Origin of the sequence: Caenimonas aquaedulcis (assembly GCF_015831345.1) — a bacterium.
In the GTDB taxonomy this organism is placed as follows: domain Bacteria; phylum Pseudomonadota; class Gammaproteobacteria; order Burkholderiales; family Burkholderiaceae_C; genus Ramlibacter; species Ramlibacter aquaedulcis.
Genome location: NZ_JADWYS010000001.1, coordinates 1,626,276 through 1,681,585, shown reverse-complemented (window position 1 = coordinate 1,681,585; position 55,310 = coordinate 1,626,276). Strand labels below are relative to the sequence as shown.

The following is a 55,310-nucleotide window of genomic DNA, read 5'->3' as shown; positions in this document are numbered from 1 at the left end:
AGGTGTGCAAGGTGGCCAACCAGATCATCGTGGCGCTGAACATCGCGGCCGTCGGCGAGGCCTTGCTGTTCGCCTCGAAGGCCGGCGCCGATCCGGCCAGGGTGCGGCAGGCCTTGATGGGCGGCTTCGCGGCCTCACGGGTGCTGGAGGTGCACGGGGAGCGCATGATCAAGCGCACGTTCGAGCCGGGGTTTCGCATCGCGCTGCACCAGAAGGACCTGAACCTCGCACTGCAGGGGGCGAGGGCGCTCGGGGTGGCGTTGCCGCAGACCGCGGGGGTCGCGCAGCTGATGCAGTCCTGCGCCGCGCTGGGACTCGGCCAGGCCGATCACTCGGCGCTGGTGCGCGCACTCGAAACCATGGCGCAGCACTCGGTGTAACGTATGGCAGGTGCACGCCGTCAGGTAGTGCAATGCGCATCTGCGACACGGCATGCAATCGTGGTGATGCAATAATGCCGCCCATGATCCAGAAGGCACCACCACAGCGCGAGGCGGCAGACAGCCCCCTGATGGTCAATTCGGTCCAGAAGGCGTTCCGTGTCCTGACGGCCTTCAGCCGCACCGAACCGCGCCTGACCTTGACGCAGATCGTCGAGAAGCTGGGCATCGACAAGAGCACGGCGCAGCGCTTCACGCACACGCTGCTGGTCATGGGCTACCTGGACAAGGACCCGGTGACCAAGACGCTCGGCGTGACGGTAAAGATGCTGGACCTCGCGCACATCTACCTGTCGAGCAATCCGCTGATCGCCTCGGCCATGCCCTACCTGATTCACCTCAATGGCGAAACGGGCGAAACGGTCAACCTCACCGTCATGGACGGTCCGGAAGTGGTGTTCGTCTCGCGGATGGTCGGCAGCAACCTGCTGTCCACCGGCGTGATCATCGGGACGCGGCTGCCGGCCTATGCGACGGCCAGCGGCCTGGCGATGATGTCGATGCTGCCGGATGCGGAGATCAAGCGCCTGCTCAAGGCGAGCGACCTGAAGCCGCTCACGCCCCGGACCGTCTACGAGCCCGCGAAGATCATGGAGCGGCTCAGGACCGCGAACGCCAAGGGCTATGCCCTGAGCGTCGGCGACTACTTCGTCAACGACATCTCGCTGGGCGCGCCGATCATGTCGCGCAGCGGGCTGGTGCAGGGGGGCTTGTCGCTGTCGGTGTCCATCGACCGCTACACGGCCAAGGAAGCCGAGGCCAAGTTCGCCAAGGTGGTGTCCGCCGCGGCCAAGTCGATCCTGGTCTGAGTCACTTCACCGCTTTCTCGATGACGGGGCCCCAGCGTTTGTGCTCCGACTTGACGAAGGCGTCGAACTGCGGCGCCGTCATGGGCGTGAAGTAGGCGCCGCTCGCCTCCACCTGCGCCTTGAAGGCGGCTTCGTCGGTCTTGTCGTTCAGCGCACTGGACAGCTGCTGGATGATTTTCGGGTCGGTGGCCCGGGGGGCGAACAAGCCCGTCCAGGTCAACGCCTCGAAACCGGCGAAGCCCGGCGTCTCGGCGACCGTGGGCACATCCGGGTACTGCGGCACGCGCCGGGGCGTGGAGACGGCCAGGAGGCGCAGGCGCCCTGCCTTGATCAGGCTGGAGACCGACGAGAGGATGTCCATCATGAAATCGATGCGGCCCGCCGCGAGGTCCTGGAGGGCGGGTGCGCTGCCCTTGTAGGGCACGTGCTGCAGCTGGAGCTTGCCCATGTCCGCGAACATCTCGACGGCCAGCTGCGACGGGCCGGCGCCGCCCGAGCCGAAGAACAGGCCGTCTTTCCGTGTCCGGGCCGCCTCCACGAGTTGCGCGACCGAGGTGAAGGGGGAGTTGGCGGGCACCACGAGCGCAAGCGGTGTGCTGGTGAGCAGGGCGACCGGCGTGAGCTCCTTCATCGGATCGAGCTTCAGTTCCGGAAACAAGGCCTTGGCGGTGAAGAGCGTGCCCACGCCGCCCACCACGAGCGTGTAGCCGTCGGGATCCGAGCGCGCCACCGTGAGGGTGCCCAGGCCCCCGCCCGCACCGGGGCGGTTCTCGACGATCGCGGTCGCCTTGAGCCGGTCCCCGATGCGCTGGGCCATCTGGCGGCCCGCCGCATCGGTGCCGCCGCCCGCGGGGAAGGGAACGACGATGCGGATGGTCTTGCTGGGATAGGCGCCGGACTGCGCGAGGGCGCGGCTGGCCAGCGATGTGGCCGCCAGCGAGGCGGCAGCGAGGTTGAATGAACGTCGGTTGAAGCGCAGTGTCATTTCGATTTCCGGGAAGGTGGCCCCGTTGCCTTGCGCAATCGGGGGGGTGCACGTATACTACATTCAACTTTTTCTTATTGCAATTCAATACTTCTTCCATGTCGACCGACGCGACGCTGCTCCACCTGACCGATGCCGACATCGGCCGCCTGGACCTCGGCCTGGCCGGCGTGCGGGGCGCGATCGACAAGGCGTTCCTCGCGCATAGCCGGGGCCTGCTGCGCACCGAGCCCAAGACCTCGATGTTCATCGGGCCGGGCCATGCGTTCCAGAGCCTGATCGCCGTGGACACGCAGGGCGGCTTCGCGGCGCTCAAATGGGTGGGCATGGTGCCGCCCGGCGGCGCTGCGGACGTCAACATCAACGCGAGCATCCTCCTGTCGGATGCCGCCAGCGGACGGCTGCTCTGCCTGATGGACGGCCGCCGCGCGACGGCCTTGCGCACCGCGGGCATGACGGCGGTCGCGGCGCAATACCTCGCACGCAAGGACAGTGCGAGCATCGGCTTCGTGGGCGCGGGTGTGCAGGCCCACAGCCATCTTCTTGCGCTCAAGGAGTTGCTGCCCTCGCTGCGAACCGTCCACATCCACAGCAAGACGGCGGCCAGTGGCGAGCGCCTGGCCGACAGCGCGCGCGCACTCGGCTTCGAAGCACGCGTCACCGGCGCACGGGACGTGCTGCAGCAAAGCGACATCGTGATCACCACCGTGCCGCTGGGGCCCGATTTCGAGCCCTTCATCGAAGCCGCCTGGATCCGCCCCGGCGCCTTCGTGGCCGCGATCGACGTGGCGCGCTCCTGGAAGCACGAGGGCCTGCGGGACCTCGAGCTCACGGTGGTCGACGACGAAGCGATGAAGCATTACGCCAAGCCCGGCAATTTCATCCCCGAGCTGGACCACGCCGATGCGACGCTGTCCGACCTCGTCGGCAAGGGCCATCCCGGGCGCGTCGACTCGCGGCAGCGGGCCATGCTGTTCAGCAGCGGTTCCGCTGTCGCGGACCTCGCGATCGCCACGCTCATCTACGAGCGCGCGATAAACACGGGCATCGGCACGAGGCTGGCCAATTGAGGGACGCGGCCATGTCACTGATCCCGCAATTCAGGTCGCTGCTCGGCGACGCGGCCGTGCTCACCGAAGCCGCCGCCATGGCTCCCTACGCCGAGGATTGGCGCGGTCGCTACCGGGGCAACGCCGCGTGCGTCGTGCTGCCCTCGAACACCGGGCAGGTCGCGCAGGTCGTGCGCGCCTGCGCCGAAGCCCGGGTGCCGCTGGTGCCCCAGGGCGGCAACACCAGCCTGTGCGAAGGCGCGGTGCCCGGGAAGGGAGACGAGGGCTGGGTCGTCCTCAGCCTGCAGCGGATGCGCCGCATCCGCTCGGTCGACCTGGCCAACAACTCGATGACGGTCGATGCCGGATGCGTGCTGGCCGCCGTCCAGGACGCGGCGGCCGAACAGGGCCGGCAGTATGGCGTGAGCCTCGGCGCCGAAGGGTCCTGCCAGATCGGGGGCAACATCGCCACCAATGCGGGCGGCACGGGCGTGCTGCGCTACGGCAACACGCGCGACAACATCCTGGGGCTGGAGGTGGTGCTGCCCGACGGGCGCATCTGGAGCGGGCTCAACGGCTTGCGCAAGAACAACACCGGCCTGGACCTGAAGCACCTGTTCGTCGGCTCCGAAGGGACCCTGGGCGTCATCACCGGGGCCACGCTGAAGCTGCACCCGCTCACCACCGCCTATGCCAACGCCTGGATGGCCGTGCCCACGCCGCAGGCGGCCCTGGACGTGCTGGGCCTGTTCCAGCAACGCGTGGGCGGTGTGCTCGGTGCGTATGAAATGATGAACGCGCTCCAGCTGGACATCGTTCTGGCGCATGTCGAGAACCGGCGGGCGCCGCTGGCGGCGACGCATCCTTGGCACGTGCTGGTCGAGCTGGCCGACACCGGTGGCGAGGACGCGCTGGGCGAGGCTTTGCAGGAAGTGCTGCGACGCGGCCTGGAAGCCGGCCTCATCCTCGACGTGGCGGTGGCGACCAACCGCGCCCAGCGCGATGCCTGGTGGCAGGTGCGCCATAGCGTCACCGAAGGCAACAAGAAAGCGGGCATGGGCATCGCCACCGACCCGGCCGTGCCCGTGTCGGCGGTTCCCGCCTTCATCGAGCGCGCGACGGCCGCGGCGCATGCCGTGCTGCCGGGTGCGCCCATCATCATCGTCGCGCACCTGGGCGACGGCAATGTCCACTTCATCCCGCAGGCCAGTTTCGCGCAGTGGGAATCATGGGCCGATCCGCATGCGATGGCCTCCCGCATCAAGCACGCGGTCAACCAGGTGGCGCACGAGCTCGGCGGCACCTTCAGCGCCGAGCACGGCATCGGCCAGGCGCTGACCGGGGACATGGCCGAATTCAAGGCCGACGTCGAGCTGGACCTGATGCGGCGCATCAAGCAGCTGGTGGACCCGCACAACCTCTTCAACCCGGGGCGATTGCTGCCTTCACATCCACGTTGACCGACCCATGAAACAAACACTCACCGCCGGCGCCCTGAGAGGCATCATGCCCGCCGTTCCCACACCGACCACGTCGGACGACCTCGTCAACGACGCGGCAGCTCGGGCGCAGGTGGACTACCTGTTGAAGGGCGGCGTCAGCGGCATCGTGCCGCTGGGCGGCACCGGCGAATACTGCTCGCTCTCGCAGGCGCAGCGCGTGCGCATGATCGCCACCACGGCCGCGGCCGTGGATGGACGCGTTCCCGTCATCGCCGGCATCCTCGACCCCGGCTACCACGATGCGTTCGATTCGGGCAGGGCGTTCGCCGGTGCCGGCGCGGACGCGCTGATGCTGCTCACGCCCTACTACACCACGCCGACGCAAAAGGGCATACGCGACTACTTCGTGCGCTTTGCCGACGCCTCGCCGCTGCCGGTCGTCATCTACGAGATTCCCTACCGCACCCGCATCGCCATCCAGCCCGAGGTGCTGCACGAGCTGTCGCGCCACGAGAACATCATCGGCATGAAGGCCTGCAACACGGACATGTACCACTTCCTCAAGGTGGTGGCCGGCGTGTCCTCGGATTTCACGGTGATGAGCGGGGAAGACACGCTGTTTCCGCTGCACATGGCGGCGGGCGCGAAGGCGGGGATCATCGTCACGGCAAGCGTGCTGCCGCGGACCTGGAGCGCGATCTACGCAGCCGCGAAGGCGGGCCGCTCGGACGAGGCGCTGCAGATGCACCGCAGGCTGATCCCGCTCATGGACCTCGCCTTTGCCGAAACCAACCCCGGCCCGCTCAAGTCGGTGTGGGAGCTGGTCGGCGTGAAGGCGCCGCACGTGATGGCGCCCCTGTTGCCACCGGGCGCGGAACTGCGCAGCAGCCTGCACGGCGAACTCTCGGCACGGCTGAAGGACGAAGCGGCGCTCGCCTGAACGCGGGTTACACGAGGACGTCGCGCGAGATCGCGCTCGCCTGCGATTGCCCCGTGAAGGCCATGCAGTTGTCGAGTTCGTCGCGCAGGATCTCCAATACGGCGCGCGCGCCGTGTTCACCCGCCGCCGCGACCCCGTAGAGCGGCGCGCGCCCCACCAGGACGGCGCGCGCGCCGGCGGCCAGGAACTTGGCGATGTGGCTGCCGCGTCGGATGCCGCTGTCGGCCAGGACGGTGAGCTTGCCGCCCACGGCATCCGCAATCTCGGGCAGCACCTGCAGCGCCGGCGGCGACGCGTCCATGTTGCGCCCGCCATGGCAGGAGACCACGATGCCGTCCGCGCCGAGCGCCGCGGCCCGCTCCGCATCCTGGCGTTTCATCACGCCCTTCACGACCAGGTTGCCGTCCCAGCGATTGCGCACCTGCTCGAAGTCGTCCCAGGTGAGCTTGCGCGCCAGCCTGACGTTCACTTGCTTGGTGACGCGCGTGATCGGCGTGTGGAATTCGGGCGGATAGTGCGCGAAACAGGGGATGCCGGTCGTGAGCAGATAGCGCGCGAGGACGTCGAGTGTCCACCGCGGATGCGCAAGCAGGTCCATGGCACCGACGAGGGACGGCCGGATCGGGACCCTGAATCCGCTGCGGTTGATCCATTCCTTCTTCGGGTGACGCTGGGTGTCCACCGTGAACAGCAGGTTGCGGATGCCCAGTGCCTTCGCGCGCGCGAGCAGCTGCCAGGCGATCTCGCGGTCTTCGAAGAGATAGAGCTGGAACCAGAGGTTGGCGCCGCGCGCGCGATCGGCGATCTCCTCCATCGAGGTGATCGACTGCGTCGCCACGCAGAAGGGAATGCCGGCATGACGCGCCGCGCGTGCCAGCTGCACCTCGCCGTCGTGCCAGAGCATGCCCGCGCCGCCGGTGGGCGCGACGATCACCGGCATCTGCAAGGTGTCGTCCAGGACCACTGTCGACAGGTCGGGCGCCGACACATCCACCAGGACCTGCGGGCGGAGCTTGGCGTCCTCCAGGCCGTTGCGGACGGCTCGCATGCCCACCTCGTCCTCCGTGCCCCGGTCGACATATTCGAACATCCCCCTGGGAAGGCGTCGCTTGGCCAGGGCGCGAAATTCTTCGACGTTGAGTGGAGTCATGGCTGGGATTTTAAAGATATTAGATATTGAAGTACAATATAATTGAGTGTATGCGAAACGACGAAGGAACGCGCATGAAAAAGGAAGTGGTCGTGATCGGCGCCGGCATCGCCGGGACCTGCACCGCGGTGCAGTTGGCACTGCGCGGACACTCCGTCACCCTGCTGGACCGCAAGAGCCCAGGCCGCGAAACGTCCTATGGCAACGCGGGCGTCATCCAGCGTGACGCCGTCGAGCCCGCCGGGTTCCCGCAAGACTGGGGGATCCTGCTGCGCGCCGCATTCAAGATCGGGGCGAGGGTCAGCTATCACGGCGGCGCGTTGCCGGGCATGGTGCCGATCCTCGCGCGCTACTGGTCCAACTCGCGTCCCGCGCCGCACGCGGCGGTCGCGAAGAGCCACTCTCGCCTCATCGAGCACTGCCTCACGGAGCACGGCGCCCTCATCGCGATGTCGGGCGCCGACGACCTCATCAAGCGCGAAGGCTACCGGTACGTCTACCGCAAGCCAGAAACGATGGAGCGTCAATTCAAACGCGCGCAGCGATACGCGCGGGAGTACGGCGTGAGGTTTTCGCTGGAAGACAGCGCGGCGATCGCTGCGCTGGAGCCCGCCCTCCGGCTGCCGGTCGCCGGCGCCCTCCACTGGCTCGACGCGTGGACGGTGAACGATCCGGGCGCCCTGGTGGGCCGCTACGCCGACCTGCTTGCGCGCCATGGCGGCCGCGTCGTCCTCGGCGATGCGGAAACATTGCAGCAAGCCGGCAAAGGTTGGCGTGTCGAGTCGGACGCCGGCCGCATCGAGGCCGAACAGGCGGTGATCGCGATGGGGCCCTGGTCGGCCGACTATGCGAAGCGGCTCGGCTATCGCTTCCCGCTCATTCCCATCCGCGGGTACCACTGCCACTACGACGGCCCCGGTCCCGCCTTGCCGACGGTCGATGTGGATGGCGGGTACATGGTCTCCCCGATGCAGCGCGGCTCGCGGATCACGACCGGCGGGGAATTCGGCCACCTCGAGGCGCCATCCACGCCCGTCCAGCTGGCGCGCGCGGAGAAGCTGGCGCGCGACCTCTTCGGCCTGGGCGAGCGGGTGGAGGCCACGCCCTGGCGCGGCGCGCGCCCTTGCATGGTCGACCTGCGTCCGGTGATGGGCCCGGCGCCCCGGCATCCCGGCCTCTGGTTCAACTTCGGGCACGCGCACCAGGGATTCACGCTGGGCCCGGTCGCCGGCCGCCTCGTCGCGGAAATGATGGAAGGCGGGCCGACCTTCGTGGACCCGGCGCCTTATGCGCCGGCCCGGTTCGACTGAACTTCTCCACGATGGCCCCCTCGCAGGGCCGCCGGTTACTCGATCTCCGCGATCAGTTCGATCTCCACGCACGCGCCCAGCGGGATCTGCGCCACGCCGAACGCGCTGCGCGCGTGCTTGCCGATGTCGCCGAACACCTCCACCAGGAGCTGGCTGGCGCCGTCGATCACCAGGTGGTGCTCGGTGAACGCAGGACCGGAATTGACCAGCCCGAGCAGCTTCACGATTCGCTTGACGCGATCGAGCTCGCCTGCGGCGGCCTGCAGCGTGGCCATCAGGTCCACCGCGATGGCGCGCGCGGCGGCCTTGCCTTCTTCGGTCGTGATGTCGACGCCGAGCTTCCCGGCCCACGGCTTGCCGTCGCGGCGGGCGATGTGGCCGCTCAGAAACACCAGGTTGCCGGTGCGGACGAAGCGCACGTAAGCCGCAGCCGGCGCGCCCACCGGCGGCAGGGTGATGGCGAGTTCCTTCAGCTTCGATTCGATGGTCATCGGAGGCTCCTTTTCAAAGATTTCAAGCGGGTTGGGGGTGACGTCGATGGCAGTGATGTAATATACTATATCGTATTGCACTACAGCATATTTGAAGCAGGACGCTGTCCCCGGCCTCAGAGGATTTCCGCACATGGCACCACTCAACGTCGAAGATTTCCGCATCCTGGCGAGAAGGCGCCTGCCCCGGGGCATGTTCGAGTACGTCGACCGGGGCACCGAGGACGAGGTCGGGCTCCGATCGGTCCACAGCGGCCTGGAGCAGGTCAAGCTGCGGCCCCGGGTGCTGAACGATGTGTCGGCACCCGACACGTCCACCGTGGTGCTGGGCGACGCGCTGCCGATGCCGGTCATCGTGTCGCCCACAGCGGTCGCGGGACTGCTCTGGCACGATGGCGAAGTCCAGCTCGCGAGGGCGGCGCGGCGGGCCGGCATTCCGTTTTGCGTGGCGACGCAATCGATGACCACGATGGAGGAGATCGCCGAGCGGGCGCCGGGCGCGAATCTCTGGTTCCAGCTCTATGTGTTCGAGGACCGCAAGATCGGATGGCAATTGCTCGAGCGCGCGAAAGCGCTGGGCATCCGCAACCTGCTGTTCACGGTGGACACCGCCCGCTCGCCGAAGAAGGAATGGAACACGCGCAACGGCTTCGGCATCCCGATCCAGCCGTCGCTCGTCGGCGCGATGGACCTCCTTGTGCACCCGCGCTGGACGCTCTCCGTCATGGCGCGCTACATGCTGACCACCGGCATCCCGGTGTACGCGCACTACCCGCCCGAATACCTCACGCGGATGACGCGTGCCAGTGCCATGCCCAACGTCAAGCTCGCGCGCAAGCTCACCTGGGACGACGTCGACGAGGTGCGCCGGCGCTGGGACGGCAACCTCGTCATCAAGGGCGTGATGGACCGCGAGGATGCGCAGCAGGCCGTCTTGCGCGGCGCCGACGGCATCGTGGTGTCCTGCCATGGCGGGCGCAACCTGGATGCCTCGCCGCCGGCGCTGCAGGTGCTCCCGGGCATCGCGGATGCCGTCGGGCACAAGCTCACCGTCCTCGCCGACAGCGGGATCCGCCGCGGCAGCCACATCGCGAAGTTCCTCGCCTGCGGGGCGCGGGCCGTCCTGGTCGGCCGCGCGCCGCTCTACGGCATGGCGGCGTCGGGTGAGCAGGGCGCGCACGCCGTGCTCGAGATCCTGCGCGAAGAGCTCGATCACTGCATGGCGTTCACCGGTCACGGCAGCCTGGACACCATCACCCGGGATGTCATTGCGCGTGAATGCTGATTCGAAGATTCAACCAAGGAAACATGCAATGACCATCATCGAAGGCGGCCGCAACATCTACGAAGCCGCGGTCGGCGTCATCGTGCTGGACACGAAACTGCCGCGCGCGCACGGCGACATCGCCAACGCGCGCACGTGGCCGTTTCCCATGCTGTATCGCGTCGCGCGCGGCGCTTCGGCGCACGTGGTCGTGCACGAGCGCGGCCAGGGACTGAGCAAGATCCTGGTCGACACGGCGAAGGAACTCGTGGCGTCCGGCGCGCGCGGCATCACCACGACCGGCGGCTTTCTCTCGCTCTTCCAGCAGGAGCTGTCGGCGGAATGCGGCGTGCCGGTGGCGAGCTCGTCGCTCATGCAGGTGCCCCTGGTGCAAAACCTCCTGCCGCCGGGCAGGCGGGTGGGCGTGGTCACCGTGCAAGGCGCGCGCCTGGGGCCGGACCATCTGATCGCCGCAGGCGCGCCGGGCGACACACCGGTCGTGGGCACTGAAGAGGGCGAGGAACTGACCCGCGTGCTCCTCAAGGGCGAAGCGACCCTCGACCTGGTCAAGGCCGAGCGCGACGTCGTCGACGCCGGCAAGCGGCTGGTCGAGCGGCACCCCGACGTCGGCGCCATCGTCCTGGAGTGCCACAACATGGCGCCGTATGCGGCGGCGCTGTCCAGGGCGGTACGCCTGCCGGTCTACGACCTGTATTCCTTCATCGTCTGGTTCCAGGCCGGCTTGCAGCCGCGTGAATTCGACAAGCGCTGAAACGCCCCACCTCACCCCCGCAAGGATCGAACGAATGACCACGAGCGTGCGCCACCGAACAGCAGAAGCACATGAATCGGCGAAGAACGAGCCCGTCCTCGCTTACGGCCCCGGCAGCAGTGAACGCACCGAGTTGCGCGCCGCGTTGAAGCAGCAGGCAGCGACGGTCTGCGAGATCCCCCTGGTCATCGGCGGCGAGAAGGTGTTCACGGAAGGCCGGAGCGAGGTGGTGATGCCCCATGACCACCGGCACGTGCTGGCTCGCGCGAGCAGGGCGGGCAGGGAGCATGCCGAGCGCGCGATCGCCGCGGCGCTGCAAGCGCGCGCAGTGTGGGCACATCGCAGCCTTGCCGAGCGGGGAAAGATCTTCCTGAAGGCAGCGGACCTGCTCGCCGGGCCGTGGCGCCAACGGCTCAACGCGGCCACCATGCTGGGCCAGAGCAAGACGGTGCAGCAGGCCGAGATCGACGCCGCCTGCGAAATGATCGACTTCCTTCGCTTCAACGTGCAGTTCGCCCATGAGATCGAGGCGCAGCAGCCGCTCTCGGTCGACGGCATCCGCAACAGCACGGACTACCGGCCGCTTGAAGGCTTCGTCTACGCCGTCACGCCGTTCAACTTCACGGCCATCGGCGGCAACCTCGCGATCGCACCTGCGCTCATGGGCAACTGCGTGGTGTGGAAGCCCTCGGCCACCGCGGTGCTGAGCAACTACCGCCTGATGCAGTTGTTCGAGGAGGCCGGGCTGCCGCCGGGAGTGATCAACTTCCTTCCCGGCAATGCGCAGGACATCACCGACGCCGTGCTGGCCAGTCCGGATTTGGGAGGAATCCATTTCACGGGTTCGACGGCGGTGTTCGACGAACTCTGGCTGCACACGGCGCGCAATTTGCGCCACTACCGCGGTTATCCGCGCCTGGTGGGCGAGACCGGCGGCAAGGACTTCGTCATCGCGCATGCTTCGGCGAACCCGTTGGCGCTGGCGGTCGGGCTGGTGCGCGGTGCCTTCGAATACCAGGGGCAGAAGTGCAGTGCGGCATCGCGTGCCTATGTGCCCGCATCGCTGTGGCCCGCCGTGAAGGCTTCGATGCTGGAGATGATGGGGGCCCTGCGCATCGGCGATGTGTCGGACTTCGGCAATTTCATGGGTGCCGTGATCGATCGCCGCGCCTACACCCGCCTGTCGAAAGCCATCGCCGATGCGCGCACCGATGCGCAGGTGCAGGTCCTGACTCAGGCCGACCCCGACGACAGCGTAGGCTACTTCGTGCCACCGACCCTGGTGAAGGTGGAGGATCCGCACCACCGCCTGATGACCGAAGAATTGTTCGGCCCCCTGCTGGCGGTCCATGTGTACGACGACGAGAAGTGGACCGACACGCTGGCCCTGGTCGACGAGACGAGCCCCTACGCGCTGACCGGAGCCGTGTTCGCCGAGGATCCGGCGGCCATCCGGGAGGCTCAAGCCGTGCTGCGCTTCGCCGCCGGCAACTTCTACCTCAACGACAAGCCAACCGGAGCCGTGGTGGGCCAACAGCCTTTCGGCGGCGCGAGACGCAGCGGCACCAACGACAAGGCGGGCTCCGCCTTGAACCTGCTGCGATGGGTGTCGGCGCGCACGATCAAGGAAACACTCGCGCCGCCTGTGGAATGGCGGTATCCGCACATGGAGCCGGACTCACCGGCGCGGGGATGATGCCGGCGAATCAGCCGGTATAGCCCTCGACCGTTTTCGGATCCCGCACCGCGGCCGAATCCGGGCTCTCACCGAACTCCCGCTTCGCGCGCCTCTGGCGCAGCAGGTCCCAGCACTGGTCGAGCTGCTCGCCCACGTGGCGCAGCCGCTCGGCGTTGTGGTCGGGCTTGCCCGCGTCTTCGCGCAGGCGGTTTTCTTCTTCCACCAGTTCGGAGATGTGGCGAAGGATCGTGGCGTCGCTCATGGCTGCTCCTTGAAGCTCCGGTGGAGCATACGCCGGAAGCGGCGAAGGCGGGAGCGGGCCGCATTCCGGCGCCCGCGTGGGCCACATCTCGATTCGAGCAGTCCCCCGAAATGAGCAATGTCTCCGGGACGGGAGGCCTTTTGCTTGCGGGCCGCGCCCCGCTGGCTGTCGATTTGTGGAAAACACGGATGTTCCGTCGCGCGCATGGGGGGCGGACACGCATATGCTCACGCATGGATCGGCCATCGATCCCGAACGATTTGAAGGACACAGGCTTCCCCATGCGCAGCAAACTCTTCGTCCCGGGCTCCCGCCCGGAGCTTTTCGCCAAGGCCCTTTCCAGCGCGGCAGACGCGATTTCCATCGACCTCGAAGACGCCGTCCTCGAGGCGCAGAAGCCGCAGGCGCGGCACACCGTGCGCGAATTCCTCGCGGGCCTGCAGCCGCGCAGCGGCAAGACGATCATCGTGCGCGTCAACGACATGTCGACGCCGCATTTCAAGGGCGACCTCGAAGCGGTGCTGCTTCGCGCCCTGGACATGGTGAACCTGCCGAAGATCGAATCCGCGGACCAGATCCTCCAGGCGTCCTCGATGATGGCGCGCATCGAACGCGAGCGCGGCATCACGTCGCCCATCGGCATCCTCGCCAACATCGAATCGCCGCTGGGCCTGATGCGCGCCTCGGAGATCGCGCGCGCGGACCCGCGCGTGCGCGGGCTGCAGGTCGGCTTCGGCGACCTGTTCGAGCCCCTGTCGATCGACCGCGCGGACGCCGCGGCCAAACACCACGTGCAGTTCATGGTGCGCATGGCCGCGGGCACGGCGGGCATCGCGGCCTATGACGGCGCGTTCCCGAACGTGTCGGACCTCGCGGGGTTCCGGGAGGAAGCGCAGGGCGCGCGCCGCCTGGGCTTCGCCGGCAAGAGCTGCATCCACCCGAGCCAGGTGAGCGCGGCCAACGAAGCCTTCCGTCCCACCGAAGCCGAGTGCGCCTTCGCGCGCAAGGTGCTCGAAGCCTGGAAGGACGCCGAAGCGCGCGGCGTCGGCGCGATCCTCGTGGAGGGCCGGATGATCGACAAGCCTTTCGTCGTGCGCGCGCACGAGATCCTTCGCGCCGAAGCCGCCGCCAAGAATTCCTGACGCTGGAAGCCACACCATGGACAAAGCCACCGCATCCCCCACCGAAAATCGCGGCCCGCTCACCGGCGTGCGCGTGCTCGACCTCTCCGCGTATCACGCCGGCCCCTACGGCTGCAGCATGCTCGCCGACATGGGCGCCGAGGTCATCAAGATCGAGCCGCCCGAGGGCGACAACGCGCGGCACTACCCGTCGACGCTCGCGAGCGAGGCGCGCGGCCTGCTGGGCAGCAACCGCAGCAAGCGCGGGCTCGTGCTGGACCTGAAGCAAAGGGAAGGCCGCGCCGTGCTGCATCGCATGGTTCGCCATGCCGACGTGCTGGTGCACAACTTCCGCCCCGCCGTGCCGCCGCGCCTGGGCCTCACGTACGAAGAGTTGAGTGCGTTGAACCGCGGCATCATCGTCTGCGCCGTCACCGGCTACGGCGACCGCGGGCCGCTGAAGGACAAGCCGGGCTTCGACCAGGTGCTGCAGACCATGACGGGCATCTGCGCGGGGCAGGGCAGGAAGGGCCCGCCGGAGATCGTCTACGGTTCCGCCGTGGACTACTACGCGGCCGCGCAGGTGACCATGGGCGTCACCGCCGCGCTCTACCACCGCGAGAAAACCGGCGAGGGCCAGTTCGTCGGCGTGTCGCTGCTGCAGGCCGCGCTCACGATGCAGTCGATGCGCCTGATCTGGGCGGAAGGCGAGCCCAAGGACATCCCGCGCGACATGCATTCCGGCGGCATCACGGGCTTGCACCCGACGCGCGAAGGCAGCCTTTACCTGTCCGCGAACACGCCGCATTTCTGGGGTGCACTGTGCGAGATGGTGGGACTGCCGGAGCTTGCGACGGACCCGCGCTACGACTCGATCCGCAAGCGCGCCGAACACATCGACGAGATCGTGCCGAAGATTCGCGGGGCGCTCGCCGCGCGCACCGCGCTCGAATGGGAGGCGCTCTTCGGCGAACGCGTGCCCTGCGCCGCCGCGCGCCGCACCGAGGACATGTTCGAGCATCCGCAGGTGCTGGCGATGGACCTGATCGCCGAGGTGCCGCACCCGCGCGTGGGCAGCTACCGGACGCTGCAGCGGCCCATCAGCTTCTCCGCCACGCCCTGCGGCAAGCCTTTCGCCGCGCCCTTGCTCGGCGAGCACAGCGAAGCGATCCTGCGCGAGGAAGGCTATGCGCCCGAAGAGATTGCCGCGCTGCGCGAAGCGGGTGTGCTCGGAGGCGCCGCGCCCGCGGCGAAGAGCCAATGAGCGCCGCGCAGCCAAGGCGCTGGGTGCGTCGGCCCGATGGCAGCAACTGGGGCGACTTCGGCGACGACGACCGGCTGGGCCGCCTCAACCTGATCACGCCCGAGCGGCGGCGCGCCGCATTGGCCGAAGCGCGCGAAGGCCTGGTGTTCTGCCTGTCGCTGCCGCTCGACGTCGGCCCCGGCATGAACCCGAGCCGCTTTCCGCCCAAGCTCGCGCCGGCCATCCGCGACGGCCGTCCGCGCTACAACGCATGCGCCTGCGTCGTGTATCCCGGCCTCACGGACGTGGTGTGCGACGACAAAGTGGAACTCTGGACGCAGTACTCCACGCAGTGGGATTCGCTCGTGCACCATGGTTCGCTGTTCGACGCGGACGGCGACGGCGTGGAAGAGATCCGCTACTACAACGGCTTCGGCGAGGTCGAGGCCGTCGGCACGTCTCCGCTCGGCATCCAGCACATGGCCGAGACCTGCGTGCAGGGCCGCGGCGTCCTCATCGACCTGTGGAAGCACGCCGGTGCCGCGAAGACGGTGATCGGCTACGACCAGCTCATGCGCATCATGGAGGCGGACCGGGTCGTGGTGGAGGCGGGCGACCTGCTGTGCCTGCGCACCGGCTTCGCGGACCAGTTGCTGCTGGACAAGCGGCCGGACGCGCAGGCGCTCAACGACTTCGGCGCGACACTCGACGGACGCGATGCGCGGCTCATGCAGTGGATCACCGACAGTGGCATCTCCGCGCTGATCGCGGACAACGTCGCGGTGGAGGCACGCGCCAGCGCGCCGAAGCCCGGCTTCCTCGGCAGCTCGATGCCGCTGCACGACCACTGCCTCTTCAAGCTCGGCCTGCACCTGGGCGAGCTGTTCCTGCTGAGCCCGCTCGCCGATTGGCTCGCCGCGAACGCGCGCAACAGGTTCCTGCTGACGGCGCCCCCCTTGCGATTGCCCGGCGCGGTGGGCTCGCCCGCCACGCCCGTGGCCACGGTTTGATTTCCCGAAATACCAAGGAGACATGCAATGAAAGATTGTTCGAATCCATCGCGGCGTGAGCTGATCGCCGGCCTGGGTGCACTCGCCGCCGCGGGCGCAGTGCCCGTTTCCGCCTGGGCGGCGGACGGCGATTGGCCGACGCGCCCCGTGAAGATCATCGTCGCCAATCCGCCGGGCCAGGCCGTGGACATCGTGGGCCGCCTCTTCGCGGAGTCCTTTTCCAAGACCTTCGGCCAACCCTTCGTCGTGGACAACAAGCCCGGCGCGGGCGGCCTCACGGCGACCGCGATCGGCTCCCATGCGCCGCCGGACGGCTACACGCTGCTGATCTCCTCGAGCGGCCCGCTCGTGGTGACGCCCGCCATCAAGAAGGGCATGCCCTACGACTCGCTCAAGGACTTCACGCACATCGGCAACATCGCGCTCACGCCGCAGGTGCTGATCGTCGGCGCGGGCTCGCCCTTCAAGACCGTGAAGGATGTCATCGATGCGGCCAAGGCGAAGCCCGGGCAGCTCAATTACGCGACGAGCGGCATCGGCTCCACGAGCCACTTGGGCATGGAAGCCTTCTGCTCGGCCGTGGGCGTGAAGATGACGCACATTCCCTACAAGGGCAACCAGGAGGCCTTGACGCAGCTCATCTCCGGGGACGTTGCGCTGGGCTCGGACACGGTGCCGGGGGCGCTGGCGATGATCAAGGCGGGCAAGCTGCGTGCGCTCGGCATCGCCGCGCCGGACCGCTCGCCCTTCATCCCGGACGTACCGACGCTCGCGGAGCAGGGCTATAAGGTCGAGGCGCTCGGCTGGATCGGGCTGTCGGCGCCCGCGGGGCTGCCGCGCGCTACGCTGGACAAGCTCAACCGCGCGATCCAGGCCGCGCTGGCCACGCCGGAGTTCAAGGAGAAGTTCACCTCGCTCGCGCTCGTCTCGATCGCGGGGACGCCGGAGCAGTTCGAGGGCTTCGTGCGCTCCGAGCTCGGCAAGTGGAGCGCGGTCGCGAAGGCCGCGAACGTGCAGGTCGAGTGAGGCGCGCTATTCGACCTTGACGCCGGACGCCTTCACGACCTTGCCCCACGCCTCGTTGTCGTTGCGGATCTGCCGGGCGAACTCGGCGGGTGTGCTGGGCGACGGGGCGAGGCCCAGGTCGCGGAGCGCTTTCTGCGTTTCCGGCGTGGACAGGGCCTTCACGATGTCGGCGTTGAGCTGCCGCACGATGGCTGCGGGCGTGCCTGCCGGAACGGCGATGCCATACCACTCGGGATAGTCGCCCAGTTTCGGGAAGCCGGCCTCGACCACCGTCGGCACGTCCGGCAGCACGTCGCTGCGCCGTTTGCCGAACACGGCGATCGCGCGCAGCTTGCCCGACTTGACGTGGGGTGCCACCGACGTCGGGTTCGCGAACATCATGTCCACCTGGCCGCCGAGCAGGTCGGTCAACGCCGGGGCGGCGCCCTTGTACGGGACGTGCAGCAGGTTCGTGGCGCTCGCCATCTTCAGCATCTCGCCCGCCATCTGCGGGCCGGCGGAGCTCGACGCGAAGGTGAGCTTGCCCGGCTGCTGCTTCGCCAGCTCGATGACTTCCTTCAGCGTGTGCGCCGGCAACGCGGGGTTGGCCACCAGGACGAAGGGCTGCTCCGTGCCGCGCGAGACGGGCACGATGTCCGTGAGCGGATCGAAGCCGATGTTGGCGTACATGAAGGGATTCACCGTGAGCACGCCCTGGTGGCAGAACACCAGCGTGTAGCCGTCGGGCGCCGACTTGACGGCGGCCGCGGTCCCGATGTTTCCCTGCGCGCCGGCGCGGTTGTCGACCACCACGGGTTGCCCCCAGGCTTTCGACAGCTCGGTGGCCAGGATGCGCGCGAAGGCGTCCGTGCCGCCGCCGGGCGGGAACGGGACGATGATCTTCACCGGCTTGTCGGGATAGGCGGCCGCCGCTGGCGCGGCGAACAGGAATGCTGCGGCGAACGCGGCGAGGATGAGTAACAACTTCTTCATCGAAGCGATGATAAGCGTCCCCCGGGCTTTTGCCTTGTGCGCTTCGCCGACCTGCTGCACGATGGCGGGATGGACACCATTTCCGGAAACCCCCGAATCACCGATGACGACGTCGCACAGCTTCGCAGCTGGGAAGGGCGCAGCGAAACCGTCGCCGACAGCATCACCGGCGCGCCCGTGCACGCATTGGCCGCGACGCTCGACCACGCATCCGCTGCGGCGGACCCGGGCGCCGAGCTGCCGCCGCTGTGGCACTGGCTGTACTTCCTGCCGCGCGCGCGGCAGAGCGAACTCGGCGAGGACGGGCATCCGCGCCTCGGGGGCTTCCTGCCGCCGGTACCGCTGCCGCGCCGCATGTGGGCCGGCGGGCGGCTGCAATGGCGTGCGCCATTGCGCGTGGGCCACCGTGCGGAGCGCACGTCGCGCATCGCTTCGGTGACGCACAAGGCCGGGCGCACGGGCGACCTCGTCTTCGTGGTCGTGCGCCACGATATCGCCAGCGCGGGGGGCCTCGCGCTGACCGAGGAGCACGACATCGTGTACCGCGCGCCGCCCCAGCCGGGCGATGCACCGCCGCCGCCGCAGGCCGCGCCGGCGGATGCGGTGTGGAACCGCGAGATCGTGCCGGACCCCGTGCTGCTCTTCCGTTATTCCGCGCTCACTTTCAATGGGCACCGCATCCACTACGACCGCAGCTACGTCACGCAGGTGGAGGGGTACCCGGGGCTCATCGTGCACGGGCCGCTCATCGCCACCTTGCTGATGGACCTGGCGACGCGCGAGCGTCCCGGGGCGCGCGTGGCGGGCTTCAGCTTCAAGGCGATCCGCCCGACCTTCGACCTCCATCCCTTCCGTGTGTGCGGCAGGCCCTCGGCCGACGGCAGGAGCGCCGACTTGTGGGCGCAGGACCACGAGGGCTGGCTGACGATGCAGGCCCGCATCGAGTTCGCGTGAGCGCCGGGGGGAGAGCCATGTCACGAGAGATTCCCGCGGCCGACGCCCACCAGGACATCCGGGAGGCGCTGCGCGCCCTGTGCGCCGGCTTCGACTCCGCGTACTGGCAGAAGGTGGACAGCGAACGCGGCTACCCCGACGCATTCGTGGACGCGCTCACGAAGGCGGGATGGATGGCCGCGCTCATCCCGTCGGAGTACGGCGGCTCGGGCCTCGGCCTCACCGAGGCGTCCGTCATCATGGAAGAGATCAATTTCTCGGGAGGCAATTCCGGCGCCTTGCATGGGCAGATGTACAACATGAACACCGTGCTGCGCCACGGCTCGGCGGCGCAGAATAAGCAGTACCTCCCGGAGATCGCCAGCGGCAGGCTGCGCCTGCAGTCCATGGCGGTGACCGAGCCCACCACGGGCACCGACACGACGCAGCTGAAGACCACGGCGGTGAGGAAGGGCGACCGCTACGTGGTGAACGGCCAGAAGGTCTGGATCTCCCGCATCCAGCACTCCGACCTCATGATCCTCCTGGCGCGCACCACGCCGCTCGCGGAAGTGAAGGCGAAGAGCGAGGGCATGAGCGTCTTCCTGGTCGACCTGCACGACGCCATCGGCCGGGGCATGACCGTGCGGCCCATCGCGAACATGGTGAACCACGAGACGAACGAAGTCTTCTTCGACAACCTGGAGATTCCCGCGGAGAACCTGATCGGGGAGGAGGGCAGGGGCTTTCGCTACATCCTGGACGGCCTGAACGCGGAGCGCACCCTCATCGCGGCCGAATGCATCGGCGACGCGTACTGGTTCGTCAACAAGGCCCGCGCCTACGCGGGCGAGCGCATCGTCTTCAATCGCCCGATCGGGCAGAACCAGGGTGTCGCGTTCCCGATCGCGGATGCGTACATCGAGACGGAGGCCGCGAACCTGATGCGATTCAGGGCCTGTGCGCTCTTCGATGCGCACCAGCCGAGCGGGGCCGAGGCGAACATGGCGAAGTACCTGGCCGCCAAGGCGTCCTGGGAAGCGGCGAACGTCTGCCTGCAGACCTTCGGCGGCTTCGGGTTCGCGCACGAATACGACGTCGAGCGCAAGTTCCGCGAGACGCGCCTGTATCAGGTCGCGCCGATCTCGACCAACCTCATCTACTCGTACGTCGCCGAGCACCTGCTCGGCCTGCCCAGGAGCTTTTGATGACGCGCCCGCTGGATGGAATCACGGTGGTGTCGCTGGAGCATGCGATCGCGGCACCCTTCTGCACGCGCCAGCTCGCCGACCTGGGCGCGCGCGTGATCAAGGTGGAGCGCCCGGGTTCGGGGGACTTCGCGCGCGACTACGACACGCGCGCGCAGGGCATGTCCTCGCACTTCGTCTGGACGAACCGTTCGAAGGAAAGCCTGGCGCTCGACCTGAAGCAGCCGGCGGCGCTGGAAGCGCTGAAGGAATTGATCGCCAGGGCCGACGTCCTGGTGCAGAACCTCGCGCCGGGCGCCACCGCGCGCATGGGCCTCGGCCACGAGGCGCTGCGCGAGCGCAACCCCCGACTGATCGTGTGCGACATCTCCGGCTATGGTGCGGATGGTCCCTTTCGCGACAAGAAAGCGTACGACCTGCTCGTGCAGAGCGAGGCCGGGTTCCTCTCGGTGACGGGAACGCCGGAGCAGCCCTGCAAGTCCGGGAACTCCATCGCCGACATCGCGGCGGGCATGTACGCGTTCAGCAGCGTGCTCGCGGCGCTCCTGCAGCGCGAGAAGACCGGACTCGGCTCGCACATCGACGTCTCGATGCTGGAAGCGCTCGGCGAGTGGATGGGGTTCCCGATGTACTACGCGTACGGCGGCCAGCCCGCGCCGGCGCGCTCCGGCGCGTCGCATGCGACGATCTATCCGTACGGCCCGTTCGAGGCGGGGGACGGCAAGTCCGTCATGCTGGGGCTGCAGAACGAGCGGGAGTGGAAGTCGTTCTGCGAGCTCGTGCTGCTCCAGCCCGCCCTTGCCGGCGACCGGCGTTTCGACACCAATACACGACGCAGCGAGAACCGCGCCGAGCTCAAGCGGATCATCGGCGAATGCTTCGCATCGCTGGGCGCGCAGGACGTGGTGGCGCGCCTCGATGCGGCAGGCATCGCCAATGCGCGGGTCAACGAGGTGGGAGAGCTCTGGTCGCACCCGCAACTGCAGGCGCGGGGCCGGTTCCAGGGCGTCGGGTCGCCCGTGGGCGAGTTGACGGCGATGCTGCCGCCGGGCGTCAACGACAGCTTCGAATACCGCATGGACCCGGTGCCGCGGGTCGGCGAGCACACCGAGGCCATCCTGCGCGAGCTGGGGCGCACCGGGCACGAGGTCGACGCGCTTTCCCGGCCCGGGTGACAATCCCTCCTCCAAGGAGGAAGTGTGTCCCTGAGGTCCCGCGCCGCAAGATTGCGCGCCCAAGCATCGGCCATCTCGCGCCGCCCCCTGTTCCGCGAAGGCGTGCGCGAGGGCATGCCGATGGCGCTCGGCATCTCCGCCTGGGGACTCGTCGCGGGTGTGGCGATGGCCAAGAGCGGCATGGGCGTCCCGATGGCGATCTTCATGTCGGTCATCGTCTATGCCGGCTCCGCGCAGATCGCCGCCTTGCCGTTGATCGCGGCCGGCGCGCCGATCTGGGTCGTGTGGGCGACAACGCTGTGCGTGAGCCTGCGCTTCATGGCGTTCAGCTTCCACTATCGACCCTACTTCGCGCACCTGCCCCGCCCGCAGCGCGTGGCGCTCAGTTTCCTGATGGGCGACACCAACTTCGCGCTCTTCATCCGGCGCTTCCCGCATTGGGAGCCGGGCATCGCGCACCCCGACTACTTCATGGGCAGCGCGCTCCTCACCTTCGGGGTGTGGCAGGTCACCATCATCACCGGCATCATCGCCGGCCACGCGATTCCGGCCGCGTGGGGCCTGGGCTTCGCGGGCACGATGGCACTGCTCGCGCTCACCTGCACGCAGCTGCGGGACTCCACGAGCTGGGTGGCGGCTGTCGTGGCCGCGGGCGCGGCGGTGGCGGCGTACGCGTTGCCGCTCAAGCTCAACATCGTGGTCGCGATCGCGGCGGCGGTCGCCGTGTGCGTCCTTGCGGACCATGCGCGCGCCGCGCGCACGGGGCCCCGGTCATGAGTGCGCTCGAGATTTTCGTCACCGCCATCGGCATGGCGGTCATCGCGCTGCTGTGCCGCTCGTCGTTCCTCCTGCCCAATGAAGAGCTGCCCATGCCGCGGTGGCTGCGCGAAGGCCTGCGTTATGCGCCGACTGCGGCGCTGGCCGCGGTGGTGATGCCGGAGCTGGTGATGACGCAGGGGCACCTCATCGACACATGGCGCGATGCGCGGGTGTTCGGTGCGCTGGCGGGCCTCGCGTTCTACGCGTGGCGCCGCAGCCTGCTGTGGACCATCCTCTGCGGCACGGGCGTGATGCTGGCCTTGCGGTTCGGCCTGGGCTGGTAGAGGTCGCACCGGCGCGAACGGGTCGTGTAGGACGCCGCCCACAACTCAGCGGGCCCTTTCGCCACTGCTGGGGTCAGCTCCTGCTGGCTAACATGAAGAGGCAATGGTCAAGAAATCTCTCTCCATCGGCGGCAGGGCCGCCCCGCCTCGCTCCGGTCATGGTGCGGCCAGCGTGATCCCGCACCTCACCGAGAACGCGTTCGAGCCGCAGGCTTCCAGCCTGGAGCAGGGCGCTGCCGGCAGCGACTCTCCGCAGGCTTCCGGCGAAAGCGACAAGTCCGGCGGCGAGCCGGACACGCACGATTCAGAACAGTCCTGACAGCCAGGCGGGGCGCAGCGCGCCGAACCCGCCGCTCGGCTTGTCCTGCTTCGGCGACAGCCTGTCCGCCTTCTTTCCCCAGTGCGTCGCCAGACGCGCGAAGCTCTCCCGGGCCTTGTGCGTGAAACACGGCTGGTCCTGCAGCAAGGCGAAGTTCGCGGCGATCTTGCGCGCCATCAGGTAGCGGTGCGCCGGCGCGGGCTGGTGCATGAAAGCCGTCATGAGCGACAGGGTGGCCGTCCAGAGCGCGGTGCAGGCCTGGGAGAGGGTCGCGGCCGCCTGCGCGAGCGCGGCGTCTTCGGCTGCCGTCGCAGCCTGCGTATCGGTCATGGTGGCTCCAGTGTTCATGGATTCATCCTAGGGTCCGCGGCACGCGCGACATGTCAGTGCCGGGGGTCAGCCGTGGCGGGGAGAGTCCTACGGCTCATCCTTCGCTTCCTACAGGAGCGGCGGGTTTGAACTGCACTAGACTCGCAAGCCATGAAGCCCGACGTCGCGCCTGCGATCGCCACGCCCGCCGAGGCCCAGTGGGTGGAGGGGGAGCTCGTGCGCAGCCTGATCCGCACGGCGCGCACCACGCAGCTCGTCGGCTTGCTGCTCGTCCCGATGTTCCTGTCCGTCCTCTGGGACGACGCGTCCTGGCCGTCCCTCGCGCTCTGGTCGTTCGCGGCCCTGGCGCTCGCCGCCGGGCGCTATGGGGTGATCCGCAAGTACGCGCGCAGCATCGTCGCAAGCAACGCGGTGGCGCACCTCGAGTACTTCCACCGCTATCGCATCCTCTGGACCCTGAGCGCGCTGGTGTGGGGGCTCTCGACGCTGCTGTTCTTCGACCGCTCCTCGCTCGCCGACCAGTTCATCTGCTGGCTCATCCTGGCGGGGCTCGCGATGTTCTCCATCAACAGCCTTTCGAGCCACCTGCAGACGCTGCGCGCCTACCTGGACACGCTCGCGATCACCGCGCTGGCCGTCATGCTGTGGCGCGTGGGCATCCAGCTGCAGTTCCACGGGCCGTTCTATCACTACTGGGTCATCGCGCTGCTGCTCATCTTCTGGCAGGTGCTGCGGCAGGCGGGGCTGCGGCTGCACATCACGCACCGCAAGAATTTCGAGCTGCAGTACCGCAACAACCAGCTGATCGAATCGCTCACGCGCCAGACGCAGGCGGCGCTCGACGCGGTGGAGATCAAGAACCGCTTTCTCGCGAGCGCCGCGCACGACATCCGCCAGCCGGTGCACGCCCTCAGCCTCTACGCGGACTGGCTGGGCAGCGAGCCCGAGCTCGCGCACGAGATCACCCCGAAGATCGTGGAGTCGACCAAGGCCGTGAACGCGCTCTTCGACTCCCTGTTCGACCTCGTGCGGCTGGACTCGGGCAAGATCAAGCTCACCATCGAGCCGGTGGACCTGGAGAAGCTGCTGCATGACCTCGAACTGCAGTACCGCCCGCTCGCGCAGGCGAAGGGCCTGCAGTTCCGCGTGCACGTCGCGCCCGGGAGCGTGCTGTCGGACCCGATCCTGCTGCGCCGCATCGTGGGCAACCTCGTCTCCAACGCGGTGAAGTACACGCAAAGCGGCGGCGTGCTCCTCGCGACGCGGGCCACGCACGAGGGGCGGCGCATCGAGATCTGGGACACGGGCATCGGCATCGCGCCGGTGCACCAGCGGGAAATTTTCCGGGAGTTCTACAAGGTGCCGACGCACGGCGGCACGGAGGACGGCTTCGGGCTCGGCCTGTATATCGTCGCGCGGCTCTCGGCGATCCTCGGGCACCCTCTGACGCTGTCGTCGCGGATGACGCGCGGCACGGTGTTCCGCCTCACGTTACGGCCCACCGATGCGCAGGACGCGGCGGACCGTGCCGCGTCGGCGGTGGCTCAGCTCGTGAGCATCCCATGAGTGCGCGCGTAGTGGATGGTCTGCGTGCGGCTCTTCACGCCCAGGCGGCGGAAGAGGCGCCACAGGTGGACCTTCACGGTGTGCTCGCTGATGCCCAGTTCGTCCGCGATTTCGCGGTTGGACAGGCCCCGGTCCAGCATCACGATCAGCTGCTTCTGGCGCTTCGATAGCTTGTTGTCGGTGGGGCTCAGCTCCTCGAAGCCGCCGTCCGCGTTGATCAGCGCGCGCAGGGCGTTGCCGATCTCCTGGGCGCCGGAGGACTTCTCGATGTAGATGTCCGCGCCGGCGTCGATGCACTGTTCTTCGGCGTCCGCCGCCGGGGAGGCGGAGAGCACCGCGAGCGGCGTATCCGGGAAGCGGTTCTTCAACTCGTGGATGCCGGAGGTGCCGGTGGTGTCGGGCAGCTTCAGGTCCAGGCAGATCAGGTCGGGGGCCCCGTGCTGCTTCACCGCGGATTCGACACCGCCGATGCGGTCGAGTTCGACGATGCTGGCACCGGGGCGCAGCCGGCGCATGAGCATGACGACGGCCTCGCGCATCAGCGGGTGGTCGTCGATGACATACAGGCTCATGGGCTTCGGGGTGGGTTTGGTTTCAGCGGACATAAGAAGTAAGCATAACGCCGAAAGTACGGCTGAGGCTAGGGGGGAGACATTAGCATGCCACCCAATTGGCGGGCGCGTCAGGCGTTTGTCAGTGCCTGCAGCGCGGCGGTGAATTCCGCATCGGTGGCGCCGGGCGCGAGGGCGAGCGCGGCCTCGAGCCCGTCGCGCCGGCCCTGCTTCAACTGCGCGACGGCGCGGCCCGCTTCCTGCGGCGATGCGAAGCCGGTGCTTTGCGCGAGCAGCTTGCCCGAGGCGTCCATGAACTTGAAGTAGTGCAGGCCGTCGGCCTCGCGGTATTGCTTGAACGAGGGCAGGGCCGCCTTCGCCGTTTTCTGCCTGGCGCCGGACGCCTGTGATGCGAGGTTGCGCAGCCCGACGGCGGCCCGCAGCTCGGCCATGAACGGCGTGGCGCGCGTGCGCGCCTTGTCGGCGCCGCGCCTGAGCACCTGTTCGATCTGCTGGGGGTCGGCGATCAGCGCGTCGTAGCGCTCGCGCATCGGCGCGATCTCGCGGTCGATGCGCTCGAAGAGCACCTGCTTCGCGTCAGCCCAGGAGATGCCGTCGGCGTAGGCCTTGCGCAATTGCGCCGTCTCCTCGTTCGAGGCGAAGGCTTCGTAGATCTGGAAGAGGGCAGAGCCTTCCACCGCCTTGGGCTCGCCCGGCGCGCGCGAGTCCGTGACGATGGCGAAGATCTGCTTGCGCATCTGCTCGCGCGGCGCGAAGAGCGGGATCACGTTGTCGTAGCTCTTGCTCATCTTGCGGCCGTCGGTGCCGGGGAGCAGGGCCACCGTGTCGTCGATCGCCGCCTCGGGCAGCACGAGGTGCTCGCCATACAGGTGGTTGAAGCTCGAGGCCATGTCGCGCGCCATTTCGATGTGCTGTACCTGGTCGCGGCCCACCGGAATCTTGTGCGCCTTGAAGAGCAGGATGTCCGCGGCCATGAGCACCGGGTACATGAAGAGGCCGGCGGTGACATCCGCGTCGGCATCCACGCCAGCGGCATTGTTCTTGTCCACCTGCGCCTTGTACGCATGCGCGCGATTGAGCAGGCCCTTGCCCGTCACGCAGGTGAGCAGCCAGGTGAGTTCGGGGATTTCCGGGATGTCCGACTGGCGGTAGAAGAAGACGTGCTCCGGGTCCAGCCCGATGGCGAGCCAGCACGCCGCGATCTCGAGCGTCGAGCGCTGCACGCGCGCGGGCTCGTCGCACTTGATGAGCGCGTGGTAGTCCGCGAGGAAGTAGAAGTTCTCGATGCCGGGGCGGCGGCTCGCCTCCAGCGCGGGACGCAGCGCGCCCACGTAGTTGCCGATGTGCGGCGTGCCGCTGGTGGTGATGCCGGTGAGGAAGCGGGTGACGGTCATGATGCGCCGACGAGCGAAGTGAGGGGGGACAGCAGCAGGCCGATGACGAGGTAGCCGACCGCCATGAGCGGCCGCAGCCAGTAGTCGCCGACGATGTGGAAGATCACGAGCGCCATCACGATGAAGAAGCCGTAGGGCTCGATCTTGCTGAAGGCGTAGGCCTGGCGGCGCGGGAGCAGCCCCATGAGCACGCGGCCGCCGTCCAGCGGCGGAAGCGGGAAGAGGTTGAAGGCCCACATCACCAGGTTCACGAGCACGCCCGCCTGGCACATCTTGATGAAGAAGACTTCCGTCACGCCGGCCGCCATCAGGACGGTCAGCGCGATCGCCCACAGGATGGCCTGGATGAAATTGGACGCGGGGCCGGCGATGGCGACCCAGATCATGTCGCGCTTGGGGTGGCGCAGGTGGCCGAAGTTCACGGGCACCGGCTTCGCGTAGCCGAAGAGGAACGCCCCTTGCGTCGCGAAGTACAGCATGAGCGGCATGAGGATCGTGCCGATCGGGTCGATGTGCTTCACCGGGTTCAGGGTGACCCGGCCCATCATGTAGGCGGTGTTGTCGCCGAAGTGGCGCGCCACGTAGCCGTGGGCGGCCTCGTGGATGGTGATCGCGAAGAGCACCGGCAGCGCATAGATGAGGACGGTTTGGATGAGGTTGGTTGCGTTCACCGGGGGAATTGTCTCAGACGGGGCTCAGAGCCCGAGCGCCGACACGTCCCCGCGCCCTTCGCGCACCACGACCGGCTCGCCGCCGGTCCCCATCGGCGTCATGTCGATGACGCTCGTCGGCTCGGAGGGGCAGGCGCCCGCGTCGATCACACCGGCGAGCTGGTGCTCGAAGCGGTCGCGGATGTCCTGCGCGTCGTTGAGCGAGGCGGATTCGTTCGGCGGGATCAGCGTCGTCGCGAGCAAGGGCGCGCCGTGCAGCAGCAGGAGCTCCTGCAGCGCGCGGTGGTCGGGCACGCGCAGCCCGATGGTCTTGCGCTGCGGATGGCTCACGCGCCGCGGCACTTCGCGCGTCGCCTCCAGGATGAAGGTGTAGGCCCCGGGCGTCGCGGACTTCAGCAGGCGGTACTGGCGGTTGTCCACGCGGGCGTAGTTCGCGAGCTCGCTCAGGTCGCGGCATAGCAGCGTGAGGTGGTGCTTGTCGTCCACGCCGCGGATCTGGCGCAGGCGGTCGGCGGCGGCCTTGTCGTCGAGGTGGCAGGCGAGCGCGTAGCTGGAGTCGGTGGGCACCGCGAGGATGCCGCCGCGCTCCAGCAGCGCCACGGCCTGCTTGAGCAGGCGCGGCTGCGGGTTGTCGGGATGGACTTCGAAATACTGCGCCATGGCCCTTGGTTCCCGTCAGGCCTCCACGGGTTCCGGCACGCGGCGCGATTCGCGCACGGTGAGCCAGGCGCCGCCGGCACCGCAGACCGCGATCGTCGCGATGCCGAGGACGGACCAGCCATCGGGTACGTGCGAGAACACCAGCCAGCCGCCCAGCATCGCGAAGGCGATCTGCGCGTAGAGAAAGGGCGTGAGCGTCGCCGCCGGCGCGCGCTGGTAGGCGAGGATCAGCATGAAGTGGCCGACCGTGGCCATGACGCCCATGAAGCACAGGGCGGCCCAGAGCCAGGCGTCCAGCTGCGTCGTCCAGACGAAGGGCAACGCCACCGTGGCCGCCAGGGTGCCGACCCAGCCCGTGTAGAGGTGCATGGTGAAGGGGTCTTCCGTGCGCGCGAGTTTGCTGGTGAGCACCTGGAACCACGCGTTGCTCGCGACGAGGCCGATCGGCAGCAGGCTCGCCCACTGGAAGGTCTCGCCGCCGGGGCGGATGATCACGAGGGTGCCGGCGAAGCCCCCGGCGACCAGCGCCCAGCGCATCGCGGAGACCTTCTCCTTGAGCACCGTGGCCGCGAGCACGGTGATGGCGAGCGGCGTGATCATCACGATCGCGGTGAATTCGCCGACCGGCATGTGCTTGAGGCTCGCGAAGGCGAAGAGGCTGCTCGCCAGCAGCAGGAGCCCGCGCAGGCACTGGAATTTCGGGTGCATGGTGCGCAGGGCCGACATCCCGCGCAACGGCAGGACCACAACGGTGGTGGCGACGGCCTGGAAGGCGTAGCGGAACCACAGCGCCATGAGCAGCGGGACCGAGGCGCTGATGAATTTGGTGGTGGTGTCCAGGCTCGCGAAGCACGCGCACGCGGCGACCGCGAGCACGATGCCGGCCAGCGTGCCGCCCGCGCGCGGCGAGGCGGCGCCCGCGGTCACTGGATGCGGTCGGCCAGCACTTCCCACACGGGCGTCAGTTCGCCGGGCAGGTAGGGCAGCTGGCCCAGGTCGGTATGGCTTTCGCCGGGGCTGTGGAAGTCGCTGCCGCGGGAGGCGGCCAGGCCGTATTCGCGCGCGGCTTCGGCATAGGTGACGTATTCGGCGGCGGTGTGGCTGCCCGTGACGACTTCGACGCCCCGGCCGCCGTGCGCCTTGAATTCGGTGAAGAGCGCGAACTCCTCGTTGGCGGTGAAGCGGTAGCGCGCCGGATGCGCGATCACCGCCATGCCGCCCGCGCGCGTGATCCATTGCACCGCCGCGCCGAGCGATGCCCAGCGGTGCGACACATAGCCGGGCTTGCCTTCCACGAGGAAGCGGCGGAAGACCTCGCCGGTGTCGCGGCACACCCCGCTTTCCACGAGGAAGCGCGCGAAGTGCGTGCGCGAGATGAGCTCGGGGTTGCCGACGTATTTGAGCGCGCCCTCGTAGGCGTCCTGGATGCCCACGGCGGCAAGGCCCGCGGCCATCTCGCGGGCGCGCTGCTCGCGGCCGCCGCGCGTCGCGAGGAGGCCGCTCATCATTTCCTCGTCGCCGGCATCGAAGCCCAGCCCGACGATATGCACCGTCTGGTCCGCGAAGGTCACGGAAATCTCGGTGCCGGTGAGGTACTTCATGCCGTGGCTGCGCGCGGCCTGCGCGGCGCGCTGCTGCCCCGCGATCTCGTCGTGGTCGGTGAGGGACCAGAGTTCCACGCCATTGGCGGCGGCGCGCGCCGCGAGCTCTTCAGGTGTCAGGGTGCCGTCGGACACCACGGAGTGGCAGTGGAGGTCGGCGTTGAGGATGGACACCGTCCGATTCTAGGACGGGGGCCTTCTCCTACGTGCATGAAGGTGTCAGTGGCCCCACGGCCGGGCTCGATGGGGATACCATGGTTTGGATCAAGGCACAGGAGAACGACATGCGCTGGGAAGGCAACCGGGAATCGAGCAACGTGGAAGACGCACGCGACGGTGGCGGGGGCGGCGGCTTCGGCTTCGGCGGCCGCAGCATCGGCATCGGCACCATCGTGATCGCCCTGATCGGCGGCGCGATCTTCGGCGTGAACCCGCTCACCATCCTCGGGCTGCTCACTGGTGGCGGCGGCCCCGCGCCCACCCAGCAGGGGCCGGTGCATGCGCCGCCCGCCGACGACAGGGGCGCGAAATTCGTGTCCGTCGTACTTGCCAATACCGAAGACGTCTGGACGCAGGTTTTCCAGGCGGGCGGTGCCACCTACCATGCGCCCAAGCTCGTGCTGTTTCGCGGCGCCACGCAGACAGGATGCGGCGCGGGCCAGGCCGCGATGGGCCCGTTCTACTGCCCCGCCGACCAGAAGGTGTACATCGACCTCAGCTTCTACGACACGCTGCGCAACCGCCTGGGCGCGCCCGGCGAATTCGCGCAGGCCTACGTGATCGCGCATGAAGTCGGGCACCACGTGCAGGATGAGCTCGGCATCACGAGAAAGGTCGACGGCATGCGCTCTCGCCTGAGCGAGGCGCAGGCCAACCAGCTGTCGGTGCGGGTAGAGCTGCAGGCCGATTGCTATGCCGGCATCTGGGCGCACCACTCCCAGCAGTCCAAGAACTGGCTGGACCCGGGCGACATCGAATCGGCGATGAACGCCGCCGCGAAGATCGGGGACGACGCGCTGCAGAAATCGTCGGGCCGCGCGGTGGTGCCCGAGAGCTTCACGCACGGCACGAGCGCGCAGCGGCAGCGGTGGTTCAACACGGGCTACCAGCAGGGCAGCGTGAAGGCCTGCGACACCTTTGCCGCCGGCAACGTGTAGACCATTGGCATTCATCGGGGCGCTCACGTCCTGACACACGCCCGGCTGGCGCGAAGTGAGACAATAGAAGGTTAATGCCTACTTCCTTCTCCAATCTCCAGCTGGCGGCTCCGCTGGCACGCGCCGTGGCCGAAATGGGCTACGAGCAGATGACCCCCATCCAGGCCCAGGCCATCCCGGTCGTGCTGACCGGCAAGGATGTCATGGGCGCCGCGCAGACCGGCACCGGCAAGACGGCGGCGTTTTCGCTGCCGCTGCTGCAGCGCCTGCTCAAGCACGAGAACGCCTCCACCTCGCCCGCGCGGCACCCGGTGCGCGCCCTGGTGCTGCTGCCCACGCGCGAACTCGCGGACCAGGTCGCGCAGCAGATCAAGCTGTACGCCAAATACACGAACATGCGCAGCACGGTGGTGTTCGGCGGCATCGACATGAAGCCGCAGACGGCCGAGCTGAAGAAGGGCGTGGAGATCCTCGTCGCCACGCCGGGCCGCCTCCTGGACCACATCGAAGCGAAGAACGCGGTGCTCAACCAGGTCGAGTACGTGGTGCTCGACGAAGCGGACCGCATGCTGGACATCGGCTTCCTGCCGGACCTGCAGCGCATCCTCTCCTTCCTGCCCAAGCAGCGCACGACCCTGCTCTTCTCCGCGACCTTCTCCACCGAGATCAAGCGGCTCGCGAACAGCTACCTGGTCGACCCGGTCACGATCGAGGTGGCGCGGCCCAACGAGACGGCTTCCACCGTCGAACAGCATTTCTACAGCGTGCCGGACGAGGAAAAGCGCCACGCGCTCAAGCAGATCATCCGCCAGCGCGGGTTGAAGCAGGCCTTCGTCTTCGTCAACAGCAAGCTGGGTTGCGCGCGCCTGGCGCGCTCGCTCGAGCGCGAGGGCCTCAACACCACCGCGCTGCACGGCGACAAGAGCCAGGACGAACGCCTGAAGGCGCTGGCCGCGTTCAAGTCGGGTGAAGTGGACCTGCTCGTGGCGACCGACGTGGCGGCGCGCGGGCTCGACATCAAGGACGTGCCGGCGGTATTCAACTTCGACGTGCCGTTCAACGCGGAAGACTACGTGCACCGCATCGGCCGCACCGGCCGCGCGGGCGCCTCCGGGCTTGCCGTCACCTTCGTGTCCAACACGGATGCGCGCCTGATCGGCGACCTCGAGAAACTGCTCAAGCGCAAGATCGAACTCGAGGCGATCGAGTTCGACGAAGACACGCCCCGCGGCCGCATCAACGACGGCCGTCGCGCCTGGCGCGAGCAGGGCGAAGTCGGTGACCCGCGGGACGTTCTGGACGCCGCGCCCCGCGAACGCGAGCGGGAACGCGCGCCGCAGCGCCCGCAGCGCGAGTACCGGGCCCCGGCGGCGCCCCGCGATCCATTCTTCGACCAGCCTTATGTGGCGCCGTCGACCGATGCGCCGCCCGCATGGGAAGCCACCGCCCGGCCGGTCAAGAGCGTGTCCGCGAACATCAAGCCCAAGCGCAAGGTCGCCGCGCTGTTCAAGGCCGAGCCGGCGCCGGCCGTTCCCGACCCGGCGCAAGCGCCCGCCGAACAGTCGTCCTGATCACTCGCCCGGCGCCTGCGCCTGTTCGCAATCGACCTGGATGTGCTCGTGCGCGCCCGCGGCGTCGAGCCGCAGCGCGCTGAGGCACCCGCCCCAGACGCACCCCGTATCCAGCGAGACGAGGTCCGCGCGGCGCAGGTAGCCGAGCGTCGACCAGTGCCCGAAGGCCACCGTGTGGCCCGCGGTCTTGCGGACCGGGACGTCGAACCAGGGCAGGTAGCCCGCCGGCGCATCCTTCGGGCCGCCCGAAGCTTTCAGGTCCATCGCACCCTCCGGCGTGCAGAAGCGCAGGCGCGTGAGCGCGTTGACGATGATGCGCAGCCGCGCGGCGCCGGCCAGCGAATCGTCCCACTTCGCGGGCTCGTTGCCGTACATCTGCGCGAGGAAATCCCCCAGCGCGGGCCCGCGCAGCACGGCTTCCACTTCGCCCGCGAGCGACAGGGTCTGCGCCACGTCCCACTGCGGCAGCACGCCGCCGTGCACCATCAGCACGCCGTGTTCGTGCATCGCCATGCGCTGGCCGCGCAGCCATTCGAGCATCGCGGCGCGGTCCGGGGCGAGCAGCACCGAATCCATGGTGTCGTTGCGATGCGGCGCGCGGCAACCCTGGGCGACCGCGAGCAGGCTCAGGTCGTGGTTGCCCAGCAGGCAGCGCGCGCTGTCGCCGTAGCCCATCAGCCGCCGCAGCACGCCCGCGGAATCGGGGCCGCGATTGACGAGGTCGCCCAGCAGGTAGAGGGTGTCCCGGCTGGGCGAAAAGCCGATCTTCCCCAGCAGGCGCGCGAGCGGTGCGTCGCAGCCCTGCACGTCGCCGATCAAGTAAAGTCCCATGGTGTTCGATTCTCTCCCCGATTCATGGACGTCCTGCTGATCGTCGTGCTGACGCTGCTCAACGGCCTGTTCGCCATGTCCGAGATGGCACTGGCTTCCAGCCGCAAGGCGCTGCTGATCGCGATGTCCGAATCCGGCGACCACGGCGCGTCGACCGCGCTGCGCCTGCTGGAAAAACCCACGCAGTTCCTCTCCACCGTCCAGGTGGGCATCACGGCGACCGGCATCCTCAACGGCATCGTCGGCGAAGCCGCGTTCAGCGCGGGCGTCGCGCTGTGGCTGCAGGGCCTCGGCGTCGCGCCCAAGGTCTCCGCCATCGCCGCGACGGCCATCGTCGTCACCATCATCACCTTCGTCACGATCATCTTCGGCGAGCTCGTGCCCAAGCGGATCGGCCAGCTCTACCCGGAACCGGTGTCGCGCTACATGTCGCGGCCCATGGCCTGGCTCGCGCGCGCCGCCGGTCCCTTCGTGCGACTGCTGTCCGCGACGACCCAGGGCATCCTCAAGCTGCTGCGCATCGACAGCACGCGCGAGCGCGGCATGACGGAAGAGGAGATCGCGCACAGCCTCGAAGAGGGCGTGGACGCGGGGGTGATCGAGCAGCACGAGCGGCAGATGGTGCAGAACCTCTTCCACCTCGACGACCGCCCGCTCACCTCCATGATGGTGCCGCGCTCGGACATCGAATGGCTGGACGCGAGCCTGCAGGTCGCGCAGGCGCTGCGCCAGATCGGCGGGCGCGATCCGCATTCGTGGTACCCCGTGTGCCGCGGCTCGCTCGACGACGTGATGGGCGTGCTGAGCGTGGCGCGGCTGCTCACGCTCGGCCCGGCGCCGGAGGGCACCATCGACCAGCATGCCATCCCCGCGCTGTTCGTGCCGGAAACGCTGTCGGGGATGGAATTGCTCGAGCAGTTCCGCGCCCGCTCGGGCCGCATGGTGTTCGTGGTGGACGAATACGGCGTCGTGCAGGGCCTGATGACGCCGCACGACTTGCTGGAAGCGATCACGGGCGAGCTGAAGCCGGGCGCCGCGACCGATGCGTGGGCCACGCCGCGCGACGACGGCTCGTGGCTGCTGGATGGCTTGATGCCGGTGGCGGAGCTCAAGTCGCGCCTGTCGATCCGCGAGCTGCCGGAGGAGGACAAGGGCCGCTACAACACCGTCGCGGGCCTGCTCATGTCGGTGTCGGGACACCTGCCGGCGACGGGCGAACGGATCGATTGCGGCGACTGGCGCTTCGAAGTCGTGGACCTCGACGGCAAGCGTATCGACAAGGTGCTGGCCACCGCCTTGCCCCCGCACAGCGAGCGAGCGCCGGAGAGCCTGCCCGCGGACACCGCGTAGCCCTCAGAAGTCTTCCGGGGGAAATTTCGAGCCGTCGATCACTTCGACGGCACCTTCTTCGGTGAGCCGTTTAAGCAGCCGGTCGACCTGCGCCGCGCCAAGCTTGGACGTCGAGAGGATCCACTGCCGGTTGACCGGGCGGCTGCTCATGACCGACAGGGTGCGCAGCACGCCCGCGGTCCGCGCCTGGCTCGGCAGGTCCGGCCAGCGCTTGAGGCGATAGATCAGGCTGTCTCCCACGTCGTCGTCCGTTTCCTGCATTTCGCGCGGGAGCAGGCGCAGCTCCGAGAACGACGTCGTCGTCTTCCTGGCCCATTCGTAGATCGTGTCGTAAACGCTGTTCATCGCTCGCCCCGTTCGGAATTGCATGGGGAGAGTCTGGGCCGCGCGCGCTGCTCGGCCGTAGGGGAAACCGGCGCAGCCGGATAGGGAAATTGCCTAGCCGCGCAACCACGCGACGCTCGCGATGCCCAGTGCGGTGAGCGCGAAGGAGCCGAGCAGGTGCGCAAAGGCGATCGCGAGCGCGGATGCGGTGTGCCCCTGCTGCAACTGCGTAACGACCTCCGCCGAGAACGTGGAGAAGGTCGTGAGCCCGCCCAGAAAGCCGGTGACGACGAAGAGGCGAGCTGCGGGCGGAAGCTGGGGCATCGACGCGAACACGGCCACTGCCACGCCGACGAGGTAGCCGCCAAGCAGATTGGCCGCAAGGGTGCCCAGCGGCAGGGCGGGGCTCAGGGGATTCAGGCGCACGGCGAGGAGCCACCGCAGCAGCGCGCCGAGCGACGCGCCCGCGGAGATGGAGACGACGGAGAGGATGGCGGCATTCACCCGTGCATTCTGGCCGCAATTGCCGCGGCCGCTGCCGGCCGGCTTTACGGCGTGCCCGGTTGGGACGCGGCGCCGCGGCGCTGCATCCTGCCTTCGAGGAATGCCCGGTTGCGCGCGCTGGCCTGTCCGTCCGTCGCGGAAAATCGCGGTGGGGCGGATTCGACGAAGCCCGGGAGCGGTTTGTCCTGCGGCGCGATGCGCGCCGATGCGGCTGCCGTGGAGGGCGGGGAGGCCGCCGGCGCCGTCGAGAGATCGATGCGGTGCGTGGTCGCGCCCTGCGCGATCACGATGTGATCGCTCGCGACGCTGCGCAGCGACCAGCCGCCGGCGATGGTGTCCCCGGGATGGAAAGCCTGGGCAGAAGAGTCCCCCACGGCGAGCAGCGCTTCGGACCGCCGGTCCTCCGGGCCGAACGACATCACGCCCTTGAGGGCCATCGCCGGCGGGGTGAGGGCCGGGGCCGCCGCGACGGGCGGAGCGGCTGCGGGGGCGGTGTCCGGCACGCGAACCGCCGGGGCGGGTTTCGCGGGCTCGGCGGGAGGCGCGGCGCGATCGCAGGCCGCGAGCGCAAGCGCGAGGGCCGCCAGCGCCGCGCAGCGGATCGGCCGGTGTGCGCTCACAGGAACGAGATGAACGCCGTCCCCACTTGTGCGCCGAGGTTGTTGTAGATGGGGCAGGAACCCGAGAGCGTCGCGCCGCTCAGGTTGTCGCACACCATCTGGTAGGTGACGCTCAGGCTCGTCGTCATGTGGAACTTGCCCACCGAGTCGAAGTACGCCGTGCCCGAGCTCGCGTAGTTGCCGCCGAGCGCAGGGCAGGCGAGCTGCCCGTGGACCACGTAGCTGTCGCTGTTGTACACGTCGCCCGTGGCATCGAGGATGAGGGTGCTGCACTGTGAAATGCCTGCGGCGGTGGTCGAGAACGACCAGGTGAGCCCGGAATAGGTGTAGGCCGGCGCGAGGGTCTGGGCCTGGAGGCCGGCGCAGGCGAGCAGCGCGAGGGCGGCAGCGGTTTTCTTGAAGATGGACACAGGTTGCTCCCGGTAGTTCTGGTCTCGCGATTCTGCTGTCTTTCCGCCCAGTCGTGGGGTGCTTTCCGGGGATGAGATGGCTGGCCGTCGCGCAATCAGCCGACATGCCTAGTCTCTGAGACGTCTTGTGACAAATATATTGCTCAGCAACCATCTGCCCACTCTCTCAAAGGAATGTGAGGCCCACCGTGCAACTCTTCCCTTCAAGATGGCTGTCGTCTTCCAGCAAGACTTCGCCTCCCCCGGACGATTTCCTGGCAACCTCGACGGAAGGCTGGTGGGCGGCAGTCGAAACCCGCCGCTCCCCGTCCGCGCCCAAGCCCGACAATCTGGCCGGCATCAGGCGGCAGATGTGCCGGTTGCTCCAGGATTGTCCGGGCACGGCGCGCGATTCCGTGTTGGCGAGCCTCAAGCGTGCCTACACCGCCGACGAAGCGTGGATGCTCCGCTCGAACGTCTACCAGTGCATCGCGCACCGCCACGGCGAATCCGAAGCACGCGAACGCGTCAATGGCCTCATCCCTCACTTCCAGGACCTGATGCCTGCATCGCGCCTGCGGCCCATCTGACGGGGACCGCACTCCAGCGAGGCTCCAACGAAAAAGCCCCCTGACCGGGACCGGTCAGGGGGCTTTTGAATTGGTGCCGGAGAGATGAATCGAACACCCGACCTTCTCATTACGAATGAGCTGCTCTACCGACTGAGCTACACCGGCTAAGCCCACGATTATATCGTCAATCCGCCGCTCTCCTGTGGTTGGGCTGCAGGAAAAATCGGGTGTCGCACGCGCTTCGCACCAAAACGGCACTGCGGGTAAACCATCAACCGCGTGCCGACGCGTGGGGACGGCGGGTGCTCCCATCAATTTATAATCGTGGGCTTGGCAAAGCTTGAGGCGAGCCGCCCTACCCGGTGGCAAGCGCCCAGAGCCTTTTGGCAATCCAACCCACCAAAGGACTTATCTTGCGGACCTTATCCCTGGCCCCGAAACGTGTTTTCGCAGCTTCTTTTCTGCTGCTCGCACTCTCCCTCGCCGGTGTTCCGGCTGCGGCTCAGGCTCCGGCCGCCGCACCTGCCGCCGAAGCATCCGCTTCGGCATCGCTCCCCGCGATCACACCCGTTCCCGCGCCAGGCGCCTCGGCCGCCAAGAAGAGCGCTGACACGGTCGACAACCCCTACGGCATCGAAGCCCTCTGGAAGGGCTCCGACAACATCGCACGCGCCGTGCTGATCCTGCTGGCCATCATGTCCATCGGCAGCTGGTACATCATGATCACCAAGCTGCTCGAGCAGTCGAAGATGAACCGCCACGCGCGCACCGTCGACAAGCAGTTCTGGCAGGCCGCGACCGTGAGCAACGGCGCGGGCTCGCTCGAGAAGAACAGCGCCTACCGCTTCATCGCCGAAGCCGGCGTGCAGGCCACCACGGACCATGGCGGCCTCAAGAGCCACATCCCGATGAACGACTGGATCCCTATGAGCATCACCAGCGCCGTGGACCGCGTGCATGCCACGACGCAAAGCGGCCTCGCGTTCCTCGCGACGGTGGGCTCCACCTCCCCGTTCGTCGGACTGTTCGGCACGGTGTGGGGCATCTATCACGCCCTGACCGCCATCGGCATCTCCGGCCAGGCGTCCATCGACAAGGTGGCCGGCCCCGTGGGCGAAGCGCTGATCATGACGGCCATCGGCCTCGCGGTCGCGATTCCCGCCGTGCTCGCGTACAACTGGCTCGCCAAGCGCAACAAGGCGGTCATGGACGAGGTGCGCGAGTTCGCCGACGAACTCAACGCCGTGATCGTGGGCTCGGCCGGGAAAGCCGCGTAAGCGGCTCCCGGCTTTCCCCGGAGCAACGCCATGGCAATGGCAGTCGGCGGGCAGGGTGACGACGAAGTCATCTCCGCGATCAATACCACTCCCCTCGTGGACGTGATGCTGGTGCTGCTGATCATCTTCCTGATCACCATCCCCGTCGTCACCACATCCGTGCCCGTCACGCTCCCCAAGGAGCGCGTCGAGATACGCGAAACCAAGCCCGAGAACGTCATCATCTCGGTGGACAGCCGCGGCGGCATCTTCTGGTACGACCAGAAGCTCAGCAGCGTCGACGGCCTGGTCGCCAAGCTGAAGCTCGTCTCCAAGATGGACCCGCAGCCCGAAGTGCAGATCCGCGGCGACCTCGCCTCGCGCTACGAAGGCGTGGGCAAGGTGCTGCTGGCCTGCCAGCGCGCCGGCATCGTCAAAGTGGCTTTCATCACCGAACCCCCGCCCCTGGGCGGCTGACGCCCGCAAGGCGATCCAATTAAAGGAAGACGCATATGGGACTCCCATCCAGGCGCTTCGGCAAAGGCGATCCCGACGTCATGATGGACATCAACACCACGCCGCTCATCGACGTGATGCTGGTGCTCCTCGTGATGCTGATCATCACCATCCCCATCCAGCTGCACGCGGTCAACCTCGAGATGCCCGTGGGCACGCCGCCCAACGATGCGATCAAGCCCGAGAAGGTTCAGATCGACATCGACGAGAAGAGCACCGTGTACTGGCAGGGCCTGCCCGTCAACGCGGCCGAGCTGGAAGAGAAGATGAACGCCATCTCCACGATGACGCCGCAGCCCGAAGTGCACATCCGCCCCAACAAGGACTGCCAGTACGCCGTGTTCGCGAACGTTCTGTCCTCCTCCAAGCGCAAGGGGCTCTCCAAGATGGCCGTCATCGGCCATGAGCAGTTCGTCCAATGAGCGCCACCACCATGCACAGGCGCGGCTACAACGCCGCCGACCCCAAGCGCAAGATGGTGGGCTGGGGCGTCGTCGTCCTGGTCCACGTCATCGTGCTGTGGGCGCTGGTCACCGGAACGGCGCGCAAGGGCCTCGAGATCATCAAGAAGCCTCTCGAAGCGGCCGTGATCCAGGAAGTCATCATCCCGCCGCCACCGCCCCCGCCGCCCAAGGTCATCGAACCGCCCAAGCCGCAGGCACCGAAGGTGGAGGCCCCGCCGCCGCCTTTCGTCCCGCCGCCCGAAGTCACGCCTCCCGTGACCTCGGCGCCCGCGATCCAGGCGATCCAGACGCCGCCACCGGCACCCCCGGTGATCGCGCCGCCGCCGCCCCCGGCTCCGCCGGCGGCACCGGCCGGACGTCAGGAGATGGGCGTGGCCTGCCCGACCCAGGCCAAGCCTGAGATGCCCCGTGCCGCCATCAAGGAAGGCACCGAGGGCGTCGTGAAGGCCCAGGCGACGATCCGCGACGGTGCGGTGAAGGAAGTGCAGATCCTGTCGGGTCCCCGCGTTTTCCACGCGGCAGTACGCAATGCAATGTTGCAATACCGCTGCATATCGGGATCGGCGGACATCATCGCCACGCAGGAATTCGTATTCAAGATCGAGTGAACGGAAGGGGGCGAAAGGCCCCTTCGATGTTTTTGGGCAACACAATGAGTAAACCCGGGTATTCAGCGGGTGACGCCAGCATGTCACTTGTGTAAAAACCTCTGCTGGATCGCCGGGGTCAGGGGAGTCATGTTCCCTGCTTCGCGGTCCCAGCTCGGGGGAGGGCAGAAAGCCCAAACTCTTTTACGCAGGAACAAGTCTGGAGAACTCATGAAAACCGGTACACAGAGGTTTAGAAAAACGGTGGTCGCGCGCGCCCTGATCACGGCGTTTTGCGGCACCGCGTCGATGATGATTGCGCAGGAGACCCTTGCCCAGTCCTCGTCCTCATTGCAACGCGTCGAGGTCACGGGTTCCAACATCCGTCGCACCGACACTGAAACGGCCTCGCCGGTTCAGACCATCTCGCGAGAAGAGATTCAGAATTCGGGCAAAGCGTCCGTCGCGGAATTCCTGCAGACCCTCGCCGCGGACAACCAGGGCTCCGTGCCCACCACCTTCGGCAACGGCTTCGCCCCCGGCGCATCCGGCCTGTCGCTGCGTGGCCTCGGCGCCGCATCGACCCTGGTGCTCATCAATGGCCGCCGCATCGCCCCCTACGGCCTGGCCGACGACGGCCAGAAGGTCTTCGCCGACCTGAACGTGATCCCGCTGGAAGCGGTCGAGCGCGTTGAAATCCTGAAGGACGGCGGCTCCGCGGTCTACGGCTCCGACGCCATCGCCGGCGTGGTGAACGTCATCCTGCGCAAGAACTTCAAGGGCACCGTCGCCTCCGCATCGGTCGGCCAGTCGCGCTACGGCGACGGCACCGAGACGCGCGCCACCGTGACCCACGGCTTCGGCGACCTCGACCAGCAAGGCTTCAACGTCCTGCTGAACCTCGAAGTGAGCAAGAAGAACGAAATCTGGAACCGCGACCGCTCCGGCCGCGGCGCCGTCGGCCGCTCCGACCTGCGCAAGGAAGGCTACGACGCCGAGAACACCGGCGGCACCAACGGCGGCACGGGCGCGATCATCGCCGAGCGCGGAGCCGCAGTGAGCTCCGTGGTGGGCAACGTGCGCAACCCGTCGACGCTGGAGTACTACAGCCGCAGCGACACCTCCGGCACCGCCGGCTTCACCCGTTCCTTCCCGGGTTCCTGCGCGGCGGTCGCCGGCAACTATCCCCAGGGCGACCCGAACGGTGGCTGCCTGACGGACGCTTCGCAGCAGTACGCGCAGGTGCAGCCGTCGGCCAAGACGATCAACTTCTTCGGCCGCTTCACCAAGCAGCTCAATGCGGACACCGAGATGTACGCCGAGCTGAACCTGTACAAGAACAAGTCCGATTCCTCCGGCACCCCGTCGGGCGTGAGCGGCTCCACCGGCTACCCCGGCGGCCCCGTCTCCAACGCCGGCGTCGCGCTGGGCGCTTCGCATCCGGACAACCCGTACTTCGGCACCGCCGCGCGCCTGCGCTACCTGGCGGCCGACGTCGGCCCGCGTACCAGCCATGTCGACGGCGACTTCTCGCGCTTCGTGGCCGGCATCAAGGGCACCTGGGCTTCGTGGGACTACGACTCGGCGATCCTGTTCTCCGAGAACAAGGTCTCCAACACGCGCGGCGGCTTCCTGCAGCGCGACGTGGCTTTCGCCCTGTTGAACCCCACCGCCGCCAACGTCGCTGCCGCGATGAAGAACCCGGCCTACGCCGCGCTCCCCGCCGGCACCTTCTGGCGCATCGGCGAGAACGCCGGCCTGAACTCCGCCGCGCTGTATGCGGCCCTGTCGCCGGAAATCAGCAACGATGCCAGCGCCAAGACGACGCAGATCGACCTGAAGGTCTCGCGTGAAATGGGCAAGCTCGACGGCGGCCCGATCGGCGTGGCATTCGGCGTGGAAGCACGCCGCGAGTCCATCAGCCTCGCACCGACGACCGGTACCGACAAGGGCAACATCATCGGCCTGGGCTACTCGGCCTACGATGGTTCCCGCACGGTGATCGCCGGCTTCGGCGAAGCAGTGTTCCCGGTGACCAAGCGCCTCGAACTGAGCGCCGCCCTGCGCGCCGACCACTACAGCGACACCGGCACCTCGGTCACCCCGAAGCTGGGCGCGAAGTGGAGGCCGGTCGACAGCCTCGCTGTCCGCGGCACGTTCGCCAAGGGCTTCCGCGCACCGAGCTCGGCCGAGAACGGCGTGGGCGGCCTGGCCGCCTTCACGACGGCAGCGGACCCCGCGCGTTGCGCCGCCACCGCCGGCACCATCGGCTGCGATCCCGCGAACGTCGCCATCATCACGTCGCCCAACGCGAACCTGCAGCCTGAGAAGTCCACCAGCACCACGCTCGGCATGGTGTGGGACCTCACGCCGAAGACCAGCGCGACGGTCGACCTCTGGCAGATCAAGCGCAAGAACGAGATCAACCAGGAAACCGCTTCCTCGGCCATCGCTGCCAACCACGTTTCGCGTGACGCATCGACCGCCCTGCCGGGCTTCCCTGGCGATCCGGGCGCGATCACGGCCGTGCTGACCAACTACATCAACTCCTCGGAGTCCGTGGTTCGCGGTATCGACCTCGACATGAAGCACCGTTGGGACCTCGGCGGCGGCAACGGCCGCGTGACCCTGGGCCTGGTCTGGACGCACCTGCTGAAGCTGCAGCGCACGGACCCGGACGGCACGGTGTCGAACTTCGCCGGCACGCACGGCAACTGCGACGTGACGAACTGCATCGGCACGCCCAAGGACCGCATCAACCTGACCGCGGCATGGGACGTGGGCGCATGGCGCGTCGCGACGACGGTCAACTACCGCGGAAAGCTGGACAACAAGTTCACCAAGGAAGACACCTCGTGCGCGAGCACGCTGGCTGACGGCACCGAAGTCTGCAAGGTCGGTTCCTTCACCACGGTGGACGTCACGGCTCGCTTCAAGCTGAGCGACAAGACCGAGATCTTCGGTGGCATCCGCAACCTGTTCGACCGCGTTCCCCCGATCGACCAGACGACCTACGGCGCCGTCAGCTACAACCCGCTGGACTACAGCGGCGCTGTCGGCCGCTACTACAGCATCGGCGTGCGTCACGTCTTCTGATCTGACTGACCGCCTTTGAAGGCAAGACCACCGATTCGTCGGTGGTCTTTTTTTTTGTGCTGGCGATAATCGACGGGCACCCATGGCAGTCCTCCAACTCGTGCTCCTGCTCCTCCTCAGCTCCGTGGCGCTGGGTTGGATCGCACGCCGCTTCGAGTTTCCCTATCCGATCGCGCTGGTGGCCGGCGGTGCATGCCTCGGCCTCGTGCCCAACCTGCCGCAGGCGCAATTCGACCCCCAGCTGATCCTGGTCGCCGTGCTGCCGCCGATCCTCTACCAGGCGGCCCTGCTAACGTCCTGGACCGATTTCAAGGCGCACATCCGCGCCATCGGCCTGCTTGCCATCGGCCTCGTCACGGTGACCACGCTGGCGGTGGGCGCCACGCTGAAGTTCCTCGTGCCGGACGTACCCTGGGCCGCGGCCTTCGTCCTGGGGGCGATCGTGTCCCCGCCCGATGCGGTCGCCGCCACCGCCATCCTGTCGCGCCTGAACATGCCCCGGCGCATCGTCACCATCCTCGAAGGCGAGAGCCTCGTGAACGATGCGTCCGGCCTCGTCCTCTACAAGTTCGCCGTCGCCGCGGTGCTGACGGGCACGTTCTCGCTGGTGGATGCGGCGTCCCAGTTCGCCGTGGTGTCCCTTGTCGGCATCGCCGTGGGCATCGCGCTGGCCTTCTTCTACATCGCCGTTCACAAGCGGCTGAACGACCCGTTCATCGAGGTCCTCACGGTCCTCACCATTCCGTACGCGGCCTACATGGGCGCGGAAGCGCTGCACGTCTCGGGCGTGCTCGCCGTGGTGGCCGCGGGCCTGGTGCGGGGCCGCTACGCGCCGGAGATCGTGTCGGCAGGCATGCGGATCATGGCGCGGCCCGTGTGGAATGTGCTCGTGTTCCTGCTCAACAGCCTGGTGTTCATGCTGATCGGGCTGCAGATGGCGTCGGTCGTCGGTAACCTCGATCGTTATTCGGCCGTGCAGCTCGCCGTGCTGGGCGCGGCGATCACGGCAGTGGCGGTGTTGGTGCGCTTCGTGTGGGTGTTTCCCGTGTCGTTTCTTCCGCGCGGCCTGAGCGGCAGCCCGAAGCAGCAGGAGCCGCCGCCGAGCACGAGCGAACTCCTGATCATCGGCTGGTGCGGCATGCGCGGCATCGTGTCCCTCGCGGCCGCGCTGGCGCTGCCCCTGACGCTGCCGGGCGGCGCGCCATTTCCGCATCGCGACCTGATCATCTTCCTCACCTTCGTCGTGATCGGCGCGACGCTGGTGGGACAGGGCTTGACGCTCACGCCGCTCATCCGCCTGCTCAAGGTCGGCTCGCGCTGGAGCCTGCACGACGAGCAGCTGCGCGTGCGGCGCGCGATGAGCCAGGCGGCCCTGCAGGCGGTGGACGACACACTCGCCCGCGAAGGCGTGCCGCCATCCTGGGCGGACGCGCAGAAGGCCGGCATCGCGGAGCGCATCGCGCTGGTGGCCTCCGACGGCAGCGACCTCACGCCGAAGCTCGAATTGCAGAACCGCCTGCGGCATGCCGCCATCGTCGCCGAGCGCCGCGAGTTGATCCGCCTCTGGCGCGCCAACGAGATCGGCGACGAAGTGATGCATCACCTCATGGAGATGCTCGACTACCAGGAGGCGCCGCTGCCCGAAGCCAAGCCTGCGACCGGCGACTACAAGACCGAGTCCGCGCCGCTGTCAGCCGTGGACCTGGGCCGGTAGCTCGCGCTGCGCCGGCAGCCGCGTGAAGCGCCATCCCCCGAGCGCCAGTGCCACGGCGCCCAGCCCGCCGCAGGCGAGCGCCCAGCGCAGGCCCAGGTGCTCCCCCAGCCACCCCCCCAGCAACGCCCCTGGAACGCCCGGCAGGAGGATCAGCCAGCGCATGGTGCTGGTCATGCGTCCCAGCAGCGGCTCGGGCGTCACGGCCTGCCTGAGGGCCAGGAAATTGATGAAGATCAGCACGGCTCCCAGGCCGAAGCACACCAGCATCAGCACGAAGGAGAAGATGCCCCACGCATTCGCCGGCGCCAGCGCCAGCTGCAGCCAGCCGAAGCCGCAGATGCCGAAGCCCCAGAGCAGGCAGGGGCCCACGCCGATGCGCCGCGAGATCCGGTTGCCGAACGCGCCCGCGGCCACGGTGCCGACGCCCAGGCCCACGTAGCACAGGCCGACCTGCTTCTCGTCGAGGCCGAGCTCGCGCGTGGCGAAGAGGATCTGCACCACCATCGCCGAGTGGTGGCACATCTGCCAGATGCCCACGAGCGCGGCCATGGCAACGAGGAGCGCGGAGCTGCGCACGAAGGCGAGGCCTTCCTTCAGCGCCGCCCAGAACTCGCCCGGCACCTTCTTGCCGGGCTCCTCATGGATTTTCAGGCCCCTCAGGATGAACACGCTGGTGAGCAGCAACACGGCGTCCGCGAGCAGCGCGACGGGCGCACCGACCAGGCGGATCAACGCGCCGGCCGCACCGGGCCCGGCGACTTCTGCAGTGGAACTCGCGAGCGCGTTCTTCGCGTGTGCCTCCACGAGCCGCGAGCGCGGCACGATCTGCGTGAGCACGATCTGCGCGGCCGTTCCCGCGACCACCGCCACGCAGCCGATCACGAAGGCGACGCCATAGAGGTAGTAGATGTTCAACACGCCCAGCGCCCAGGCGCCGGGCACGCTCGCGAGCACCAGCGCGATCGAGAGTTCGCCGGCGACATACACGGGCAGCTTCTTCACGCGGTCCAGCCACACGCCCGACGGGAGCGAGAAGAGCACGAAGGGCGCCAGCTCCACCGACGTGAGCATGCCCATCTGCTGGGGCGTCGCGTGCAGCAGCACCGCGGCCGTCAGCGGGATGGCGAGCATCGTGATCTGGCTGCCGAAGGCGCTGGTGAGGATGGAGATCCACAGCCGGCGATACAGCGTGTCGCGCAGCAGGTCGCCGGGCGGCAGCGAAAAGCGCCTCGCGATCCGTTGGCCGACGTCCGTCTTCATCGGCGCTGCTTCAATACAACCAGCAGGCGGCCTCGGTGGCCGGCGTGACGGGCTTCAGGGGCGGGACTTCGGCCGCGCAGCGGTCGAAGGCGTGCGGGCAGCGCGTGCGAAACACGCAGCCCGACGGTGGATCGATCGGCGAGGGCAGGTCGCCGGTCAGCATCTGGATCACCTTGCCGCGCTCCAGCTTCGGGTCGGCCAGCGGCACGGCCGAGAGCAGGGCGCGCGTGTACGGGTGCTTCGGGTCGGCATAAAGCTCGTGCTTCTGCGCGAGCTCCATCACTCGTCCCAGGTACATCACGAGGATGCGCTGGCTCACGTGCTTGACCACCGCGAGGTCGTGCGCGATGAAGACGAGCGCGAGGTGCATCTCGGCCTGCAGGTCCTTCAGCAGGTTGATGATCTGCGCCTGGATCGAGACGTCCAGTGCCGACACCGGTTCGTCGCACACGATGAGTTTCGGTTCGAGGATGAGGGCACGCGCGATGCCGATGCGCTGGCACTGGCCGCCCGAGAACTCGTGCGGATAGCGATAGAGCTGGCCCTCGTTCATGCCGACCTTCACCAGCATGGCCTTCACGCGCGCGAGCACCTCTGCCTGCGTCAGCTCGGGGCGGTGCGTGCGCAGCGGCTCGCCGACGATCTGCGCGATGTTCATGCGCGGGTTGAGCGAGGCGAGCGGGTCCTGGAAGACCATCTGCACGTTGCGGCGCACCTTCTGCCAGTCCGCGCCGCTGGCGCCGGACATGTCGCGGCCGAGCCAGACGACTTTGCCCGCGCTCGCCGGAATGAGGTTCAGCAGCGCGCGCGCGAGCGTGGACTTGCCGCAGCCCGACTCGCCCACGATGCCCAGCGTTTCGCCGGGATAGAGGTCGAAGCTCACGCCGTTCACCGCCTTGAGCGTCCGCTTCTTGGGGAAGATGCCTTCGCCGCGCACGTTGAAGTGCACGTGCAGGTCGCGCACGGACAGCAGGGGCTCCCGGCCTTTCAAATCGACATCGCTCATGCCAGCACCTTCTGCGCTTCCTGGGCGATCTCGGACACCTCGCGATGGCACGCACGCAGCACCTGCGGATCACCCGGCGCGGGCAGCAGCGCCGGCCGCACCGCCGCGCACTTGTCGAACACGAAGGCACAGCGCTCGCTGAACGGGCAGCCCGCGGGCAGGCGCGCCATGTTCGGCGGCACGCCGGGGATCGCGACCAGCCGCTCGCCCTCGTGGTCGATCTTGGGCACCGCGCCGAGCAGGCCCAGGGTGTACGGATGCGTCGGCCGGTAGAAGATGCTCTCCGCGCTGGCCTGCTCCATGATGCGTCCGCCATACAGCACCATCACCTCGTCGCACAGGCCCGCGACGACGCCCAGGTCGTGCGTGATGAGGATGATGGCCGTGCCGAAGTCGCGCTGCAGGTCGCGCAAGAGCGCCATGGTCTGCGCCTGCACCGTCACGTCGAGCGCGGTGGTGGGTTCGTCGGCGATCAGGAGGTCGGGCTGGCACAGCAGCGCCATCGCGATCATGATGCGCTGTCGCATGCCGCCGGAGAACTCGTGCGGGTACATGCGGATGCGGCGCGCCGCGTCGGGGATGCGCACCTGCTCCAGCGTCTGGATCGCCAGTGTCAGCGCGCTCTTGCGCGTGAGGCCCTTATGCAGCTCCAGCACCTCGGTCATCTGCCGCTCCACCGTGAGGTAGGGGTTGAGCGACGTCATCGGGTCCTGGAAGATCATCGCGATCCGGTTGCCCCGGATGCGGTTCAGGTCGCGCGGCGCCATCGCGAGCAGGTCGTCGCCGTTGAAGCGCGCGCTGCCGGTCGCGCGGCCGTTGGATGCCAGCAGCCCCATCAGCGCGAGCATGCTCTGGCTCTTGCCCGAGCCGCTTTCGCCGACGATGCCGAAGGTCTGGCCGCGCTCGAGCGAGAAGCCCAGGCCGTTCACTGCCGTGACGTCGCCTTCGGGCGTCTTGAATTTCACGTTGAGGTCGTCGACCTCGAGGAGTTTGCCGGCCATGCTTAGCGTTCCTTGGGATCGAGCGCGTCGCGCAGGCCGTCGCCGATGAAGTTGAAGCAATAAAGCGTGATCGACAGCAGCGCCGCCGGGAAGAGCAGCATCCACGGCGCGACTTCCATCACCTTGGTGCCGTCCTCGATGAGCACGCCCCAGCTCGTCATCGGTTCCTGGATGCCCAGGCCGAGGAAGGACAGCACGGACTCCGTGAGGATCACCGAGGGCACCGTCACGGTGGTGTAGATCACGACGACACCCAGCAGGTTGGGCACGATGTGGTTGAAGATGATGCGGCGCGTCGGGACACCGATGGCGCGCGCGGCCTCGACGAATTCCATGGTGCGCAGCGACAGCGTCTGGCCGCGCACGACGCGCGCCATGTCCATCCACGAGAACGCGGTGATCGCGAGCACCACGAGGTAGAACTCGCGGCCCAGGATGGTGACCAGCAGGATCGCGATGAGCAGGTAGGGGATCGCGTACATCATGTCGACGATGCGCATCATGAAGCCGTCGATCTTGCCGCCGAGGAAGCCGGCGGTCGCGCCCCACGCGATGCCGACGGCGACCGAGCAGAGCGTCGCGAGCAGGCCCACCATGAGCGAGATGCGCCCGCCGATCAGGCAGCGCACGAGCAGGTCCCGGCCCGATTCGTCGGTGCCCCACAGGTGCATGTTCTGCAGCGTGGGCGGCAGCTTCATCGCGTCCCAGTCGGTGGAGTCGAAGTCGAAGGGCAGCACGAGCGGACCGAAGACGCACAGCGCGCCGATGACGAGCAGGGCGACGACGCTCGCGACCGCCGCCTTGTTGCGCATGAAGCGGGTGCGGGCGTCGGCCCAGGGGCTGCGGCCGGGCGTGACGGCGACCGGCTCGGCGAGCTGGTCGATGATCTGGCGGCGCGTGGAAAAGAACATGGCGCGCCTTCAGTAACGAATCTTCGGGTCGAGCGCGGCGTACGCGAGGTCGACGATCAGGTTGAGCGTCACCGCGAGCACCGTGATCAGCACGACGAGGCCGAGCACCAGCGTGTAGTCGCGGTTGCCCGCGCCGTTCACGATCAGCTTGCCCAGGCCCGGGATGGAAAACACGGTCTCGGTCACGAGCGCCGCGGTGATCGAGGAGATCGCGAGCGGGCTCAGCACCGAGATGACCGGCAGCAGCGCGGGCTTGAGCGCGTGGCGCAGTACCACGATGCGGGTCGGCAGGCCCTTGGCCCGCGCCGTGCGGATGAAGTTGCTGTGCATCACCTCGATCAGGCTGCCGCGCATCACCCGCGCGATGGTCGCGACATTGATGAAGGTGAGCAGGGCGACCGGCATGATCATGAACGCCGGCTTGAAGTCGTCCCAGCCGCCCGCGGGCAGCCAGTGCAGCCAGAGCGCGAACACGAGCACCAGCACCGGCCCGATGACGAAGGACGGGAACACGCTGCCCAGGTTACCCACCAGCATCACGCCGTAGTCGGCGGCGCTGTTCTGGCGCAACGCGGCGGCCGTCCCCATGGCGACGCCGACGAAAAAGGAAATCAGCATCGACAGCCCGCCGATGGACAGCGACACAGGCAGCGCCGCGGCGACGAGGTCGTTCACCGACCAGTCCGCATAGCGGAAGGACGCGCCGAGGTCACCGTGGATGACGTTGTTCAGGTAGAAGAGGTACTGCTGCCAGGGCGGCAGGTCCAGGTGGTACTTGGCCTGGAGGTTCGCGAGGACGGCGGCGGAGACCTGCTTGTCACTGTCGAAGGGGCCGCCCGGCGCGGCGTGCACGAGGAAGTAGCAGGCCGTGATGACGGCCAGCAGCGTGGGAATGGTCGCCAGCAGGCGACGCAATGTGTACGACCACATGGTGTGCAGGGCTCTCGCAAAAACGCCGGCGCAAAGGGTGCTGCGCCGGCGCGGTTGAGGGCGGGGGTACCGCCGTCAGTGCTTGATGATGTACAGGTCCTTGCTGCGGAAGCGGTCTTGCGCGTTCTGCAGCGAATACCCGCCGACGTAGGATTTTACCAGCCGGGGCAGGGAGTACTGGACGAGCGGGATCAGGGGGTAGTCCTCCATGATCATCTTCGTCGCCTGCGTGAGCAGGCCCTTGCGCTTGCCCGCGTCGTCGTTCTGCTCGGCCTGGGTGATCAGCTCCTCGGCCTTGCGGTTGCAGTTGAAGTTCAGGTTCTGGTCCGAATCGCAGCGCACGAGCGCGAGGAAGTTGGTCGCGTCGTTGTAGTCGGCGATGAAGCCGTCGCGCGCGATCTCGAAGGTGCCGTCATGGCGCTTCTTCACCAGCACCTTGAACTCCATCGCCTCGAGCTCGATGTCCACGCCCAGCTTTTTCTTCCACTCGGACTGCGCGAAGATCGCCATCTTCTTGTGGTATTCGCTGGTGTTGTACGTGAAGGTGTACTTGGTGCCGGGCTTCACGCCGGCGTCCGCCAGCAGCTTCTTCGCCTCGGCGACCTTCTTGTCCATGGGCCACTTCGCCCAATCGTAGTCGGTCATGTCGGCGCCTTCCATGCCCTTGACGATCAGGCCGTAGGCGGGTGCCTGCCCGTCGGCGGTGATCTTGGTGGCGAGGATGTCGCGGTCGATCACCATGGAGAGCGCCTTGCGCACGCGCACGTCCTTCATCGCGGGGCTCTGCGTCTGCAGCGTGTAGTAGCGCAGGCCCAGCATCGGCGCGTTGCGCACGTCCTTCGGGAATTTCTTCTTCGCGTCCTCGTAGGTGCCGGGCGGCAGCTGGTAGACCATCTCGTTCTGGCCCGACTCGAAGAGCTTCACGTCGGCGTTGCCGTCCTCCACGCCCAGGTAGGTGACGCGCGTGAGCTGCACGTGGTCCTTGTCCCAGTAGTGGGGGTTCTTCTCGATGACCACGCTGCGGTTCACGACCCAGTCCTTCAGCATGAAGGCGCCGTTGCCCACCATGTTGCCCGGCTTGGTCCAGTCCTTGCCGAACTTTTCCACCGACGCCTGGTGCAGCGGCCCGAGGTTGTTATTGGACAGGAGCTGCGGCAGGAAGGTGACGGGGAAGGCCGTCTTGATTTCCACCGTGAACTTGTCGAGCGCCTTCACGCCGACGTCGGCCGGCGGCTTCTTGCCCATCGCGACTTCCTTGCCGTTCAGCAGGAACACGCCGTAGGTGGTCGCGTACTTGGACGCGGTCTTGGGGTCCAGGAAGCGGCGGATGCCGTAGACGCAGTCCTGCGCCGTCACCGGGTCGCCGTTGGACCACTTGGCGTTTTGGCGCAGCTTGAACACCCAGGTGGTCGCGTTGGTCTGCTTCCAGCTCTCGGCCACGCCGGGCACGATCTTGCCGTCGCCGTCGTTGGCGGTGAGGCCTTCGAAGAGGTCGCGGGTGATGTTGTTCGCGCCCACCGTCTCGGCGAGGGCCGGGTCCAGCGTTTCGGGCTCGGAGCCGTTGTTGCGGATCAGCGTCTGCGTGGGATGCAGCTGGACGCCGGGCGGCACGATGGCGGCCAGGGCGGGCGCGGCGAGGGCGGCGCACAGGGCGAGCAGGGCGAAGTTGCGGGGAATCTTGTCTTGCATGAGGGTCCTCTTCGATAAGCGGAAATTCGCGGGCGCTGCCGTCACTTCTTCTTGGGAAGCTTGTCGGTGTCGATGTCGACGTACTGCCAGAACTCGCGCGCATTGGGGTGGCGCTTGTAGCCCACCAGCCAGGGCTGCATCATATCGGTGCCGATGCGGTGCACGCGCACCTTGATCGGCATGTACGCGGTCATGATGCGTCCCGCCTCGCGGATCACGCGGTCGCGTTCGGGCCCGTCCGGCATCACCGCCTGCTTGCGGTACAGCTCGTCGAACTTGTCGTTCTTGAAGCGCGAGTGGTTCTGCTGGCCGAAGGAGCCGCTGTAGCCCAGCGCCAGCACGCCCGCGCTGTCGGGGGAACTCGCGGACAGGCCGTAGCCCCACATCATCAGCTTGCCGGCGCGCGAGTTGCGCAGCTGCTCGGGCCACTTGCCGATCCGCAGCTCCAGCTTGATGCCGATCGCGTCGAGGTTCTTCTTCATCACCTCGTCGCGCTCGCGGTAGTCGGCGGCCGACAGCGTGTCGTACACCAGCACAAGCGGCTTGCCGTCCGGCAGCTCGCGCCAGCCGTCGCCGTCCTTGTCGGTGTAGCCGAACATGTCGAGCAGGGCCTTCGCCTTTGCCACGTCGTACGTGCCCATCTCCGAACGGTAGTCGGGATCGAACGAGCTGGTGTTGGGCATCACGAAGCCCTGCGCCACCATGGCCTGCCCGCGCATGGCCAGGCGCGCTTCCTGCTCGCCGCTCATCGCGAGGCCGACGGCCCGGCGCAGCGCCACCTTCTCCGGCGTGTAGCCGCCCACCACCGGGTTGAGCATGCTGAAGTAGATCATGCGGATGTCCGACAGCGGCACGCGCTCCATCTGGATGCCGAGCTTCGCGAGGTTGGGCGCCAGCTTGTTGTTGGGGATCGCGTGCGTCGCGAAGTTCTCCGGCAGGCGCTCGATCATGTCGTACTCGCCGTTCAGGAAGGACAGCCACCGCGGCTGCGGGTCGTCGATGATGGAGATCTCCACCCGGTCGATCATCGGCAGCTTGCGGCCCTTGAGCTTCGCGTAGATCGCCTGCGCCGCGGCGTCGCCCGGAGCCGGCTGCGCGTCGTAGAACTCGTCGCGGTAGCCCGGGTTGCGCACCAGCGTGATCTTCGAGGAGCGGCGCCATTCCTTGAGCATGAACGGGCCGGTGCCCACCGGATGCTCCATGATCGCGTCGCCGTATTTCTCCACGACCTCGCGCGCCACCGCGCCCATGATTCCCGGGTCGGCCAGCGTGAACAGGAAGCGCGGGCGCGCCTCGCCGAGCTTGAACTGCACGGTGTAGCGGTCCAGCGCGCGCATGCCCTCGATCTCGCTGTCGTAGTCGAACTTCGCGTCGCCGGCCTGCGCCTTCTTGCGCAGTTCGGCGAGGCCGAGGATCTTCTCCTCCTCGAGGCCGCTCACGAGAGGGCTCTTGCTCGCCGGGTCCATGATGCGCTTGTAGCTGTACACGATGTCCGCCGCCGTCACCTCGCGCCGCTTGCCGCCGAAGGCCGGGTCGTCGGCGAAGTAGATGCCCTTGCGCATCCTGACGGTGAAGGTGCGGAAGTCCGGGGAGATCTCCGGCATGCCGTCGGCCAGCACCGGCCGCACCTTGGCAGGGCGGGCGAGGTAGTCGTAGCCGTACAGCGCGTTGAAGATGTTCGCGGTGATGATGCGCGAATAGAGGTCGTTCAGCTGCGCGGGGTCGAACCCGGTCTCCGCAACCGGGAACGCATAGCGCAGGACTTTCTCGGGCGCAGCCGCTGCGCGGGTGGCCGGGAGGAGCAGGGCGCCGGCCAGTGCCAGCAAGGCGGTGGCGCGAGCGATGGTTTTCGTCGTCACAAACATGGTGTCACCCGTTGACTGCGCCGTTCCGGGGCATCTTGCCCGGATCGACGTCGATGAACTGCCAGAAATCGCGGCGGAACGGATGGCGCAGGTAGCCGCTCACCCAGGGCTGCCACATGTCGGTGGCGATGCGGTGTACCTTCACCTTGTAAGGCATGTACGCGATGAGGATGCGCTGCGCCTCGTTGATCACCGCGAGCCGCTCCGGCCCGTCGGGCATCACGGATTGCTTCTCGTAGAGCGCGTCGAACTTCGCGTTCGAGAAGCGCGCGTGGTTCTGCTCTCCGATCGACTTGCTGTAGCCCATGTCCAGGATGTTTCCGCTGTCAGGGGTGGTGGCGCTGCTGCCGAAGTTCCACATCATGAGTTTGCCCGCGCGCGAGTTGCGAAACTGTTCCGGCCACTGGCCGATGCGCAGGTTCAGCTTGATGCCGACCGCCGTGAGGTTTTTCTTCAGGATCTCGTCGAGCTCGCGGTAGTCCGCGCGCGACAAGGTGTCGTAGTCCAGCACCAGCGGCTTGCCATCGGGCATGTCGCGCCAGCCGTCGCCGTCCTTGTCGGTGTAGCCGAACAGGTCCAGCAGCGCGACGGCCCGGGCGCGGTCGAAGGTTCCCATCTCGGAGCGGTACTTCGGGTCGTAGAGCGTGGTGTTGGGCATGACGAAGCCCTGGGCCACGATCGCCTGGTCATGCCTGGGCAGGCGCACCTCCTCGCCGCTGTTGATCGCCAGGCCGATGGCCCGGCGCAGCGCCACCTTCTCGGGCGTGTAGCCGCCCACGACGGGATGCTCCATGTTCATGTAGGCGACGGTGAAGTCCGACAGGGGCTGCTGCGCCATGCGGATGCCCCGGTGCGCGAGGTTGGGCGCGAGCTTGTTGTTCGGGATCGCGTAGGTGGCGAAGTTCTGCGGCAGGCGTTCGAGGAAGTCGTGTTCGCCGTTGAGGAACGCGAGCCAGCGCGGCTGGGGGTCCTCGATGATGGAGACTTCGACGCGGTCGACGATCGGGAGTTTCCTGCCCTTGAACTCCTTGAGGATTTCGGCGCCTGCCGCCGTCGACGGCTCGCCCTCAAAGCGCTTGTCGCGAAAGGCCGGATTGCGCACCAGCGTGATCTTCGAGGCGCGGCGCCATTCCTTGAGGATGAAGGGACCCGTACCCACGGGGTGCTCCATGATGGCGTCGCCGTACTTTTCGACGACCTCCCGCGCGACGATGCCCATGGTCGCCGGATCGGCCAGCGCGTACATGAAGCGCGGGCGCGATTCTCCCAGCTTGACCTGCACCGTGTAGCGGTCGATCGCGCGCAAGCCTTCGACCTCGGTGTCGTAGTCGAACGAGCCGGTCGCCTCGGCCTTCTTGCGAAGCGCGGCGAGGCCGATCATCTTCTCCTCGGCGAAGCTGGAATAGTTCGGGCTCTTGTTCTTCGGGTCGAAGAAGCGCTTGAAGGTGTAGACGACGTCCCGGGCCGTGACTTCGCGCGGTTTGCCGCCGAAGGCGGGATCGTCGGAGAAGTAGATGCCCGCACGCAGCCGGAACGTGTAGGTGCGGAAGTCCGGCGCCACCTCGGGCAGCGCTTCGGCGAGGTTGGGCACCATCTTCGCGGGGCGCGCGAGGTAGTCGTATTCGTACGGCGCCTCGAAGATGTGCCCGACGACGGCGGCCGAGTACAGGTCGGTGATCTGCGCGGGGTCGAACCCCGTCTCGGTGCCGAGGAACGCGTAGCGCAGGACTTTTTCAGGATTCGCAGCAGTCTGGGCGCATGCCGGGTGGGCGGCGCCTAGTGCCAGGCAAAGGCTGGTGGCCAATGCCCAGAGTCGGGACGTCATGGTTGGAAACACCTATTGGGGGGTCGCAGGACGCAAGCATAATGCGCGCCGGGGCCTCCGCCACGAGCGGTTTCCCGAAGTCGAGTCCCGGCGCCATCCGCCAGCCGCACAATTACACATGCTGTCCTACATCCTCCGACGGATCCTGCAGATGATCCCGACGCTGGCAGGCGTGATCCTGCTGGTGTTCTTTCTCTTCAAATACTTCGGCGACGACCCCGCCGAAATCCTGGGCGGCCTGCAGGCCAGCCAGGAGCAGATCGACTCCATCCGGCGCCAGCTCGGGCTGGACCTGCCCACCTGGCAGCAGCTGTGGCTGTTCGTCAAGAAGGTGGTCACGTTCAACTGGGGCGCCAGCTGGTCGACCAAGGAGACG

At 67.8% G+C, this 55,310-nt stretch carries 56 protein-coding genes and 1 tRNA gene (2 of these 57 cut by a window edge); 31 read left to right on the top strand and 26 right to left on the bottom strand.

Annotation, left to right across the window (positions count from 1 at the left end; translation table 11 throughout):
- Positions 1–380: the 3' portion of a 2-hydroxy-3-oxopropionate reductase gene (locus tag I5803_RS08100; RefSeq protein ID WP_354001639.1), read on the top strand. 511 nt of this gene lie to the left of the window's left edge; only the last 380 of its 891 coding nucleotides appear in the window; the start codon falls outside the window, past its left edge; the stop codon is at positions 378–380.
- A gap of 83 nt (positions 381–463) precedes the next feature.
- On the top strand, positions 464–1,249 hold the full coding sequence (locus I5803_RS08095; protein ID WP_196985859.1) for an IclR family transcriptional regulator: 786 nt from the start codon (positions 464–466) through the stop codon (positions 1,247–1,249).
- Between the two features lies 1 nt (position 1,250).
- On the opposite strand, the gene I5803_RS08090 is transcribed toward I5803_RS08095, so the two are convergent.
- Positions 1,251–2,234, bottom strand: coding sequence for a Bug family tripartite tricarboxylate transporter substrate binding protein (locus I5803_RS08090; RefSeq protein ID WP_196985858.1), 984 nt, complete (start codon positions 2,232–2,234; stop codon positions 1,251–1,253).
- Positions 2,235–2,332: 98 nt separating this feature from the next.
- Here I5803_RS08090 and I5803_RS08085 point away from each other — a divergent pair, with 98 nt between their 5' ends.
- From I5803_RS08085 to I5803_RS08075, 3 genes are read left to right on the top strand one after another with little or no spacing between them, the layout of a single operon-like run.
- Positions 2,333–3,304 carry an ornithine cyclodeaminase family protein gene (locus tag I5803_RS08085; RefSeq protein WP_196985857.1) on the top strand — a complete coding sequence of 324 codons (972 nt, stop codon included), beginning with the start codon at positions 2,333–2,335 and terminating at the stop codon, positions 3,302–3,304.
- Positions 3,305–3,315: 11 nt separating this feature from the next.
- A complete protein-coding gene (locus I5803_RS08080) occupies positions 3,316–4,743 on the top strand; it encodes an FAD-binding oxidoreductase (protein ID WP_196985856.1) in 1,428 nt (475 codons plus the stop codon).
- Positions 4,744–4,750: 7 nt separating this feature from the next.
- A complete protein-coding gene (locus I5803_RS08075; RefSeq protein WP_196985855.1) occupies positions 4,751–5,665 on the top strand; it encodes a dihydrodipicolinate synthase family protein in 915 nt (304 codons plus the stop codon).
- A 7-nt stretch (positions 5,666–5,672) separates the two neighbouring features.
- Here the strand turns inward: I5803_RS08075 and I5803_RS08070 are convergent, their stop codons facing one another.
- Positions 5,673–6,815: an alpha-hydroxy acid oxidase gene (locus I5803_RS08070; RefSeq protein ID WP_196985854.1), complete on the bottom strand. Its 1,143-nt coding sequence runs from the start codon at positions 6,813–6,815 to the stop codon at positions 5,673–5,675.
- 74 nt (positions 6,816–6,889) lie between these two features.
- Between I5803_RS08070 and I5803_RS08065 the strand changes: the two genes are divergently transcribed.
- Positions 6,890–8,125: an NAD(P)/FAD-dependent oxidoreductase gene (locus tag I5803_RS08065; protein WP_196985853.1), complete on the top strand. Its 1,236-nt coding sequence runs from the start codon at positions 6,890–6,892 to the stop codon at positions 8,123–8,125.
- Positions 8,126–8,160: 35 nt separating this feature from the next.
- Here the strand turns inward: I5803_RS08065 and I5803_RS08060 are convergent, their stop codons facing one another.
- The gene (locus tag I5803_RS08060; RefSeq protein WP_196985852.1) at positions 8,161–8,616 is read right to left on the bottom strand and encodes a RidA family protein; all 456 of its coding nucleotides are present in this window, start codon (positions 8,614–8,616) and stop codon (positions 8,161–8,163) included.
- A 133-nt stretch (positions 8,617–8,749) separates the two neighbouring features.
- On the opposite strand from I5803_RS08060, the gene I5803_RS08055 reads away from it, so the two are divergent.
- The 3 genes from I5803_RS08055 to pruA are packed head-to-tail and all read left to right on the top strand — an operon-like array spanning position 8,750 to position 12,348.
- Positions 8,750–9,901: an alpha-hydroxy acid oxidase gene (locus I5803_RS08055; RefSeq protein WP_196985851.1), complete on the top strand. Its 1,152-nt coding sequence runs from the start codon at positions 8,750–8,752 to the stop codon at positions 9,899–9,901.
- A 28-nt stretch (positions 9,902–9,929) separates the two neighbouring features.
- Positions 9,930–10,652: an aspartate/glutamate racemase family protein gene (locus I5803_RS08050; RefSeq protein WP_196985850.1), complete on the top strand. Its 723-nt coding sequence runs from the start codon at positions 9,930–9,932 to the stop codon at positions 10,650–10,652.
- Between the two features lie 34 nt (positions 10,653–10,686).
- A complete protein-coding gene (gene pruA / locus I5803_RS08045; RefSeq protein ID WP_196985849.1) occupies positions 10,687–12,348 on the top strand; it encodes an L-glutamate gamma-semialdehyde dehydrogenase in 1,662 nt (553 codons plus the stop codon).
- 10 nt (positions 12,349–12,358) lie between these two features.
- Here the strand turns inward: pruA and I5803_RS08040 are convergent, their stop codons facing one another.
- A complete protein-coding gene (locus I5803_RS08040; protein WP_196985848.1) occupies positions 12,359–12,592 on the bottom strand; it encodes a DUF2630 family protein in 234 nt (77 codons plus the stop codon).
- Positions 12,593–12,873: 281 nt separating this feature from the next.
- Between I5803_RS08040 and I5803_RS08035 the strand changes: the two genes are divergently transcribed.
- Genes I5803_RS08035 through I5803_RS08020 form a run of 4 tightly spaced genes read left to right on the top strand, consistent with a single transcriptional unit; the run spans position 12,874 to position 16,992 of the window.
- Positions 12,874–13,734: an HpcH/HpaI aldolase/citrate lyase family protein gene (locus I5803_RS08035; protein WP_196985847.1), complete on the top strand. Its 861-nt coding sequence runs from the start codon at positions 12,874–12,876 to the stop codon at positions 13,732–13,734.
- Between the two features lie 16 nt (positions 13,735–13,750).
- Complete coding sequence (locus I5803_RS08030) at positions 13,751–14,977, top strand: CaiB/BaiF CoA transferase family protein (protein WP_196985846.1); 1,227 nt, start codon at positions 13,751–13,753, stop codon at positions 14,975–14,977.
- On the top strand, positions 14,974–15,966 hold the full coding sequence (locus I5803_RS08025) for a cyclase family protein (RefSeq protein WP_196985845.1): 993 nt from the start codon (positions 14,974–14,976) through the stop codon (positions 15,964–15,966). Before I5803_RS08030 ends, I5803_RS08025 begins: the two co-directional genes overlap by 4 nt.
- A 27-nt stretch (positions 15,967–15,993) precedes the next feature.
- A complete protein-coding gene (locus I5803_RS08020; RefSeq protein WP_196985844.1) occupies positions 15,994–16,992 on the top strand; it encodes a Bug family tripartite tricarboxylate transporter substrate binding protein in 999 nt (332 codons plus the stop codon).
- A gap of 6 nt (positions 16,993–16,998) precedes the next feature.
- On the opposite strand, the gene I5803_RS08015 is transcribed toward I5803_RS08020, so the two are convergent.
- Positions 16,999–17,964 (bottom strand): Bug family tripartite tricarboxylate transporter substrate binding protein, encoded by a 966-nt coding sequence (locus tag I5803_RS08015; RefSeq protein ID WP_196985843.1) that lies wholly within the window; start codon positions 17,962–17,964, stop codon positions 16,999–17,001.
- 69 nt (positions 17,965–18,033) lie between these two features.
- On the opposite strand from I5803_RS08015, the gene I5803_RS08010 reads away from it, so the two are divergent.
- From I5803_RS08010 to I5803_RS07985, 6 genes are all read left to right on the top strand, one after another.
- Positions 18,034–18,918 carry an HTD2 family dehydratase gene (locus I5803_RS08010; RefSeq protein WP_196985842.1) on the top strand — a complete coding sequence of 295 codons (885 nt, stop codon included), beginning with the start codon at positions 18,034–18,036 and terminating at the stop codon, positions 18,916–18,918.
- A 17-nt stretch (positions 18,919–18,935) separates the two neighbouring features.
- Positions 18,936–20,105, top strand: a complete 1,170-nt coding sequence (locus tag I5803_RS08005; RefSeq protein ID WP_196985841.1) for an acyl-CoA dehydrogenase family protein — start codon at positions 18,936–18,938, stop codon at positions 20,103–20,105.
- Positions 20,105–21,280: a CaiB/BaiF CoA transferase family protein gene (locus I5803_RS08000; RefSeq protein ID WP_196985840.1), complete on the top strand. Its 1,176-nt coding sequence runs from the start codon at positions 20,105–20,107 to the stop codon at positions 21,278–21,280. The genes I5803_RS08005 and I5803_RS08000 overlap by 1 nt, the downstream gene beginning before the upstream one ends.
- A gap of 24 nt (positions 21,281–21,304) precedes the next feature.
- Positions 21,305–22,057, top strand: a complete 753-nt coding sequence (locus I5803_RS07995) for an AzlC family ABC transporter permease (protein ID WP_354001638.1) — start codon at positions 21,305–21,307, stop codon at positions 22,055–22,057.
- Positions 22,054–22,383, top strand: coding sequence for an AzlD domain-containing protein (locus tag I5803_RS07990; protein ID WP_196985839.1), 330 nt, complete (start codon positions 22,054–22,056; stop codon positions 22,381–22,383). Before I5803_RS07995 ends, I5803_RS07990 begins: the two co-directional genes overlap by 4 nt.
- Before the next feature lie 103 nt (positions 22,384–22,486).
- On the top strand, positions 22,487–22,702 hold the full coding sequence (locus I5803_RS07985; RefSeq protein ID WP_196985838.1) for a hypothetical protein: 216 nt from the start codon (positions 22,487–22,489) through the stop codon (positions 22,700–22,702).
- On the opposite strand, the gene I5803_RS07980 is transcribed toward I5803_RS07985, so the two are convergent.
- Positions 22,688–23,050 carry a hypothetical protein gene (locus tag I5803_RS07980; RefSeq protein ID WP_196985837.1) on the bottom strand — a complete coding sequence of 121 codons (363 nt, stop codon included), beginning with the start codon at positions 23,048–23,050 and terminating at the stop codon, positions 22,688–22,690. The genes I5803_RS07985 and I5803_RS07980 overlap by 15 nt on opposite strands.
- A gap of 132 nt (positions 23,051–23,182) precedes the next feature.
- On the opposite strand from I5803_RS07980, the gene I5803_RS07975 reads away from it, so the two are divergent.
- A complete protein-coding gene (locus I5803_RS07975) occupies positions 23,183–24,598 on the top strand; it encodes a sensor histidine kinase (RefSeq protein WP_196985836.1) in 1,416 nt (471 codons plus the stop codon).
- Here I5803_RS07975 and I5803_RS07970 read toward each other — a convergent pair.
- The 6 genes from I5803_RS07970 to I5803_RS07945 form a co-directional block, all read right to left on the bottom strand.
- Complete coding sequence (locus I5803_RS07970; protein WP_196988503.1) at positions 24,577–25,170, bottom strand: response regulator transcription factor; 594 nt, start codon at positions 25,168–25,170, stop codon at positions 24,577–24,579. The genes I5803_RS07975 and I5803_RS07970 overlap by 22 nt on opposite strands.
- A 110-nt stretch (positions 25,171–25,280) precedes the next feature.
- Positions 25,281–26,564 carry a tryptophan--tRNA ligase gene (locus I5803_RS07965; RefSeq protein WP_196985835.1) on the bottom strand — a complete coding sequence of 428 codons (1,284 nt, stop codon included), beginning with the start codon at positions 26,562–26,564 and terminating at the stop codon, positions 25,281–25,283.
- Positions 26,561–27,235, bottom strand: a complete 675-nt coding sequence (locus tag I5803_RS07960; RefSeq protein ID WP_196985834.1) for a site-2 protease family protein — start codon at positions 27,233–27,235, stop codon at positions 26,561–26,563. Before I5803_RS07960 ends, I5803_RS07965 begins: the two co-directional genes overlap by 4 nt.
- A gap of 24 nt (positions 27,236–27,259) precedes the next feature.
- Positions 27,260–27,895, bottom strand: a complete 636-nt coding sequence (locus tag I5803_RS07955) for an L-threonylcarbamoyladenylate synthase (RefSeq protein WP_196985833.1) — start codon at positions 27,893–27,895, stop codon at positions 27,260–27,262.
- A gap of 15 nt (positions 27,896–27,910) precedes the next feature.
- On the bottom strand, positions 27,911–28,822 hold the full coding sequence (locus I5803_RS07950; protein ID WP_196985832.1) for a DMT family transporter: 912 nt from the start codon (positions 28,820–28,822) through the stop codon (positions 27,911–27,913).
- A complete protein-coding gene (locus I5803_RS07945; protein ID WP_196985831.1) occupies positions 28,819–29,670 on the bottom strand; it encodes a 3',5'-nucleoside bisphosphate phosphatase in 852 nt (283 codons plus the stop codon). Before I5803_RS07945 ends, I5803_RS07950 begins: the two co-directional genes overlap by 4 nt.
- 110 nt (positions 29,671–29,780) lie before the next feature.
- Here I5803_RS07945 and ypfJ point away from each other — a divergent pair, with 110 nt between their 5' ends.
- Both ypfJ and I5803_RS07935 read left to right on the top strand, forming a co-directional pair.
- Positions 29,781–30,653, top strand: coding sequence for a KPN_02809 family neutral zinc metallopeptidase (gene ypfJ / locus I5803_RS07940; protein WP_196988502.1), 873 nt, complete (start codon positions 29,781–29,783; stop codon positions 30,651–30,653).
- Positions 30,654–30,727: 74 nt separating this feature from the next.
- A complete protein-coding gene (locus tag I5803_RS07935) occupies positions 30,728–32,224 on the top strand; it encodes a DEAD/DEAH box helicase (protein ID WP_196985830.1) in 1,497 nt (498 codons plus the stop codon).
- Here I5803_RS07935 and I5803_RS07930 read toward each other — a convergent pair whose 3' ends face one another.
- Positions 32,225–33,055: a symmetrical bis(5'-nucleosyl)-tetraphosphatase gene (locus I5803_RS07930; protein ID WP_196985829.1), complete on the bottom strand. Its 831-nt coding sequence runs from the start codon at positions 33,053–33,055 to the stop codon at positions 32,225–32,227.
- 24 nt (positions 33,056–33,079) lie between these two features.
- Between I5803_RS07930 and I5803_RS07925 the strand changes: the two genes are divergently transcribed.
- On the top strand, positions 33,080–34,405 hold the full coding sequence (locus I5803_RS07925; RefSeq protein ID WP_196985828.1) for a hemolysin family protein: 1,326 nt from the start codon (positions 33,080–33,082) through the stop codon (positions 34,403–34,405).
- 3 nt (positions 34,406–34,408) lie between these two features.
- Here the strand turns inward: I5803_RS07925 and I5803_RS07920 are convergent, their stop codons facing one another.
- The 4 genes from I5803_RS07920 to I5803_RS22390 all read right to left on the bottom strand — a co-directional run bounded on the left by I5803_RS07920 (position 34,409) and on the right by I5803_RS22390 (position 36,263).
- Positions 34,409–34,750: a hypothetical protein gene (locus I5803_RS07920; RefSeq protein WP_196985827.1), complete on the bottom strand. Its 342-nt coding sequence runs from the start codon at positions 34,748–34,750 to the stop codon at positions 34,409–34,411.
- Between the two features lie 93 nt (positions 34,751–34,843).
- A complete protein-coding gene (crcB, locus tag I5803_RS07915; RefSeq protein WP_354001637.1) occupies positions 34,844–35,233 on the bottom strand; it encodes a fluoride efflux transporter CrcB in 390 nt (129 codons plus the stop codon).
- 44 nt (positions 35,234–35,277) lie between these two features.
- A complete protein-coding gene (locus tag I5803_RS22395) occupies positions 35,278–35,853 on the bottom strand; it encodes a type II secretion system protein N (RefSeq protein WP_196985826.1) in 576 nt (191 codons plus the stop codon).
- Positions 35,850–36,263, bottom strand: coding sequence for a hypothetical protein (locus tag I5803_RS22390; protein WP_196985825.1), 414 nt, complete (start codon positions 36,261–36,263; stop codon positions 35,850–35,852). The genes I5803_RS22395 and I5803_RS22390 overlap by 4 nt, the downstream gene beginning before the upstream one ends.
- 188 nt (positions 36,264–36,451) lie before the next feature.
- On the opposite strand from I5803_RS22390, the gene I5803_RS07900 reads away from it, so the two are divergent.
- Positions 36,452–36,832: a hypothetical protein gene (locus tag I5803_RS07900; RefSeq protein ID WP_196985824.1), complete on the top strand. Its 381-nt coding sequence runs from the start codon at positions 36,452–36,454 to the stop codon at positions 36,830–36,832.
- Positions 36,833–36,903: 71 nt separating this feature from the next.
- On the opposite strand, the gene I5803_RS07895 is transcribed toward I5803_RS07900, so the two are convergent.
- Positions 36,904–36,979, bottom strand: a tRNA-Thr gene (locus tag I5803_RS07895).
- Positions 36,980–37,227: 248 nt separating this feature from the next.
- On the opposite strand from I5803_RS07895, the gene I5803_RS07890 reads away from it, so the two are divergent.
- The 6 genes from I5803_RS07890 (at position 37,228) to I5803_RS07865 (ending at position 44,447) form a co-directional block, all read left to right on the top strand.
- Positions 37,228–38,091 carry a MotA/TolQ/ExbB proton channel family protein gene (locus tag I5803_RS07890; protein ID WP_231402371.1) on the top strand — a complete coding sequence of 288 codons (864 nt, stop codon included), beginning with the start codon at positions 37,228–37,230 and terminating at the stop codon, positions 38,089–38,091.
- Between the two features lie 30 nt (positions 38,092–38,121).
- The gene (locus tag I5803_RS07885) at positions 38,122–38,547 is read left to right on the top strand and encodes an ExbD/TolR family protein (RefSeq protein ID WP_196985823.1); all 426 of its coding nucleotides are present in this window, start codon (positions 38,122–38,124) and stop codon (positions 38,545–38,547) included.
- Between the two features lie 35 nt (positions 38,548–38,582).
- Complete coding sequence (locus I5803_RS07880; RefSeq protein ID WP_196985822.1) at positions 38,583–39,008, top strand: ExbD/TolR family protein; 426 nt, start codon at positions 38,583–38,585, stop codon at positions 39,006–39,008.
- Entirely contained in the window at positions 39,005–39,658 is a 654-nt protein-coding gene (locus I5803_RS07875) for an energy transducer TonB (RefSeq protein WP_231402370.1), read from the top strand. The genes I5803_RS07880 and I5803_RS07875 overlap by 4 nt, the downstream gene beginning before the upstream one ends.
- A 210-nt stretch (positions 39,659–39,868) precedes the next feature.
- On the top strand, positions 39,869–42,733 hold the full coding sequence (locus I5803_RS07870; RefSeq protein ID WP_196985821.1) for a TonB-dependent receptor: 2,865 nt from the start codon (positions 39,869–39,871) through the stop codon (positions 42,731–42,733).
- An 82-nt stretch (positions 42,734–42,815) separates the two neighbouring features.
- Positions 42,816–44,447, top strand: coding sequence for a Na+/H+ antiporter (locus tag I5803_RS07865; protein WP_196985820.1), 1,632 nt, complete (start codon positions 42,816–42,818; stop codon positions 44,445–44,447).
- On the opposite strand, the gene I5803_RS07860 is transcribed toward I5803_RS07865, so the two are convergent.
- The 8 genes from I5803_RS07860 to I5803_RS07825 all read right to left on the bottom strand — a co-directional run bounded on the left by I5803_RS07860 (position 44,424) and on the right by I5803_RS07825 (position 54,934).
- On the bottom strand, positions 44,424–45,707 hold the full coding sequence (locus tag I5803_RS07860) for an MFS transporter (protein WP_196985819.1): 1,284 nt from the start codon (positions 45,705–45,707) through the stop codon (positions 44,424–44,426). The genes I5803_RS07865 and I5803_RS07860 overlap by 24 nt on opposite strands.
- Before the next feature lie 10 nt (positions 45,708–45,717).
- Positions 45,718–46,713 (bottom strand): oligopeptide/dipeptide ABC transporter ATP-binding protein, encoded by a 996-nt coding sequence (locus I5803_RS07855; protein ID WP_196985818.1) that lies wholly within the window; start codon positions 46,711–46,713, stop codon positions 45,718–45,720.
- On the bottom strand, positions 46,710–47,714 hold the full coding sequence (locus I5803_RS07850) for an oligopeptide/dipeptide ABC transporter ATP-binding protein (protein WP_196985817.1): 1,005 nt from the start codon (positions 47,712–47,714) through the stop codon (positions 46,710–46,712). Before I5803_RS07850 ends, I5803_RS07855 begins: the two co-directional genes overlap by 4 nt.
- Before the next feature lie 2 nt (positions 47,715–47,716).
- A complete protein-coding gene (locus I5803_RS07845; RefSeq protein ID WP_196985816.1) occupies positions 47,717–48,625 on the bottom strand; it encodes an ABC transporter permease subunit in 909 nt (302 codons plus the stop codon).
- A 9-nt stretch (positions 48,626–48,634) separates the two neighbouring features.
- Complete coding sequence (gene oppB, locus I5803_RS07840; protein ID WP_196985815.1) at positions 48,635–49,555, bottom strand: oligopeptide ABC transporter permease OppB; 921 nt, start codon at positions 49,553–49,555, stop codon at positions 48,635–48,637.
- A gap of 75 nt (positions 49,556–49,630) precedes the next feature.
- Positions 49,631–51,244: a peptide ABC transporter substrate-binding protein gene (locus I5803_RS07835; protein WP_196985814.1), complete on the bottom strand. Its 1,614-nt coding sequence runs from the start codon at positions 51,242–51,244 to the stop codon at positions 49,631–49,633.
- A 41-nt stretch (positions 51,245–51,285) separates the two neighbouring features.
- The gene (locus I5803_RS07830; RefSeq protein ID WP_354001636.1) at positions 51,286–53,103 is read right to left on the bottom strand and encodes an ABC transporter substrate-binding protein; all 1,818 of its coding nucleotides are present in this window, start codon (positions 53,101–53,103) and stop codon (positions 51,286–51,288) included.
- 10 nt (positions 53,104–53,113) lie between these two features.
- Positions 53,114–54,934 (bottom strand): ABC transporter substrate-binding protein, encoded by a 1,821-nt coding sequence (locus I5803_RS07825; protein ID WP_196985812.1) that lies wholly within the window; start codon positions 54,932–54,934, stop codon positions 53,114–53,116.
- A gap of 118 nt (positions 54,935–55,052) precedes the next feature.
- Here I5803_RS07825 and I5803_RS07820 point away from each other — a divergent pair, with 118 nt between their 5' ends.
- Positions 55,053–55,310: the 5' portion of an ABC transporter permease gene (locus I5803_RS07820; protein ID WP_196985811.1), read on the top strand. 681 nt of this gene lie beyond the right edge of the window; the window shows 258 of its 939 coding nt (coding positions 1–258); it begins with the start codon at positions 55,053–55,055; the stop codon falls past the right edge of the window.

What these genes read in the sequence shown, in the direction of transcription:
- I5803_RS08095 (WP_196985859.1), top strand. Translation starts at nt 464, where the DNA reads ATGATCCAGAAGGCACCACCACAGCGCGAGGCGGCAGACAGCCCCCTG.
- I5803_RS08090 (WP_196985858.1), bottom strand. Translation starts at nt 2,234, where the DNA reads ATGACACTGCGCTTCAACCGACGTTCATTCAACCTCGCTGCCGCCTCG.
- I5803_RS08085 (WP_196985857.1), top strand. Translation starts at nt 2,333, where the DNA reads ATGTCGACCGACGCGACGCTGCTCCACCTGACCGATGCCGACATCGGC.
- I5803_RS08080 (WP_196985856.1), top strand. Translation starts at nt 3,316, where the DNA reads ATGTCACTGATCCCGCAATTCAGGTCGCTGCTCGGCGACGCGGCCGTG.
- I5803_RS08075 (WP_196985855.1), top strand. Translation starts at nt 4,751, where the DNA reads ATGAAACAAACACTCACCGCCGGCGCCCTGAGAGGCATCATGCCCGCC.
- I5803_RS08070 (WP_196985854.1), bottom strand. Translation starts at nt 6,815, where the DNA reads ATGACTCCACTCAACGTCGAAGAATTTCGCGCCCTGGCCAAGCGACGC.
- I5803_RS08065 (WP_196985853.1), top strand. Translation starts at nt 6,890, where the DNA reads ATGAAAAAGGAAGTGGTCGTGATCGGCGCCGGCATCGCCGGGACCTGC.
- I5803_RS08060 (WP_196985852.1), bottom strand. Translation starts at nt 8,616, where the DNA reads ATGACCATCGAATCGAAGCTGAAGGAACTCGCCATCACCCTGCCGCCG.
- I5803_RS08055 (WP_196985851.1), top strand. Translation starts at nt 8,750, where the DNA reads ATGGCACCACTCAACGTCGAAGATTTCCGCATCCTGGCGAGAAGGCGC.
- I5803_RS08050 (WP_196985850.1), top strand. Translation starts at nt 9,930, where the DNA reads ATGACCATCATCGAAGGCGGCCGCAACATCTACGAAGCCGCGGTCGGC.
- pruA (WP_196985849.1), top strand. Translation starts at nt 10,687, where the DNA reads ATGACCACGAGCGTGCGCCACCGAACAGCAGAAGCACATGAATCGGCG.
- I5803_RS08040 (WP_196985848.1), bottom strand. Translation starts at nt 12,592, where the DNA reads ATGAGCGACGCCACGATCCTTCGCCACATCTCCGAACTGGTGGAAGAA.
- I5803_RS08035 (WP_196985847.1), top strand. Translation starts at nt 12,874, where the DNA reads ATGCGCAGCAAACTCTTCGTCCCGGGCTCCCGCCCGGAGCTTTTCGCC.
- I5803_RS08030 (WP_196985846.1), top strand. Translation starts at nt 13,751, where the DNA reads ATGGACAAAGCCACCGCATCCCCCACCGAAAATCGCGGCCCGCTCACC.
- I5803_RS08025 (WP_196985845.1), top strand. Translation starts at nt 14,974, where the DNA reads ATGAGCGCCGCGCAGCCAAGGCGCTGGGTGCGTCGGCCCGATGGCAGC.
- I5803_RS08020 (WP_196985844.1), top strand. Translation starts at nt 15,994, where the DNA reads ATGAAAGATTGTTCGAATCCATCGCGGCGTGAGCTGATCGCCGGCCTG.
- I5803_RS08015 (WP_196985843.1), bottom strand. Translation starts at nt 17,964, where the DNA reads ATGAAGAAGTTGTTACTCATCCTCGCCGCGTTCGCCGCAGCATTCCTG.
- I5803_RS08010 (WP_196985842.1), top strand. Translation starts at nt 18,034, where the DNA reads ATGGACACCATTTCCGGAAACCCCCGAATCACCGATGACGACGTCGCA.
- I5803_RS08005 (WP_196985841.1), top strand. Translation starts at nt 18,936, where the DNA reads ATGTCACGAGAGATTCCCGCGGCCGACGCCCACCAGGACATCCGGGAG.
- I5803_RS08000 (WP_196985840.1), top strand. Translation starts at nt 20,105, where the DNA reads ATGACGCGCCCGCTGGATGGAATCACGGTGGTGTCGCTGGAGCATGCG.
- I5803_RS07990 (WP_196985839.1), top strand. Translation starts at nt 22,054, where the DNA reads ATGAGTGCGCTCGAGATTTTCGTCACCGCCATCGGCATGGCGGTCATC.
- I5803_RS07985 (WP_196985838.1), top strand. Translation starts at nt 22,487, where the DNA reads ATGGTCAAGAAATCTCTCTCCATCGGCGGCAGGGCCGCCCCGCCTCGC.
- I5803_RS07980 (WP_196985837.1), bottom strand. Translation starts at nt 23,050, where the DNA reads ATGAACACTGGAGCCACCATGACCGATACGCAGGCTGCGACGGCAGCC.
- I5803_RS07975 (WP_196985836.1), top strand. Translation starts at nt 23,183, where the DNA reads ATGAAGCCCGACGTCGCGCCTGCGATCGCCACGCCCGCCGAGGCCCAG.
- I5803_RS07970 (WP_196988503.1), bottom strand. Translation starts at nt 25,170, where the DNA reads ATGAGCCTGTATGTCATCGACGACCACCCGCTGATGCGCGAGGCCGTC.
- I5803_RS07965 (WP_196985835.1), bottom strand. Translation starts at nt 26,564, where the DNA reads ATGACCGTCACCCGCTTCCTCACCGGCATCACCACCAGCGGCACGCCG.
- I5803_RS07955 (WP_196985833.1), bottom strand. Translation starts at nt 27,895, where the DNA reads ATGGCGCAGTATTTCGAAGTCCATCCCGACAACCCGCAGCCGCGCCTG.
- ypfJ (WP_196988502.1), top strand. Translation starts at nt 29,781, where the DNA reads ATGCGCTGGGAAGGCAACCGGGAATCGAGCAACGTGGAAGACGCACGC.
- I5803_RS07935 (WP_196985830.1), top strand. Translation starts at nt 30,728, where the DNA reads ATGCCTACTTCCTTCTCCAATCTCCAGCTGGCGGCTCCGCTGGCACGC.
- I5803_RS07930 (WP_196985829.1), bottom strand. Translation starts at nt 33,055, where the DNA reads ATGGGACTTTACTTGATCGGCGACGTGCAGGGCTGCGACGCACCGCTC.
- I5803_RS07925 (WP_196985828.1), top strand. Translation starts at nt 33,080, where the DNA reads ATGGACGTCCTGCTGATCGTCGTGCTGACGCTGCTCAACGGCCTGTTC.
- I5803_RS07920 (WP_196985827.1), bottom strand. Translation starts at nt 34,750, where the DNA reads ATGAACAGCGTTTACGACACGATCTACGAATGGGCCAGGAAGACGACG.
- I5803_RS07885 (WP_196985823.1), top strand. Translation starts at nt 38,122, where the DNA reads ATGGCAATGGCAGTCGGCGGGCAGGGTGACGACGAAGTCATCTCCGCG.
- I5803_RS07880 (WP_196985822.1), top strand. Translation starts at nt 38,583, where the DNA reads ATGGGACTCCCATCCAGGCGCTTCGGCAAAGGCGATCCCGACGTCATG.
- I5803_RS07875 (WP_231402370.1), top strand. Translation starts at nt 39,005, where the DNA reads ATGAGCGCCACCACCATGCACAGGCGCGGCTACAACGCCGCCGACCCC.
- I5803_RS07870 (WP_196985821.1), top strand. Translation starts at nt 39,869, where the DNA reads ATGAAAACCGGTACACAGAGGTTTAGAAAAACGGTGGTCGCGCGCGCC.
- I5803_RS07865 (WP_196985820.1), top strand. Translation starts at nt 42,816, where the DNA reads ATGGCAGTCCTCCAACTCGTGCTCCTGCTCCTCCTCAGCTCCGTGGCG.
- I5803_RS07860 (WP_196985819.1), bottom strand. Translation starts at nt 45,707, where the DNA reads ATGAAGACGGACGTCGGCCAACGGATCGCGAGGCGCTTTTCGCTGCCG.
- I5803_RS07855 (WP_196985818.1), bottom strand. Translation starts at nt 46,713, where the DNA reads ATGAGCGATGTCGATTTGAAAGGCCGGGAGCCCCTGCTGTCCGTGCGC.
- I5803_RS07850 (WP_196985817.1), bottom strand. Translation starts at nt 47,714, where the DNA reads ATGGCCGGCAAACTCCTCGAGGTCGACGACCTCAACGTGAAATTCAAG.
- I5803_RS07845 (WP_196985816.1), bottom strand. Translation starts at nt 48,625, where the DNA reads ATGTTCTTTTCCACGCGCCGCCAGATCATCGACCAGCTCGCCGAGCCG.
- oppB (WP_196985815.1), bottom strand. Translation starts at nt 49,555, where the DNA reads ATGTGGTCGTACACATTGCGTCGCCTGCTGGCGACCATTCCCACGCTG.
- I5803_RS07835 (WP_196985814.1), bottom strand. Translation starts at nt 51,244, where the DNA reads ATGCAAGACAAGATTCCCCGCAACTTCGCCCTGCTCGCCCTGTGCGCC.
- I5803_RS07825 (WP_196985812.1), bottom strand. Translation starts at nt 54,934, where the DNA reads ATGACGTCCCGACTCTGGGCATTGGCCACCAGCCTTTGCCTGGCACTA.